The following is a 57,671-nucleotide window of genomic DNA, read 5'->3' as shown; positions in this document are numbered from 1 at the left end:
TAGCAGAGTGACTTCCAACGTGCTCCCACAGCTTTACAGCCCAGCCAAGCGGCAAGGATTCAGAGAGCATTACCATCCTTTCCGCCGGCATATGAGTCTGCCCGCCCAGAAAGCATCCGCTCCACCATAAACGGTCAAGTTCCGGACACAGCGATAGGCACAGCTTCCAGCGGCCTCCTGCTTTTACTGTATAGACACCGACCCTCATGATAACGGCCCCTCTTCCCTCTGAAATATAACAACACAAAAAAACACACTCCCCCATTGCCGGAGAGTGTGCTTCACCCGTTGCTTGCGTATTCCGTTAATATTCGTCTCGCGTTGATTGTGATCCCCCGCTTCCCTGTATCCGCAAATCGATAACAGTCTGCTGCTGAGGTTCGGGACTATCCTGAAAACGATACAGCTGCAGCAGCGGCATGAATTCAATGACAGAGCCGCTCTGGGCTAGTCTGACAGCTACAGCCACAGTGCCGTCCTGGGATTCATCATCCATCAGAGTCACCTTATACGTTCTGCCGGCCCAGAAAGCCTGCCAGGCAAACATCCGGACATAACCCTCAATTACCGCCTCATGATTACGGGTAATGAGAATATAGTGAAGCCGCCTGCTGAACCGTCCGGCAGGCCGTGTACGCTCCCGGCGGTGCAGAATGTGAACGAGCGCTGCTGCCGATGCATACACAGCCGCAATCCATATTAACTGGGCTACCATGGAGATGCACCTCCTCTTATACCGACACTATATGCCGGCGCTGCGAGGTCGGTGAATGCCCAAGGCCCTGCGGCCTGGAAAGCCCATTTATATTGCCGATATCTGATAACAGGTTAGGGTCAGACAGCCTATGTGCGGGTAAATATATAAATCAGCGTTTTGCAAAATTCGAATATAACTGTACTGAAACAATACGCTGGCAGGACGGGTCAGGTATGCCTGCCGTTATGTAATGTTGTTCCGGATCATTTGGATTCTCCAAAACGCTCAGTTAACGTTATCCCGTTATAGGGTGACCCAGCCGTATTTAATCGAGTTGATTACAGCCTGTGTACGGTCATCAACTTCCATTTTCTGCAGAATACTGCTGACATGGTTCTTGACGGTCTTTTCACTGATGAAAAGATATTCCCCGATGTTTTTGTTGCTTTTGCCCTCTGCCATCAGCCGCAGCACCTCTGCCTCACGGCGGGTCAACGGGTTATTATCGCCTGCAACGAACTTCACACCGGCTTCCTTAACCGGAGTTTCGGCCATTGCGCCGGTCTCATTCAAGTAAGTCATACGGCGCAGCTGGTTAATTAGCTTGCCGGTAACCTTCGGGTGAATGAAGGCATGCCCTTCACAGACCGAACGGATTGCATTAATCAGCGACTCTGCCTCCATATCCTTCAGCAGATAACCGTTAGCACCCTTGCGCAGCGTTTCAAATACATAGCTCTCATCATCATGTATGGACAGAATAATGACCTTAACATCCGGGAACATCTCCCGTACCTTTTGTGTAGCTTCAACACCATTCTCAATAGGCATATTGATATCCATCAGAACAATATCCGGCTTGTTAACATTACAGAATTCAAGCACCTGGATACCGTCTCCGCATTCACCGATGACCTCTATGTCATCCTCCATATTTAAAATCCGTTTAAGTCCTTCGCGAAACAACTGATGATCATCGGCCAAAAGAACTTTTATCGGCAATTTACCTGAGCTTTGGTTCTCCATCACATTACTCCTTCCCCTTCTCCACATTCGTCGGAATGTGAATTACGATTGATGTTCCCTGATTCTCTGCTGACTCTATTTCCATTCTGCCTTCAAGCAATTCAACACGCTCCCGCATACCGACAAGCCCAAAGCTTTCCCGGCTGCCCTGCTCGCTTACCTTCTTTACATTGAAGCCCAGGCCGTTATCCTTCACAACAATTTTGATCAGCTGCGCCTGATAAGTAATTTCCACCAGAACATAGCTGGGATAAGCGTGCTTGGCGGCATTGGTCAACCCTTCCTGCACAAGACGGTACACGGCTGCTTCCATGGCGGAAGAAAGCCGGTGCTCCTTGCCTCTTGTTTCAAAGGTGGTACGGATCTTGGTCTTCTCTTCAAAGTCGTGGACATACTTGCGAAGTGTCGGAATCAGTCCAAGATCATCCAGCGCCATCGGCCGCAGATTAAAAATAACCTTGCGCATCTCTTCCAGACTGTAACGGACCTGTCCCTTTAAGTCTATTACTTCGTCCTGTACCAGCCCGAATTCCTGCTTTACCAGCATTCTTTCTACAATTTCCGTCCTTAGCACCAGATTTGCAAGCATCTGAGCAGGACCGTCATGAATTTCCCGGGCAATTCTTTTGCGTTCCTCTTCCTGGGCCAAAATAATCTTTAATCCGATCAGCTGCCTGTTCTTTGCTGTCTCGACAATCCGTGACACTTGTCCCATTTCTCCGGCCAGATAATCAATAACAACACTCATTTGTGAACCGATTGATTCCGCACGCTCGACTGAATTCTCAACACTGCGGACCCGCAGCTGCAGTTCATCCCGCCTGCTGCGCAGATAAATTTCCCGCTCCCTTGTCATCATAAGCTCAAGCTGCAGCTCGGTAGCCTTCTCATAAGCAATCCGGATATCCTTCTCCGAATAGCGGACGAAATCACGGCTGACCTCGGTCAGCCGGATTCGTGAGCGGTGGTATTGAAGCTCCAGCTTATCAACCTTTTGCAGTGTTTCATCCGTTTCTTCCATAACCCTCTGCAGTTCTTTGGTGAGTGCAACAAGCTCGTCCCGGGCAACATGCATGATTTCAAATATTTGATACTTGCTGCTCTCCATCACGTCGATGGTATTCCTAATGACGCGATCTATCGCATCGGCCTGAAATTCCACGGATGCTTGCCCCATTTCTATCGAATCGTATTAAAGGCTTTCCTTTATACTAACATATCACGATTCGATGGTTACGGTCTTCGTTATCTGTTCCCATTTTACGGTCAGTCCAAGCTGCTCCGATACGAGTCGAAGCGGTACTAAAGTCCTGCCGTCTAGGATCAAAGGAGCTACTTCTGCACTCTGGCGCTTCCCGTTCAGTACATATTCCTTTTTACCTACAGTCAGATCGAGTGCCTTTGAGCCCCGCAATACCATGATTTTTTTGGTGCTCTGATCCCAGGCTGCACTTCCGCCAAAGACATCCACTACATATTTAATCGGCACATAGGTGGTACCATCCTTCACGATCGGAGCAACATCGATTGCTTTTTTGGTCCCGTTAACCGTCAGGGATTTTGAACCGATGACCATTGAGGCAGCTGCCTTCGGAAGTCCGGCTTCACTGGACAGCGATGGCATGACAAAGGAAATATTATCAAAGCCTACGGTACCTGTCTTGGCCCGCTCGTCTTGGCCTTCCTCCACATTGACTACATACACCCTTTTTAGAGACGCAGGGAATTTAATGCCTGAGCCGCTAAGATCAATGTTCAGGCTCTTCCAGCCGTTCCAGTCGATCACCTTAGCCAGATCAATGTATGCTGTTGTCCCTGCATTGTCCACAACCTCAGCCCTCAGCCAGTTAAGGCTCATATCCCCCATAACATCAAGCGACATGGAGGTCGCCGCTGCCGGAATGTTTTTTCCGGCGGTTCCGTTGAACTGGGCGTAGGCGTACATTTTCCCGCTGCCGGCAGTCATGTCATAGCTGAGTGACAGCACCTTGGAGCCTGTACGTTCCGCAGAACCGGCTGCAACCGCCGCACTTCCTTTAACACCCGCTGCATTCGTCGTGAAGGCAATCGGATAGCTCACATTCTCAAAATCCTCCCAGGCTGTAGCAGCTGCCGTGGACAAAACGACTGCTGTGCTGAAGCCGTCATACCGGGCGATTGCATAGCCTGTCGTAACACCTGCATTGACCGAATTAACGGTAAGCTTTCCGTCCTGTACACTGCCGTTAAAGCCGACAAACTCCCATTTCAGCGCCGAAGCCGGTACAGTCAGGGTTGCCCCGCTTTTAGAGACTGCTGTTACTGGAACCGATACCGTAGCGCCTGCTGTCAGAGGAGCTGTTGCAGTACTGGCAGACAGACTCGCGAGGTCGTCGCCCCCCAGGACCGTTATCTTGGTCGAGGCACTGGCCGTGCCGCTTGTGGCGGTCAATGTTGCTGTTCCTGGCTTGACTGCAGTGGCTGTACCTGCACTAACTGCCACGCTGCCGTTGCTCGAGGTCCAGGCCGGGTTAGCCGAGGCCACGTCTATCGGATTATAATAGGTATCATAGCCTTTGAGGGTATAGTTAGCCTTCTGTCCGATCAGGATCACCGGGCTGCCGCTGATCTTGATTCCCTTTACCTCGCCCTGCGGGGCTGACGTATACACCCCGAGACCATTGACAATACTGCGCTGTTCTGTGCCGTACTCTGTGTTAAAGGTCAGCTTCGTCGAGGTTTCGGCCAGCGGGCGGTCTACCATGGTTGTGGAGCCCCCTCCGTCCAGATTAAGCCCTTTCCAGACGCCGATGCCCGTCATAAAGGATTGAAGCTCGGTCAGTGACATGCCTGCACTGTTCGCGTTGTCCTCAACTGCAATCATGTAGACATAACGGCCGTCCTGCGAATACCCTACTGCTGTACGGGCCCGGTACCCGCCGATACTGGAAGTTGAACGCGAGAAGGTTGCTGCCTTGCCGCCATTGACCAGAATGGTATGTCCGCCAATCATCATCTGCAGACTGGCAGGATCAACGGATTGCTGTGTCGTCTTGGATTTTAGGGAGTATACGCTGCTTAGCTTTTGGCCTACGGCGAGATGGGCTTTGACGAACTGTGCCGCCAAACCGTGTGTCCGCAAAATATAAGCACCCTCCGGTACAGCCATCGGAAGAGCTGCATCCAGTGAGATCTGTGTAATAGTATCATTCTGCACCAATACCTCGGTAGGCGTTGTAGAGCTGTTCTTAGGCCGGTCCAGTGCGGTCCATGCATCTGTATAAATGTAGGCAGCGTTGGCATGACTGTAGGTGGAGCTGCCGCCCTCAGGGCTGTAAGCCCCTTTATTGATGCCGGAGATCGGGAATTGGGCACCGTCTTCCGCCGTAACTAAGCCTTCAAATGTGTATTCATCAATGACAGGCTTACGGTCCTTAGTCACTGCAAAAGCATACATACCCTCCAGCTGCGATGGCGTAGATACCACTACCCCGCCCGAAACCTGACCGCCAATCGGAGCACCCTCGCCGCCGGTATTGAAGTAATCTCCGTTGATAGCCGCTACTGCTCCGGTCTCCGCAGCCATACCACCGGTGCTCTGCCGGGTAGTCAGATTGCCGCCCTTACCAGTCATTACATCGATAGAAACGTAGGGATTATTCAAATCTACACGGATGACATCTGCCAGTCCGGTGGCACTTTTGCCTGAGCGCAGCGCGGTAAATTTATATTTCATCATCATAGCCCCGGAGGTGATTACTTCCTCACTCAGCTTAGTAAGGCTAAAAGAACTGGCTGCTGCTTTAGCAACAGGCACGTTTCCTGTTCCCCATACCTGCAGTCCCTCACTTCCGATTACCGGCATAATCCAGAGCACACCGGCTAATGATGCGGCAACCCAGCGTCTGGTCTGCAGCATACCCGGCTTTTTGTCACTCTTCCCCATGAAATCTTTACTCATTTCAGCATAACTCTCCCATCTCTTTTTTTATAATTGCACTGTCATATATTCATTTGTTATGAAATCAAAAAAAAAGACTCTGTTTCCCCTTTACTATTAAATAGACTGAAATTATTACGAAAAGTTGCGAATATTGCTAGATTCCTCCCTTTCTGTAACTGGTTAAATAACTTCTATAATCACAAAAAAGCCCCGCATTTCGCGGGGCTTTCATTTTTAAAACCAAATCATTTTAAAGGTATCCTGCCATATTCAGCATACGCTGCAGCATAACGGCAGCTTGAGCCCGGGTGGCATTACCCTGCGGCTGGAATTCCGTTGTGGTCATACCCAGAATAATCCCCTCCTGCACCGCTTTGGCAACAAACTCGGCGGCAGCATTCTGGATCTTATTCCGGTCCTTAAATGTACTTAGAGCGTTAGCAGCGGTTCCTCTAAGGGTAATCGGATTCTTTGTATACTCCATTGCACGGATAATCATAATCGCCAGCTGTTCACGGGTAATATTATCATTAGGCCGGAATGTACCGTCTGTATTCCCGGTAATGATACCTGCCTTGGCTGCAGCACCGATGTAATCCCCGGTCTGAGTGGAAGCCTGCACATCTCTGAAACGCTGCGCTGTTTCCCGGTCACCCAGCAGTCCAAGACCTCTGCTAAGCATAACTGCGAACTCAGCCCGTGTAATTTTTTGCTCCGGCTTAAAGGCAGTGCCGTAGCTGCTGTCGATAATATTTTTGGCAGTAAGCAGAGCTACAGTCGTGTTCGCCCAATGCCTGCTCATGTCAGTAAAGCTTCGGGTGGACAGGAATGTACCGACAACATGATTACCTTTTGTGCTTGCCCGGATAATGGTATAGCTTCCGGCTGAACTGATCTTTGTCGGCAGATAGGCAGCATCGTAATAGACAAGATCCAGTCTGGCTGCCGAGGCCTGATCACTGTTTAACGTTGCCGTTGTCCGTACAGAATACTCACCCGGGGCACTAATTACGGTACCGCTTGAGTAATTTCCGCTTACTACTGCACTCATTCGTATATCCATCAGGCTTGTTACCGTCTGAAGCCCCTGCGTTTTAAGCTTCTGCTCAAAGGGTGTATACGTGCCTGAAGGAACCTTTTCCAGACGGATGACAAGTGAGATTGTGCTGCTGTCTGCAATCAGGCTTGCAGCAAGACTGTTCATATTCACATCATCCAACGCCAGGCTGTAGAGGTTATCCCCGTAGCGGATGCCAAACGCCGATTTGCTGTTGCGGTTAACAGCATCCAGGAGCGGCTTCAGCGGAACGGAGACATATGCGGCCTGCTCTGTCGCAGGCACCTCGAACACGAGGGACGGCGTGCCCAGCTTCTGTAAATATTCATAGCTTGCAGTCAGGCGGTCAGCAGTGAGCATATACCGTTTGGCAGGCTGGTTATAAATGGAGCGGTCATCTGATGCAGTTGCAGAATCCGTTTTGAGCAACGGGTACTCCTTGCCGAATTCACCGGCAGCGAGAATGCCCAGATAGGACGGCCGGCTTGCTGTTGACACAGCCGTTGTTCCCGTTAAGTTCTGGACAGCAAGAGCTGTAAAGGAAGCCAGTGCATTTCCGCTAAGATCAAGTATGCTGCCTGCTCCTGTCATATAGGATAAATCAACGGTTTGACCTGACTTGACAACGGTGGACAAAACCAGCCTGAGCGTTGATCCTGATATGTTGAAGGTTTGCACGCCCACATTGCTCCCGTCCACCCGGACTGCGAATTGGCCCGTATACAATGTTGAGCTGGCTTGCATGCTTTTACTGAATGTGACCGTCAGTTCATCTCCTGTAACGATTGCGGAGCTGATATTCGGTACTGTTGTTGAAGTACTGCTCCCGGAGACAGAAACCGGCTGGAGGTTGATATGAGCCGCCCTGTTCCCGTTCAGGTCTGTAATGCCTGCGGTTCCAGGCACATAAGAGACAGTAGTATAGCTGTTTGCAGATAGTGCATTCTCTACAGTAAGCGTTACTTGAGTTCCGCTGACCGATACATTAGTTACGTAGTTCGGCGTACTGCCTACCAGTACCGAATACTGGCTGACCATCGGCAGATTGCCGGAAGAGAGTCCCTCGTTATAATTAAGAATAATTTGTTTACCTGATCCCGATGCACTCTGGTAGACAGGCGCTGTAGTATCGCTGGTATTACGGATATAAAAATCACTAAAATTGGCTATATTCTGGCCATATGAATCCTGGAGCGGATAAGAGCCGGCAATATAGGTCACACGGACACTCTGCCCGCTGGATGCTACATTGTTTAAGCCCAGGGTAACAGAAGCTCCGCTGGAGCTAATGGAGTTAACGCCCAGTGAGACACCGTCTGCATATACATAGAACTGGCTGTATCCAGCAGCAACAGCTGCCCTCAAGGAATCGTTAAAGTTCAATATAACCGTTTTTCCGGATAGCATTCCATCCTTTGGTACCGGCAGTACAGACTGGACGGTATTCGTTACCTGCCTTGATGAAAACGTACTTGCTATGTTACCGCTTAAATCCTGAATGTTTCTTAACCCCGAGCTGTATGAGATTTTTATAATCTGTCCGACTGCTACCCCAGTACTGAGCGTAACATAGACACTGTCTCCCTGAATGTAGGCACTATCGATGTTACGTTTTTCATCATTGACCGTAACCGAGAAGCTGCTCAGCATCAAAGCTACTCCAGAATTGAGCGCTTCATCATATTTCAGACGGATAGTACGGTTATTTTCAAGCACTGCGGAAGAGAGCAGCGGAGCTGTTTTATCCAGAGCAACTGTTTTGAAACTCCAGGCATTGCGGCCGTTAATCCCCTCAAATGGATTGTTATTGAAGTCCGCAAATGCTCCTTTGGCGATATCAATGTAATACGTTGTATCGTTATCCAGTGCAGCAGAAGGAACAATAGTGAATTCTTTAAAATCCGTACTTCCGGTCACTGTAACTGCAAGCTTGGTTCCGTTGCTTTTATAGAGGGCTACCCCGCTTGCTGATTCTAAAGTAGTCGGCTGAGTGAAAATAATTTTGAATGGCTGAGTGATTCCTACAACCTCGCTGCGGTCAGGAGGGCTAAGTGAGGCAACATCATAGCCGGTCAGCGTAGTTGTAGTGAAGGTCCATGAATAAGGTCCGGAAGCGGGAAATACGTTGCCGTCCTGATCATAAAAGGCGCCCTTCGGAATAGTAACAGTATACTGGGTATTGTTTAGTAGCGGACTCGCGGCTGAAGCTGCAGCCACAGTAATAAACCGGGTTCCCCCGCCCGTAACAGCCCCTGAATTCACATTAAAATATCTGGCATCCGCCGTATTACCCGGAGATACCGTAATAACACCTGTGGCAGGCATCATAGGCTGGTCAAATGTGAGCTGGATGCCTGCCGTTACCGAAACCGCACCTGCCCCGTTTGCCGGAGATACCGTTATCCCCGGTACAGCTGCTCCTTTTACTGAAAAGCTCCAGACATTCCCCGTAGAGATTCCGGCAAAGGATTTATTATCATCATCTTTGAGTGCATACGGATCAATCAGCACATAGTAGCTGCTGCCGGCTGTGAGCCTGTTTGATAAGGTCAGCGTTACTGTTGTAGTCGATGTAGAAGCATCATTCAGCAAATAGGCATACGGTTCGCCGTCCCTCAGTTTAAACTCCTGCACCACAGAATTATCCGCTGAAGCCATCAGCCTGATTGACCCGCCACCTTTTTGCAGCTTCTTGTTCAGCTTTATGCTCAGCTGCGAAAGACTGCTATCAACCCGTGAGTAGTTGGCTGGAGCATAATCGGTTGCGGTAATCGATGTATTAATGGAAGGCGCAGTAGTGAATGTTGACATGGCCGCTTGTGATTCCAGCCCCAGGCTATCCTTGAACATTCCTTTGGGCACATTCACGGTATATGTCTTGTTGAATTCAAGATCCTTGCCCAATTTGACCTGATACTCCATTGAACTGCTGATTAACCCTGCACTCCCCACAGGAATGGTAACATACGGCTCACTCGTACCTTGAGCTGTAACCGTAATATTACCGCTTTGCGGACTTACCAGCCTGTCAAAGCTTAGCTTGATGCTAGAGCTGACATTTACATTTACTTCTCCCTGAGCCGGGGAAATTCCGACGTTAAATTCATTCGCGGCATATGCCGTCTGGCTGCCAATTCCGATGGACGGGTATCCGGTTCCAAGCAGCAGGCTGCCAGTCAGAATGAGTGCCGTCCAGATTGAAATTTTTCTTTTCATGCGGTAAAAAACTCCTCTCAAGCCATACTTTCTCGTCTGCATACATATCCTTATATTTCGGCTTATCCGCTTCCAAAGTTTAGAAGAGCCGCTTTATTCCGTGTTCCGGATATTCACTTTATTTCAAAACAACGCAAAAAAGCCCCCAGACGGTTAGCCTTCTACGAATAGAGGCATTGTTTGAGGGCTTGTCTGCTTTGTCTAAAAAAGTCTAAATTCCGGCCTCTGCTCTGAGCATATCAGCCTTATCTACACGTTCCCAAGGAAGATCTACATCTGTACGTCCGAAATGTCCGTAAGCTGCAGTCTGTCTATAAATCGGCTTGCGCAGATCCAGCATGGAAATAATGCCGGCAGGACGAAGATCGAAGTTTCTGCTGATCAGCTCAGCAAGCTTTTCTTCACTGATTTTACCTGTTCCGTATGTATCCACATTAATCGAGACAGGATTTGCTACGCCAATTGCATACGCTAATTGAATTTCACATTTGTCGGCCAGTCCGGCAGCCACCAGGTTCTTGGCTACGTAGCGGGCAGCATAAGCAGCTGAACGGTCTACCTTAGTTGGATCTTTACCTGAGAATGCGCCTCCGCCATGACGGGCATAGCCGCCATATGTATCAACAATAATCTTGCGTCCGGTTAAGCCGGCATCCCCTTGAGGCCCGCCGATAACAAACCGTCCTGTCGGATTAATAAAGTACTTCGTATTCTCATCAAGCAGCTCAGCAGGAACAACCGGAAGAATAACATGCTCTTTAATATCTGCCTGAATCTGCTCAAGTGTAATTTCCTCAGCGTGCTGAGTCGATACTACGATAGCATCAACACGGACTGGCTTTCCATCCTGATACTCAATCGTAACCTGAGTTTTGCCGTCCGGACGCAAATAGTCCAAAGTGCCGTCTTTACGGACTTCTGATAAGCGGCGGGCAATCCGGTGAGACAAAGCGATCGGCAGCGGCATCAGCTCAGGAGTCTCATTAGTTGCAAAGCCGAACATTAATCCCTGATCACCGGCGCCGATATTAGCAGTCTCTTCAGCAACCTGCGCAGGATCACGGTTCTCAAGTGCGGCATTAACACCCTGTGCGATATCCGCAGACTGCTCATTAAGCGAGCTCAGAACAGCACAGGTATTATAGTCGAAGCCAAATTTAGCACGTGTATAACCGATTTCTTTGATAGTATTGCGGACAATAGATGGAATATCAACATATTCCGATTTTGTGCTGATCTCACCAATGACAAGCACAAGACCGGTTGCCACAGCTACTTCACAGGCTACACGGGCATTGGGATCATTGGCCAGGAAAGCATCCAAAACCGCGTCAGAGATCTGATCACAGATTTTATCCGGATGTCCTTCCGTTACGGACTCAGAAGTAAACAAATGGCGTCCTTTAATAGACATGCACATCAACCTCCCATATGATTAGAGTCTGACACTGTATAAGGGGGCTCCTCAGTAAATAACAGGTCAAATCAATATAAAATTACATAAATAATAGCTGCCGATTCAAAAAATGAACCTTTTCCGAATGGAAAAGGTTTAGAGCTTTCCTCAAAAGCCATATTATCTTATTTGCCGGATGGTGTCAATTAAAGGCAAGAACCGCTGTAACAAGCAGAAACGGTTGCGCCCTGCCGCATAAAATGAAACCAAACTTCTTATCTTTTTAGAAAAGAGACTGCTCAGCCTGCTTTACAAGCCTCTTTGTAATTTCTCCGCCTACAGATCCATTATCTCTGGAGGTTAGATGACCCAGATACGGGGTCCGTCCAACTCCCCCCGAACCTCCGAGCGAACCCAGCTCAGAAGCAAATTCAGTATCTGCCCCGCCCCCGTATGAAGCTCCATACAGCCCGAATTCTGCTGCAATTTCATATTGCATTTGTTTCAGCATTGCCCGGCTTTCAGGTACAACTGTGCGGTTAGTACGTGCCATGATACAGCACCTCCTGATTTGTTTTAAGATTACAGGAAGTATTGTGCGCCCGTATCATAGCTTTAAGTCTGATCAATGATTGTCAGGTGTGGGAAAGAGTTCTTGGAGGTATGAAATCGATCATACCGGGAATCCTTATTATTATTAGGCAGAATTTAAATTTGTTATTTCAGGGTATATGCTCCGCGTACCATTACAACCAGCCCCAGGGTTTGGCCCTCTTGAACAGTGATGCCTCGTCCGTCACGGGGGAAGGATAATAAATGATTGGAAGGTGCAGCTGTTCCATTAAGAAGATCAGCACCTGCCGTAAGATCTGCAACACCGTTGCTGTCCTGCGAGTAGATAACAGCTTTACCTGCACGTACAATAAATTCAGCTCCAGCCCCGGCGATTAAAGTCTGGCCTGGTTTGACATCAACGATCTCTACAGCCTCTCCGCTCTGAACAGGTGCCGTTGTCGCTACCGGTGCAGACGTAGCTGCAGGTGTTGCAGTTGCAGCTGGTGCTTGAGTCGCTGCTGTGCCTCCGCCTTGCAGAGCCTTTTGGATCTGTTGGTCGACATAGCTTTTCGTAACGACCGGATCATCCGCAGTGCCCGGCTGTGACCCTACGCTAGCGCCGTCAGCAGTAACATTCAGTAAAGAACCGGCCCATAAGCTGGCAGCCAATACGCCTGTTGCCACACTAATTTTCCATACTGTTTTCATTAGGCGTCCTCCTTTTGTATATAAAAAAAGAATAGCCTCCGAAGAGGCTATTCTGTGCTTCGTTGGAGAAGCGAATTACTTAGCTACAGTTACAGTAACGCTGTTGTCGATAACATTGGAAGATCCGTCAGTGATACCGGATGCGTCAGCGATCTTAACAGTGATGTTACCAACATAAGCTGCGCTCAGATCTACAGCGCCAGCGCTAGCAGATGTATAAGCAAGGATTTCTCCAGCTTGAACGCCTGATTGACCGTTAGTTTCGAAGTACAGTACATCAGCACCGTTGTAAGTGCCTTTCAGTGCGGAGATGCTCAGGAAGTATCTGCTTCCGGAACCGGAAGTTACAGTTACAGCGCCCTTAGCTTCAACACCGTTGATTGTTACTACGAAGTTACTGCCAACTGGAGTGCTAACGTTCTCGGAGAAGTTAACAATCAGTCTCTTCGAATCGTCAACAGATACAGTAGCGGATGCCAGCTTAGGAGCAACGCCATCTACCAGTGCAACACCTTGAGTGAGCTTAGGTGTGATAGTGTTACCTACGGAATCCTGAATACCAGTGATCAGGAAGTCATAACCCTTGGAATCAGTAATTCCGCTTGTTGGAATGTAAACCTTAACTACCAGGTTTGCACTTGCAGTGCCGCTGTAGTTAGTAGTTACATAAGAACCAGCTGGAAGAGCTTTTGCATCCAGAGTGTAATTGTTGATGTTAGTAACAGTGCTAAGGTTCAAACCGTTAGCATCCTGAATTGTGTAAGTGATGATTTGGTCGTTAGGGTTTGTTGCTTCAGCAGCACCGCGTGTTGGGTTGCTCACGAATACCGGTTGGCTGGAATCTGTAGTAGTTGTAGCAGTGATAGCTACAGCGTGTACAGAAGTAGCATTACCGTTCTTCTGTGCAGAAAGGTCTTTAACCAGTCCGGATGGCAGACGCAGTGTGTAGTTACCTGTAGCAAAACCAGTAACGTTAGTGAATGTTACAGCACCGTCGCTGTTTTTGTAAGTAGCCGAAGATACAGTTACTGGAGTGGATACGCCAGTTGCATCGTTGATCAGGGTGAAGCCAGTTCCTGTAACATCAACTTTTTCGGAGAACTTAACAACCAGACCAGTGGATCCATAAGTTACACTTGCTACAGTTGGAGCAATAGTGTCCTTAGTGAAAGTAACAGCTTGAGTTGAAGTTGCTGTTGTAACGTTACCCAGAAGGTCTCTGATACCAGCAGCTACTGTAACAGATCCGTTGAATACGCCGTTAGTCCATACTGGAGTAGCAACTGTAGTCAAAGTAAATGTTTTGTTGTCGCTTCCGGCAGTAGGAAGCAGCGCGCCTTGGCTAACACCACTAGCGTTCAACAGAGTGAATACACCGTGCAGGGAGTTGATATCAACAGCTTTGCTGAATACAACACTGATTGTGTTTTCACCTGTAACTGCGAAGCTGGAAATTGTAGGAAGTTCTACATCAGCTGCAACTGTTACTGTTGTTGCAGTTGGGTTAGGCGTGATGTAGTTACCAGCGAAGTCTCTAACGTTCAGGAAAGATACGTTATAAGTTTTGCCAGTAACCAGAGTTGTAGAAGTAGTCAGGATTACTTCACTCAGGGAAGAACCGGTAGTTGCAGGAGCAGCTACGCCGTCAACATAAGCGATAGTACCAGCTTGAACTGGCTCGCTGAACTTAACAACAACTTTGTTAGTAGTTGCTTTAGCTGTAGAAGTTACAGAAGTAATTGTAGGTGCAACAACATCAGCTACAGTGATCAGCTGGGTGTAAGGAGTCAATTCAGCACCAGCGTCAGTCTTAACGGCCTTAGTTACAGTAACTGTATACTGGCCTTTGAAGAATTCGCTGCCTGCTGGAGTCAATGTCAACTCAGTTTTGTCAGAAGACAATACTGCGTTTGCGCCGTTGATGCTAACTGGCTCAGCACCAGTCAGTGTAGTAACAGCGATATTGTTATCAACCAGTGTCTTGTCGGATGCGATTACTGTATCAGCATCGATAGCACGGTTGAACTTGATAACCAGCTGTTTAGCGTTAGGTGTAGTAACGGATACAACCTTAGGAGCTGCCAGAGTTACCTTAGCAGTGTAGTTGTGACCATTGTTAGCGAAGTTGATTGTAGTTTCAACACCTTCAACCAGAGCAGTAGTCAGCGTTACAGTTGTAGTTGTTTTGTCAGAGAAAGTAACGAATACGCTAGTTGGGCTCAGCGCTTCAGCGGATACTACAGTTGCAACTGCAGTCAGGTTGTCAACTGCATAAGCTGCTTCTACTACCAAAGAGCGGGTAGCGTTAGCTTTGAAGCTAGTGCCTTGTGCAACCAGACCAGCGTTGATAACTGCTTGAGCATAGCCCTTAGCCCATGCGGATGCGGAGTTATCAGTTGTAGCTGGAGTTTCCAGTTTCAGAGCGCGGAACAATACAGCCGCTACTTCTTCTACTGTTACTTTACCGTTGTAATCGAAGATACCTTTAACAGTATCTTTACCTTGCATCAGGTTAGCTGCAGTAACAGCTTCGATGTAAGGAACTGCCCAGTTAGTAGCTGTGTAACCTTTGTCGTTGTAAGACAGTTTACCAGTTACTTCAGTCAGGCCGAACAGCTTAGTAACGATCTTAGCGAACTCAGCGCGAGTAAGATCTTTTTCAAGATGAGCTTGACCGTCTGGGTAGCCGTTCAGGATACCTTTAGCAGCCAAAGCGTCGAATTTAGCTTGTGGAGTTGTTGCAGTTTCACCAAATGCTACAGAGGCAAACATCGAGAATGCCATTGCTGTAGATAATGCTACGGATAAAATTTTCTTCATAACCTTTTTTTCTCCTCCTTGGACATTCATGAACTGAGATTTTTCTTTAGTTGGGTAGCTCATGTCACTCATTAGCCGATGCACCCCCTTTCCCGAGTTGAGCATATTAAGTATAAATAATGTCTGTGACGGGTATCACAGAAACTTGTAACCAGTTTTAAGGCAGACTAATACTAGATTCCTAATTCTACCTAAGTATTATACAATGTGCCTCTAGTCACGTAAAGCTAATTTTTCCATCTGGCACTGCCTGAACCTTTCAGCTCTTTACCGCAAATGCCCGGTGTAAGTGACTCTACATCTTAAACGCAGAAGTTTTCGAAAAGTTGCGCTTCGTTCAAAAGTTTTTTGAAAAATTTATTGCTTAGCTCCCGGAACCAATAAAAGATACATTTGTATCTTCTACTAACTATTGTTAATCATGGGCGGCTACGGGAATTAGTATAGCATAGAGGCTTTCGCAGCGTCATTAAGCAATATTTGTTAAGTAAATAAACATATTTCTCCTTTTTCAAACCAGTCTTACGGCCGCTGTGCCCAATAAAAAATGCTCGAAATGGAGAAGGTGCGTTAAAGCTAAACCAGATACATAAAGGTTGCCTAAATGGATAACAAAAAAAGCGCCGTTTCCGGCGCTTTCCTTCTATAAACATATCCTCTAACGGATTTTCATGGATAACTGGATCAATTCCTGACGTTTCTCAGGGCTGGAATTAACATTCTCATACATCGCATCGATCGCCGCACGGTTTTCGCGGTAGCTCTTTTCATGCTTAATCGTTGTATGGGACCATTCAATCAAAGCATTCTCCGCAATGACAAGTTCATTGTAAGCATCATGGAATCCGGTTGCCTGCACAAGCTCTTCCATTACTTCCTGTGTAATTTCCTGCAGTGCGCGCTTAGCGGCAATTTCCTTTTCCAAAACTTTTGCTCTATTCTCAAACAAGTTCTTTGCTTTCGTGTAATCCAGCTGCGCTTTTGATAAAATCGGTTTCATCGATGGCTTTCACCTTTCAGAAAAAAATTATTTTCTAAGTTATTGTAACGTAAAACAGTGCAGATTACAAAGTTAATGTCGGTTATATGTAATTTCCTTCAAATAAACATCCGCATATTCATAATCTAAAGTATATCCTTATCTGCACAAATTAACTCCTTATATTATGCAGAGAATTAAGAATTTCATGAATAAAAGAAGCCGGGCTGCGAACGGTTGTCGCAGCACGGCGGTTCAAACCCTGTATTAGTTGAACGTTTTAGGGAAAATGCTGGTGCTCTTCTGAAGAAGAGCTACGGCAATCTTACCGGCTTCCGCTCTGGTCAGCTTACCTTTAGGATTGAAATTGTATACCGGCTTGGACTGGCCCGTAACAGTAACTGCACTGCCTTCCATGATCTTCGCCTTGGATACTGCTTCAATAGCCGGGCGTGAGTAGTAATCCATACTGCCTGAATCCACAAAGGATTTATTTAGAGTGGCTACCAGCTTGGCATCATTCGCTGACATTTTCAGCTTAAGTGCCCGGGCAATCATAACAGCGGCCTGCTCTCTGGTCAGAGCCTGGTCCGGACCAAAGAATCCGTCGCTCAGTCCTGTGACAATCCCCGCTCTCGCAGCTGTCTCAATACTCTTGAAGTTCCAGGTCGTCGATACAGCCTCCGGCACGATATCGAAGAAGGTCTGCTTGTTCGTATCAAAATCCAGCGGAATATTAAGGCCGGTTACCAGCAGGGTTGCAAATTCTCCGCGGGTAGTTGTATCGTCGGCGCCGAATGCGTCAGAACGCAGGTTAGTCATAATTCCTTTGGAATACAGGCCGTTCAGGATATTACGCGCCCACGGATGGTTTGTTATATCAGTAAACCCGCGGCGCAGCTTCATAACCGTATAATAGCCGAATTCATCGAAAGGAACCGTGACGGTATGATTCTTGGTGTCCACTTCACCGCCGATGTTCTCCCACTTTCCTGAATCCGTATAACGGAATACAGTAACGGTCGAACCAACCTCATCCACCACGTTAGGACTGAAGCTGAGCTTCAATTCACCGCGCTGGGACGGAACGATTTTGCGTGTCTGGCTGATCTGGGTGAAATTACCCTCGATAGAGTATGGAGCAACTCCGTTTGTTGCAGGCACATAACTGCTGCTTCCCTTGGTGCCAACCTCTCCAAGACCGCCGCTCAGCCAGTAAATATCCGAGACTCTGGAGAAGTTACTGTTCGTCGCCGAAGAGGTGAACCGGAGCACCAGCTCCTGCAGAATAACGAGCTGCTTCTGGACTCCTACAAATCTTTCGTCGAACGGGCTGACGTTAATGATGTTGCCATAATCGTTTTTACGTTCTACAACCCCGTCAGTAGGGTCCGCAATTCCGAACAGCAGCTTGGTATCAGGATAATACTTCGCCGCACCGGTACTGGTATACCCCTTCATCAGTGTTCCTTTAGGGAAATTCAGCTCAAGCTGTTTATTAAACACGCTGTATTTGGTCGCGACCTTCTCGGCCATGTACTCCGTATCAATCTGAACTGCACTGGCGTAATATACGGTGACCGTATCGTTAAGGGTCGAATCCTCACGTACAATCTGAATTTTGATTGAGGTAGCTTTATCCGGCTTCAGTCCGACAAAATCGTAGGTGAAGCGGTTCGCCAGGTCCGAACGCGGTACAGCCTCATACTTGTCGATCATAACCTTAGTTGCGCCTTCAGCTTCAATATCAAAACGCACAAAGTTCTTGTTCACTACAATCTGGTCACCCACTGTGGCTACAGGGGCCAAAATGCGGTAAGGCAATACTTCACGTACAACCTCAATTCTCTGTGTTGTTCTGGCTCCGGTCTTATTGATCAGCTCCAGCGTGTAGACATGACTGCCGGGTGCATCAAATTTCAGATCGCGGATACGCAGCAGGAAATCTTTAGTGGTACCAACATAATCATAAATCAGTGAACCATAGGTGCCTGGTGAAGTATAGTTGTCTACGTTATTTTCTTTGAGCATATCGGTTATACCAACAGAGCTGAAGACCAGGTCAGAGCCCATATAAAGATTAAGAATCGTCGCTCCGCCGCCTTGCAGCACCAGATCATAGTTATCTCTGGTCGTTACATATTTGCCGTCAGTATAAGTGATCTCCGCCGGCAGGGTCAGAATGGCATTGCGTTTGGCATCATTAGAACGTGAATCCGTCTCAAAGACCGGACGGTTTGTGGTCAGTACCGGATGGAACTGCGACAGATTCGATACATTGGTATCAATGATGTAGATACGCAGCTCTTTGGTGATGACACGCTGGTTACCCGAAGAATCCATGGAAATCCCGGTGAACAGCAGAGTGTTTTCACCATATACCAGCGGTCCTGCCTGATCAATTTTTAGAGTGACTTTGAATTTCGGGGCAGTCATGCTGACATCAAACTGCTTGGGACCAGTTGTATCATACGAAGCACTGTCTTTCCCGTTGATCTGGAATTGGGCATTCGAGATATTTTCGAAGCCAATGTATTCGCCTTCTACCGTAATGCTTGTGGTCGTGTTGGAGTTATATTCGATAGTCTGACCATCCTGCAGGTTACTGACATAGATATAGTTCTTGGATACATATGAAATATCTACATTATAGACTGAATTAGAGCTGCCGTATTTAAACTGCACCTTCTGCTGCCCATTAGAGAAGCCTGTGACTCTATAAACCTGCTCAGTACCGTCACTGGCAAGTCCTGTTGCATTAACTTTTGTAAGAACCAGCCCCTTAGTGCTCAAAGGCAGATACATCCCCGCCAAATCGCCCCTTGGAATTACATTGGTCTTAAGCATAATGTAGAAATTATCTTTTTCCATCTGCTGTCCGTTCAGCGGAAGCTTGGACACATTTGCAATGCTTTTTCCCGTATCATAATCAGGAAGATAGTAGATGTTATTAATTACTGTTTCACCAGGAACATAATAATAAGACTTTACAAGTGAAGCAGTAAAATTGCCGAACCTCACTGTAAGTGTAAAATCATTGCTTCCCGTAGCAATCGGAACATCCTCAGAGGTTGAGAATTTCACCAGCTTATATGCCGGTGTAATACCGTCTGGACCAGGGATCGTCATTTCCTGAGTGGTCGTTATTGTTCTGATCTTAACCTCACTCGTTGTACCGGCATTGATAACAAACTCCCCTGTACCTGTAGCTCCGCCGAAAGAGGCAGCATTGTAAGGAAGCAAAATTTCCCCGGACAGGCCGGCGGTAAATTTTTGTTCCACTGATAGTGTTGGTGTATTATCAATCAGCGAATACGGGCTATTGGCATGCATCAGATTTAATGAAGCATAAGGTTGGTCCGTATCAAAGAAGTAGACATTACGGTCTATCGTTATTTTATCAGAGGCATTCTGCACAATAATCTGAAGCGAGCTCAATCCAGGCTTCAATGTTAAGGCCGGTGTGAAAAAGGTGCCATCCTCCAGCAATGAGGTCTGAAGGGCTGTACCGCCGTTAAGCGACACTGTAACTTTAGTAGCATTGGCTACTTTTCCCTGCAGTGTAATGGAGGATACCGGCACGACTACCTGTGTACCTTCATTTAAGTTAAGCGCAGCCGGTCCGCCCAATACTTGAAGAGAAGTAATATAGGGCACTCTGTCATACAGGACGTAGAAGGACTCTGAACGGGTCAAATTCCCCTGCAGACCTGAAAACGTAATTTTGTTAAAGCCGGAGTAAAGCGTCACTCCGCTGGTTACGAAACGGTTGCCGGGGCTGTTAGTGTCCGTTGTTACAGTCCCTGTTGTCACCCGGGTGGAATCTGTTACCCATTTACCTGTGCTGTCCTGAGACAGCTGCTCCACAACAACCTTCATTGTGGTGGATGTTACCTGTGAGTAAACACCGGTTATATTAAGCGTCTGATTACTCGTCAAAAAAACTCTATCACGGGTGATAGCATTAGCTGCGGTTCCAAGGGCATTCGGATCCAGCACTACAGTGGAACGCAATGTCTGATCATCCGGAGTAAAATAAGTTGTGACTGCATCGGCCGCGGCCGCCTGAGGCATATATTTGCCTGGGAACATAGAAACGATCAGAGCCGCAAGCAGCACCCAGACAAATGGTCTCTTAAAGCGTTGCATGTGTGTATCTCTCCTTTAAGTTAAAGTTCTCTTCGTGACCTTCACTTTTTTTTATATCGGTCACTTCCGGCTATCTTGTTAGGGAGAAAAGCAAAAACTCATCCTTAAAAAGGATGAGTTTTGTTAATTTAACATTATAAACCTGTATTATTGCGAAATTCTAAGATTTCGAGCTGCGCTGAGGCGCAAGTTTAAGACGCATTCTCAAGAATAAGTCGATAAGCGGACGTTTGGTTTTGCTGATGACTCCTGTAATTTCTGCGCCGATCTGTAAGAAGAACAGCATGACGCATATGACTACAAAAGTAACCCAGTTCGCTTCATACAGCGATGCAGAGGTCTGAATGACAGCCAGTACACCAAAGAAAGCGGCGATGCCGTAAATGATCAGCACCGTCTGACGGTGGCTGAACCCAAGCTCGCGAAGGCAGTGGTGCAGATGCCCCTTGTCAGGTGCAAAAATCGGCTTCTTCTGCAGCTTGCGGCGTACGATTGCAAAGAATGTATCGGATAAGGGAACTCCGATAATCAGAAGCGGTGTGATAAAGGATACGACAGCGATCTGCTTGAATCCGAGCAGTGCCAGCAATGCCAGACAGAACCCGAGAAATAGAGATCCGGTATCCCCCATAAAAATTTTGGCGGGATGAAAGTTAAAGAACAAAAATCCCAAGATACTGCCAAGCAGCAACAGGCACAGGAGCGCAACCATTGTATTGCCCATCAGAAAGGCCATAACAGCGATCGTTGCAATTGCTATACCCGACACACCGGCAGCGAGCCCATCCAGGCCGTCGATCAGGTTAACCGCATTGGTGACGCCGACAATCCAAAAAATCGTCAACGGTACGGCAATCCAGCTCTCCAGTGAAGAATACGTATTATTAAATGGAATATTTACGAAATCAACAGTAATGCCAAAACCGAAAACGACGATGCATGCTGCAGCAATCTGGCCCAGCAGCTTCACTTTGGCAGAAAGCTCGAACCGGTCATCAAGACCGCCGATCAGAACAATCAGTCCGCCGCCGCACAGCAGCGCTTTGATAAAATGCGTCTCCCGTGAAGTGAAATCGTACGGAATAATCGGCAACACGGCAAGCAGGCCTAACACAAACGCCAGGAAGATACCTAATCCGCCGAGGCGGGGCATAATTCTTGTATGCACTTTACGGGCATTGGGCACATCCGTGGCACCGATCTTAATAGCGAATTTCTTCACTAGCGGTGTCAAGAGAAGCGCAAGTCCCATGCACACAATAAATCCGGCGATGTATACAATTAACATTTGAAAAGTCGACCCCCATTTCTCTACCGCATTGAATTATACGCTGAAAGAAAAGCAAATTCCAATTCCGTTTTTGGGCTGTTGTTCGGATATTCCCGGTATATTTGCTCATTTTTCTAGGCTTTTGTCACTTTATCTTTCTCACGCAGCACTTTTACTGCAAATTTCGGCAGCGCAAGCATTCTTTTATAACGTGTAGGCTCTTTTAAAAGACGGTATAACCATTCTGCCCGCAGTTTCTGGAATGCAATCGGCGCCCTTTTGCTTTTGCCGGAGATTACATCAAAGCTGCCGCCCACTCCCATCATCACAGGAATATTAAGCCTGGTTTTGTATTTGGCGATCCATGGCTCCTGGCTGTCTGCACCTCTGGCAACAAACAGCAGGTCCGGCCGGGTCTTCACAATATCGGCGACAACAGCCTCATCCGACTCCGGCCCGAAGAACCCGTCGCGGCAGCCGGCAATAACGATATGCGGATATTGAGATTGTAACCTGGAGACAGTCTCCCGAATCACCTCAGGCGTCGAACCCAGCAGGTAAACCCTCCAGCCATAGCTTTCGCCTTGACGCAGCAATTCATGTAAGAGATCGAATCCCGCTACACGTTCAGCCACTGGCTCCTTGCAATAATCTGCGGCCCACACAACACCTGTCCCGTCTGGAACAACCAGCTCAGCTGATTTCATAATTTCCATATAAGAGGGGTTCTCCAGTGCAGCCATAACCATAATGGGATTGGCAGTAATAACCTGATGCGGCTCCCGGTTACGTACTGCATCGGTCAGGTAGCTGACCGTAGCCTGCATATCAACCTTAGAGACGCGTATGCCAAAAATCGGAACAGTAGGTAAAATACTATCTGCTTTCACTTTTAATCATCCTTTACGGCATAAATAGTCTACAATCCGGCGGGCCGGCGCCTCGGCTTCATCGACCAAGGCGGCAATAAGCGGTTCCCTCTCCTGCTTCCAGGCTTCCCCTTGCTCAAGCAGCAGCAGCAGCTCTGCAGCAACTTTTCCGCTATCCAGCGCAGCCGTTGATCCAACCGGCTTACAGTGTATCCGCTCCAGGAAATGATCAATCTTAGGGTCATAAGAGACTCCCATTAGCGGGACGCGTCTGCCTGTGGCGTAGATCAGGCTGTGAAGCCGCATGCCGATCAGGGCATCACACGCCGCAACCTCACGCAGCATGTGCTGCGGATGGAGCGCGTCCTCACATAGGCTTACGCTCCCACCCAGTGCAGCTACTTCCTTCTCCAGCTTCTGCATCATATAGCGTGAAGCCTCATTATCCAAGGGATGATGAAACGGCAGAAAGCTCAAATGGAGCGGTGTCTTGGAGCAAGCCTTCAGCAGACCTTCTGCGATGGCATTCAGCTCCTGCCGCGATTCTTCCCAGAAACGGACCGATATGCCGACGGTTTTTAGAGAAGGGGCTGCTTCTTCAGCCGGACCTCCTGCGGCGCCCTCTTGCCCGCCTCCATCCGGAAGCTCCAGGCCCATTACAGGATCGGGAACGATATGCACGTTTTCGCCCAGCCCCATGCTTTGGAGCAGCTGGCGTGACTGGGCATCGCGCACGGATACATAGGCACATTTGCGGAATACCGATTTTATCAGCGGGTGGAACAGCTTCCGGTTAACCGGGCCGATACCCTGGGCATAAATAAAAGTCGGCTTCCCCATCCATTGGGCCAGCTTTATAATCCCCAGGTAGTAAGGGATCGTCTTTGAACTCGTCACATCCTGCAGCAGGCTTCCGCCTCCGCTGATCAGACCGGAACTCTCCGAAATGGCCTGCCGGACTTCTCCAAGTCTCATCCGGTGGACTGCCTTGACCCCGTAGGCGGCAGTTGTCCATTCCGGATCCATTGATAATACAACAGGCTCAACGGTTATGCCGGCAGCTTGAGACTGCCGGTGCAATGCATTCAGAATGGACTGCAAAACAGCCTCATCTCCGCTATTGCTGAAGCCGTAATATCCGGAAATTACAATTTTTTGAGCAGTGGTGACCATCGTTTCCAACACCCTTCCGCAATCTGCCAGACTCCTACGGCAACCAGGCCGATAATAAGCCCAAGACCCAGACCGAGAATTCCGCGGATTAATGAAATCAGCACCGGAGAATGGATATGGGCAAAGGTATCCACCATCGACAGCTGGCCGATAACCGCGATAATCATGATAAAGGCGGCATTGCGGTATTTGTAGGCCATAAATGCGCCCAAAATGAACAGCGGATGGGCAAGCAGGAATTCCTTGTTACGCGGCCGGACACCAACTGTATTCTCCAGGAAGGTCCGGAAGGTCATTTCAATTGAGCTGACACTGCCGCTGTTGCCGGTGCGGCTTAAATAATACATACCCAATACACCCAAAACTCCAGCCGCAACCACCATAGCTAATGTAATTGGGGTACGAAGCAGCTTACCGGTCTTATTAAAGGCAAACTCTCCGCGGTATAAAAGCACATAAAGCGCAGTCAGCCCTATCGGAGCCAGGTGCAGCAGGCTGACACCGCGGAACTGGTCAAGAACGAGACTGTAGGTAATATTATTGAGCAATGCAATAACAAACGGTACGGCACTAAGCGAGATAAGCGCCGTCTTAATATAGAGCACCAGACTATGCGCCAGCCGGCGTCCCGGGCTCATAACGGCATAAGTCAGTTTGTTGCTCTGCAGCGGCGGGCCCTGTTCGTTAATCTTGCGGACTGCCAGCACCATGCCAACTGTCGGTGCACTGATGGCAACAGCAAGCGCCAGCGCCTGTTCAAACAGCTCCGGCTTCAGCAGCATCAGGCCCGCGCTTCCGATCAGCCCGATAACCCAGGCTGCCAGAGTAAGCCAAGGAACAAAGTAAGACACCAGCAAAGCTACCATGGATACTGCGCCGATAACGGCCCCGAGCTTAAAGTAACGCTGGAAGGAAGAATCCACTACCTTAAATGCTTCAGCCTGTCCCAATGTAAAACCGTTATCTTCAATTTTCTTAACCGCCCCGTCCGGACCGCTAAGGCTCGTTACCAGATTGTCCAGCGTATCGGTAATCTGTGCTTTAGTAGTGTCCCTTGAAGGAATGGTATTAAGATACAGCATCCGGATGTTCCGGTCTTTTGTCGCCAGCGCGAACCGGTCTGAGATAACCGCCGGCGAAAGTCCTGAGTCGCCTTCACTCAGCGAATATAGGCGCGCAACGTTGTAATCAAGCAGGTAAGCCAGCTTACTGAAGCCCTTTTGCTGGGCTTTAATATTCTCAATAGCAGCAATACCCATCCCGCGTTCCTTGAGAAGCTCGGCAAAAGCGGTCAGGCTGCCTGTATCGGCATCATCCGAGAAGCCTTTAACGGACTCCCCTTCAAAGAGGATACGCTTTACGCCAAGCTCCTGGTAACGGTCCAGCAGGCCCGTAACGGCTTCCTGGTTGTACACGAGAGAGTCCAGCAGACGGGGCACAATGCTGAAGCCCTTCTCATGCAGCAGCTCCAGATTGAACGGGTCCGGCTGAAGCGGCTTAAGAGTTGCATTTTCCAGCGGAGTCTTAATAATCAGGCCCTGCTGCCCGCGGAAGCTCCAGCTTTCAGTGGCGATATCCAGGGCGTTAAATGCCTCCTGAATCAGCGGCGCGAGCACCGAACTATTCTCCGCGCTCGTAAAGAGGACGTATGTATAGTTCTCATTCTCAGGAATCACTGTATCTGTAAGATTGGCAATATCCGTTGCCCCCCAGATCATCAGGCGGCGGGCTTTGCGGTAGTCCTCGAGATTGCTCTCGTAGATAGCCATGCTCTGAACACCGGCTTCCTTCAGCCGGTCAAGCTGCTCGGAAATATAATCCTTAGGATTAACTCGGTAGCTGGCCACCTCAACGAGATCACGGTAATCAAATACAAACTCAACAGTCTTGGATGACGTCTCAGTCTGCAGACGGTCATAGACAACCGGGAGAGCGGACAGTACACCCACCACCACGAGTATCCATAACCATTTGCGCGAAGCTATATTCCAATGTTGCCATTTCTGCTGCACCAAAAGTACCTCCTCTTTCACTTCAAAGCCTTCATACCGCAAAATTGCTTTAACTCAAGCAGAAACGGATGGCTGTCCCGTCAGGAGCAGTATCCGTTTCTGTGAGAAAGCTTGATATCAGGCAAACATAGTATTACCCGTCGACACGGGCCATAACCTGCTCTGTAAGCGCGGCTACCTTGTCTTTCGCATTCTGCAGCGATTCTCCGCGAACCGCAAAGTATACTTTAATCTTCGGTTCTGTACCGGAAGGACGCAGGCAGAACCAGGAACCGTCGGACAGAAGATACTTCAGCACGTTCTCCTTCGGCAGTCCGCTGAGTCCAAGTGAATAATCGAGTACTTCAGTAACTGCTGCACCGGCAATTTCCTGCGGCGGGTTATTACGCCAGTCACTCATGATTCCCTGGATCTGCGCTACACCGTCCTTACCCTTAAGCGTGCGTGATTCCAGGCTCTCCAGGAAGTAGCCGAACTGCTCATACAGCTCCTGAAGCACATCATACAGCGTCTTGCCCTGGGCCTTGTAATACGCGCCTGCTTCGGCAATCAGCATGGAGGCGAGCACGGCGTCTTTATCGCGGGCATAGTTGCCTGCGAGATATCCGTAGCTTTCCTCGTACCCGAACAGGTAGGTATACTCACCGGACTGCTCGAACTGGGTCATTTTTTCACCGATATATTTAAATCCGGTCAGTGTATTGAACACAGTAGCACCATAATGCGAGGCCACAGCTGCTCCCATCTCACTGGTAACAATCGTTTTGACAACTGCGCCGTTGCTTGGCAGCTTGCCCTGCTCCTGCAGGCGGCTCAGGTAGTAATGAATCATCAGTGCACCTGACTGGTTGCCGGACAGGACAACGAATTTGCCTTCATTATCACGGACAACGGCTCCCATACGGTCTGCATCCGGGTCAGTACCGATCAGCAGGTCGGCACCCAGCTCCTCACCCAGTTTAATCGCCAGCGTGAACGCTTCGCGTTCTTCGGGATTCGGGGATTTTACGGTAGAGAACTCGGAATCAGGCTGCTCCTGCTCCGGTACCACATGTACTTCAGTGAAGCCGATCTTGTTCAAGACACTGCGGACCGGCAGATTGCCTGTCCCGTGCAGCGGAGTATAGACAATCCGGAAGTCCTTACCGATCGCAGATGTAATCTCCTCACGGGCAACGCTGACAGCTGCCACTGTATCTGTAAAGGCCTCATCCTCTTGCTCTCCCAGCCAGCGCAGCAAGCCCTGGCTCTCGGCTTCTTCACGGGAAAGACGTTTGACACCATTGAAGGAATCAACCTCCAATATGTAAGAAATCACCTTCTCCGCCTCATCCGGTACAAGCTGTCCGCCTTCGGCATTGTATACCTTGTAGCCATTATACTCGGGAGGGTTATGGCTTGCCGTAATGACTACGCCTCCTGAAGCCTTCAAATGGCGTACGCTGAAGCTCAGCTGCGGCGTAGAGCGCAGGGAAGAGAATAGATGTGCTTCGATTCCGTTGCCGGCCAGAACAAGCGCCGCTTCCAGCGTGAATTCCGGGGAAAACCGGCGTGAATCATGGGCAATTACAACCGAAGGCCTGCCCTCACCCTTATGCTGCTCAAGAATATAGTTAGCGAAGCCCTGGGTGGCTCTGCCCACAGTGTAACGGTTCATCCGGTTGCTGCCGGCGCCGATTACTCCGCGCAGACCGCCTGTACCGAATTCCAGATCTCTGTAAAAGCGTTCCTCCAGCTCCTGCGGATCATCTGCCAGAAGATTCAGCTCTTGCTTGGTGTTCTCATCAACAGAAGGGTCCTGCAGCCAGCGGCGGAGTGTTTCTGCGGCTTTCGGGCTTAATTGAGTCATAATGAATCTCTCCTTCTCCATCTTTAATTTAGGGTAGTATAACTGGTACTAGCTGAGTGCAAACATGATCTCGCCGGAAGCCACAACCTTACCGTCTACCTTAGCGGTAGCCTGGCCTTTTCCGATGCTTCCTTTGAGTCTGGTGATTTCTACCTCAAGGGTGAGCGTATCGCCCGGCACAACCTGACCGCGGAAACGGAAGCCGTCCAGCCCTGCCAGAAAACCGATTTTTCCCCGGTTTGCTTCAACCCCGAGAATGGCTACAGCACCAACCTGGGCCAATGCCTCAGTGATCAGTACACCCGGCATAACCGGAAATCCGGGAAAGTGTCCCGCAAAAAACGGCTCATTCACGGTTACATTCTTGATGCCTACAGCCCGTTTGCCCATTTCGATTTCGATAATTTTGTCCACCAGCAGAAATGGGGGCCGGTGGGGGATTATTTCCTGGATTTCATTGATATTCAGCATTTAGGCAATACTCCTTTCGGATTAAACCGCATTGTCCGGCAATCTTCTCAGCAGGCCGCAGCTTTATTCTTTGCTGAAGCCTGCATAAAGTTGGACTGCTCCGGTAAAAACTATAATTATCCTTCACCACCTGCAGCAGTGGAGGTTAAGATAAGGGGCTTTCTCCGCCGCACGCGGCAGCACGGCGGAGAGGGCCCTTTTTGCACCTGTCCGGAAGCCTTTGTCCGGGACCTTTGATAAAGTTCAGCCTAGCCTTCGTAACGAGGTTCCGTTTGTCCGGCAATCCCCACTCATTATACATTTTCCAGTATAAAAAAGAAAACTCCCCTGTACAACAAGGGAGTTCCAAAAAACACTTATATTAAGGTGCAAAGACGAGGTCATAGACATGCTTCCATGTACTCCACTGGAGCACATCGCTGAATTCCCTTTTGCCGATAACGACATATCCTGCAACTAATCCGCCGGCGAGCGCCGCAATCAGCAGGAGAGGAATCAGAAACCACTGGGTTAACGTCCATTTGGATATCCCCCTCCGTTTGACCGGCTCCTGCTTCTGCTTCTGCTTGTCCTCTTCCGGCTTTGGCTTGTTCTGAGCACTCATTCCTTCACCTACCCGCGCATATTATTGGCCAGCCCAAGCATCTGGTCACTGGAGGAAAGCGCACGGGCAGCCAGCTGGTATGTGCGCTGAAGCTGCATAAGCTCCGTCATTTCCTTGCTTAAATCCACATTGGACTGCTCCAGATATCCGGAACGCACGCCAAAGGCCGTCTCTTCTCCAGCCTCACGCTGAACAAAAGCCTGCTCTTCCGTCACGCCCTCAGGCAGCACATAAAAGTTGCCGTCTACAGCCTGTAAAGCCGTCTTGCTTAGCGGCTCCACAATCATAATGGTGCCCGCAAGCTGTACGGGTTCATTCTCGCCGGTTTTGGTTAGCACCCGGCCTTTCTCATCAATCGCCGCACTGACGTTTGCCGGCACCCTGAGCGGATTACCTTCCGTGTTCAGTACAGGATTGTCCGTATTATCAACCAGTATCATCTGCTGTGCATCAGCCGGATCAGGCGTGAAATGGAAGTCCCCCTGGCGTGTATAGGCAGTACTGCCGTTGACCTGTACTCCGAACAACCCGTTGCCCTGAATTGCCAGGTCTGTCGGGTTCCCGGTTTCCTGCAGCGGTCCCTCTTCCCAGTTGCTGGTTACCGAAGCTACACGGACCCCGAACCCCATGTTGAAGCCGAGCGGCATACTGCGGCCGGGCTGGTCATAATCCTTGGACTGCTGCTGGACACGGGTCAGCACATCCTCAAAGGACCCTTCCTTGCTCTTGTAGCCGTTTGTATTCATGTTCGCAATATTATCAGCAATGATATCCAGACGCTGCTGCAGACTAGACATGGAGACGGCAGCACCGATCGTCGAATTGTTCAAAGGTTATTCCCTCCTTAATAGCTTGTATGCCTTATTCCGGCTTAAACCCGGCCTATTTCGTTGACCGCCTTCTGCAGGCTGCTGTCATAAAATTGGATAACCTTCTGATTGGCCTCATAAGCCCGGTAAGCGGCATTCATATCTACTGTCACCTGGGTAGCATCCACATTAGAGCCTTCAATGTAGCCCTGACGCAGCTGCAGATTGTCGCCCGCATCCGCATAGCGGATCTCCGCTGCATTGGCATCATCTGCGTGAAACACACCGTTACCGTCACGGATGAGCTCCTGCGGTCTGGAAACAATGCTGATGCCCAGCTTCGTTCCGGAAGGGAGTCCTGTAGCCGGGTCCAGCAGGTTGCCCAGCCCGTCCACTGCAAGATTATCTGTCGGTTCTTCCAGCACAAGCGGGTTGCCTGCAGCATCAAGCACTCTGAATCCTCCGGAGCTAAGCACTTCGCCTGTTGCATTTACAGTAAAGCTTCCGTTTCTTGTATATAAATTGTTACCTTCATTATCCTGCACAGTAAAAAAAGCCTGCGGCTGGTAAGTAACCTCGCCGTTTTCATTTACATATTTGCCCGAACCGTCAAACAGGATATTCTCCCCGGTTACCGGATCTCCAACCTGCAGATCACCTGACAGCGCAAAATCAAAGGTTTTGCCGCTTTCAATCAGATCACCCTGCAAATATTGGGAAACAGCCTGTTCAGCAAAAACCCCCGTATTGAGGCGGCCGACCTGCTTCGTTGTATCGCCGCTCATTGCCGAAATCATTACGTCGGGAAAGGACCGGGTCACAGTGTTGACCTGCTTGTACCCCGTAGTATTTAAGTTGGCAATGTTCTGCGTCGCCGTATCATGTCTGCGCTGCTGCGTAACCATGCCGGCAGCGGCCGTATATAATCCTCTAATCATGAGGGCAATTCCCCTTCCTGAATCTGCTGTTATCCCTTATATCGGCATGCTAGAATTTTTTCTTAACGGCTTTGTCCAAATTATCCAGCAGGATTCCGGTTCCCTTAACCACACAGTGCATCGGGTCCTCGGCTACCCACACCGGAACATGCAGCTCTTCGGAGAGCAGCTCGTCCAGCCCGTTAAGGAGTGCACCGCCGCCGGTGAGAACAACGCCACGGTCAATTACATCTGCCGAGAGCTCCGGCGGTGTACGCTCCAGTACAGACTTGGCCGCCGCCACAATCATTGAAACCGGGTCCCACAGCGCTTCCTTTACCTCCCCGGACGAAATGGTTAACGTCTGGGGCAGTCCGCTGACCATATCCCGGCCTCTGATGTCCATCTCGGCTTTCATGCCGCCCGGACGGACCGAACCGATAGTAACCTTAATATCCTCAGCAGTACGCTCACCTATGAGAAGCTTGTACTTCTGTTTGATATATTTTAAAATGGCCTCGTCGAACTTGTCTCCGGCAACTTTAATAGAGGAGGCGGTAACGATGTCGTTCATAGACAGGACTGCTACATCCGTCGTTCCGCCGCCAATGTCGACGACCATATTTCCGCTTGGCTGATAAATATCCATGCCCGCCCCGATCGCTGCGGCTTTGGGCTCTTCCTCCAGATATACATCCTTTGCTCCGCTCCGCTCGGCAGCTTCCCGGATTGACTTCTGTTCAACTGAGGTAATATTAGTGGGGGCACAGATCAATATGCGGGGCTTGGAGTACCAGGTACGCCCGCCCACACGGTCGATGAAATATTTCAGCATCATTTCCGTAATGGCAAAATCGGCAATGACACCGTCTCTGAGCGGACGGATTGTTGTAATATTGCCGGGAGTGCGGCCAACCATCCGGCGTGCCTGCTCGCCTACCGCAAGGACCCGTTTCGTATCACTTTCAAGTGTGACCACGGAGGGTTCATCCAGAACGACTCCCCTCCCTTTTACATGAATGAGCACATTGGCAGTGCCGAGATCGATTCCGATATCCTTGCTAAGCATAATGAAAGAGCCCCCAAAGTGTTATTTTAAATGAGTGTACCAAATTTAAAAATACCATACTTTAGGGGAAGTATACAATGCGGTAAAGCTGAATTATTGCTTAAAACCCTGAAAAGTTTATGGCTTTGAGGCTACGGCAACCTCACGTTTTTTGCCCGTCGTTTTTTTGTACTTGATCTTGGTGGCTTCTCCCCCCCGCAGATGCCGGATCGACTTATGATATTCGAGAATGTGCTTTACCTGATCCGCTAAATCCGGATTGATTTCCGGCAAGCGTTCGGTTAAATCCTTATGCACCGTGCTCTTTGAAACGCCAAATTCCTTGGCTATAGTCCGGACTGTATGCCTAGTTTCCACGATGCAGCGTCCGATTTTGATCGTCCGTTCCTTGATGTAATCGTGCACGCTCCCGCCTCCCAACTGTGGATAGTTTGGTACATTATATGAGGGGCGGGCCTATATATTCGCGCTTTCAGGGCGTGACAAGCCTGTGAGTGCCCATTTTATTTCCGGGACAGGCAGATTGGCTCCAAATTTGTTAAAATAGGACTAAAGTTGCGCTTGTGAAAATAAGCATTAAAAGTTAGAGCCCAGTAAACCTTAGGGGAAATAAATATTTTTCCGTAAAAAGAAGCAGGGAGCGCATGCCCCCTGCTTCTTTTTATATCTTTTAACGCTGGGCCAGCAGATCGGAAGGATTTACAACCTTGCCATCCTCATACACTTCAAAGTGTACATGATTGCCGAGATCCTTCTCAATTTCACTGCGTCCCGCTGTTGCCAGCGTATCGCCCTGCTTCACTTCATCGCCCTGCTTTACTTTGACCTCGCCAAGGCTCTGGTAGACGGTCTTCAGATTGCCCGGATGGGTAATCTCGACCACTTTGCCGAATACGGCAACCTCTTCGACCCGGGTCACTTCACCGCTGAGTGCAGCCTTGACGTCAAAGGTCTGATTGTCCTCACGGGCAATATCAATACCGATATTCGGCACAAAGGTATCATTGTACTGCACCATGGCGGCCACATGATTCTCTTCGGTACCATTCTCATCATAGAACGGTTTAACAACCTGTACTTCGCTTGGACTGGCTACCGGCCAGGCCAGGCTTTCTGCCGATGCGACAACCTCGAGCGCTTCCGGATCAGCCGGGGTGCCGGTTTCATTGCCGGAACCGCTGACATTCTGGGAAACTACAGCGGCGGTGTCAGGATTCAGCGGCTTCTGGCCGGCATCCTGATAGAACCACACCAAGGTTAGGATAAGAGCCGCTGCCGCCGTGTAGACTGCCGGGAATACCCAGCGTCTGGATAAAACTCTGTTCCATGAAGAAGGCTTAGCGCCTGAATCTCCCTGCTTGTTTTTGAGAGATTCATCATGGGTTTGCTTGTTTTTGTCTTGTTCATTCATAGTTTATCACCTCAGTAACCAGTGTTACCGGGCGGTTCGCTTTTATACGTATCTTTCAAGTTATTTTTTCAGAAGAGTTGAGACTTTGGTGAACTGGACTCCGCTGTAGTAGTGTTTGAGAATCCCGGTGGCGGTACCGCCTTCCTTCGCCATCCCGTTTGCCCCCCACTGGCTCATGCCCACCCCGTGTCCGTTGCCGTAGGTCGTAATCAGCACTTCATCCCCCTGCCGCTTCCAGGTGAACTGGCTGGAGCGAAGCCCCAGCTTCTCGCGCACCTCCCGGCCGGTGAAAACCGTACCGCCGATCGAGATTTCCTTGACCCGGTGGCCGTCTGTCAGTGACAGCACTACCGCCGGCAGGGCTGCGGAAGTCGAAGATACAGGCGTCGCTTTGCCGGAAGCAGCAGGCAAAGCTGCGGAAGCGTGCAGCGCTGTGTTGTCCAGCCCCAGCCTGCTGAGCAGATCCGGGATGCTGAAGCTGACCGTAACTGCGAGATTGGGCGTAATCTCAAGCTCCCAGGGGCTTGCGACGCTGCGCAGATAAGGAACGGCTACACTCCAGTAATCCTCCGAGTTTTCGGTATAGCCTCCGCTGGAGGCGAAGAAGGACGCCGTAATCGGCTGTCCCTTATAGGTCATGATCACTCCGCGCGTCTCAAGGACCGCGCGGCGCAGCTTGGCCAGCTCGGTGCTCCTGCCGCCGAGCGCCCAGTCCCGTTCCAGCACCGCCTGCGAGACGTAAGCCTGATGGGTTACCGTATCGCTGACATCGGCCTCAGGAACGGGCACCCCGCTGTGGTCGCCGGCCAGCAGACGGCGGACGATAAAGGTCCGGGCGGCCACGGCCTGCGCTTTGAGCGCTTCGAGCTCAAAGTCCGCCGGCATCTCGGCCGCCAGCACGCCGCTGACGTAGTCCTCCAGCGGCAGGGTCTCTATTTGTCCGCTCTGCGACAAATAGACGGTCACTTCCGGCTGCGGGGCCTCCGCAGCAGCCGCTGCCGGCGACGCCGGCGAGGCCGGCGAGGCCGTGGCCTGCGGCACGGCCTCCGGGGCTGGCTCATGTCCCCCGCGCAGCGGGACAAGAGCCAGCGGCAGCAGCAGCCCCGCGAGCAGCGGGGCTGCCAGCCAGGCGGCGGGGGCGAGCCGCCTGATCCGGGGAGCGCGCGGCTGCGCAGCGCGGCGGAACTTCATTCTGCGTTTCAGGTAGCGGAACTCTCTCATCTCTTCTATGGCTCCTTCCGTAGGCACTGGTGATTCTTATAGATATGAATCTCCGGATGCTGCTAGAACGCTAGAGCTGATAATTCTGAGAGTAAGAGAATCCAAAATACCCCGTATGGCGGTTTTTTGAAATGGAGGCTGAATCAGGTACCCAAGCAGGGACACCTTAAATCCTATAAGAAAAAGAAGACTGCCCGCACAAAGCCGAGCAGTCTTCTGTGATAAATGAACAATAATTAGACCCAGGTCGGCTGTACCTGGAAACGCGGCTTCAGCTCTTCACTTTTCGAAGCTTCCGGCTTTACCGTTTCTTCCTTCGCAGCCGGAGCAGCAGATTCCTGCATGGAGATCCGCCAGATGTCCGCACCGAGTCCTGACAGCTTCTCAGCCAGATTCACATAACCCCGGTCAATGTGATGGGTTCCGCTGACTTCTGTTGTGCCTTCGGCAACAAGACCCGCCAAAATGAGCGCAGCCCCTGCGCGCAGGTCCGTCGCACATACCTTGGCGCCCACAAGCTGGGCATTGCCGGTTACGATGGCTGAGCGGCCTTCAATCTTAATCTCGGCGTTCATGTTGTGGAATTCGTCCACGTGCATGAACCGGTTCTCAAACACCGTCTCGGTAACGACAGAAGTACCCTCCGAGCGGAGCAGCAGCGCCATCATCTGGGACTGCATATCAGTAGGGAAGCCCGGATACGGCAGTGTCTTCAGGTCAACAGCCTTCAGCGGCTTGTCGCTGATCACGCGGATGCCGTTCTCGTCAGGAAGAATGGTCACACCCATTTCCTCCATCTTAGCAATGACAGGACCAAGGTGATCGGCAATTGCGCCCTCAACATAGACATCGCCGCCGGTAATTGCCGCAGCCGCCATATAGGTGCCTGCTTCAATCCGGTCAGGAATGACATGGTGTCTTACGCCATGCAGGCGCTCAACGCCTTCAATACGGATAACGCCGGTTCCTGCGCCGCGGACAATACCGCCCATGCCGTTCAGATAATTAGCCAGATCAACAATCTCCGGCTCCTTCGCCGCATTCTCAATTACAGTAATACCTTCCGCAAGTGCTGCAGCCATCATTATATTTTCAGTTGCGCCTACGCTGGCCACATCCAGATAGACCTTGGCTCCGCGCAGACGGCCGTTTGATTTGGCTTCAATGTAGCCCTGACCCAGGCTGATTTCTGCTCCCAGAGCTTCGAAGCCTTTGAGATGCTGGTCTATCGGTCTTGTTCCAATCGCGCAGCCGCCGGGCAGTGAAATCCGGGTATGACCCATACGGGACAGCAGCGGGCCCATGACTAAGAAAGATGCACGCATTTTGCGCACCCATTCATAAGGCGCTTCGCAGGAAGCTATGCTTCTTGCATCGACCTCGATGATATCGTTCTGGTATGTAACACCCGCACCCAGAGATTCCAGCACTTTACTGATTGTCATTACATCGTCAAGCGGAGGAGCGTCGACAATAACGCTGACTCCTTCTTCTGCCAATAGAGAGGCGGCTATGATCGGTAGTACGGAATTTTTTGCGCCGCTAACTTTCACGCTCCCGGTCAATCTGTTGCCACCGCGGACGATAAATTTGCTCATTTCGGTTTCCCTCCGCGTCCATTATTTCTGAAATTAATTTTGAAGGTAAGATGCATCTGTTAAAATATCGGATATTCCGTCATTGCGCCCGATGTGCGGGCACGTTCCTTAAACATCAGTGTTGACATAATAAAACCTTATTATTCGACACCTTTTTTACCGCTTGGGTCTATGACAGATATAACCAAACCTCCTGTCATTAAAACATGTTGCGGATCTGCCCGCTCCAGCCCAGATAATCCAGCAGAAAGCCGGCCACGAAGTGACCAAGGACGATTGCCAGCAGCAAATGCAGCAGTCTGCCCTGCGGGCTCTTGGGATATCTTATGACCAAATCGAGCTTAAGGTTCTGAAGTGCCCACCAAGATAAGACTACACAGAGTAAAGAAACGATCATGGATACCAGACCGCTGGTACCGACCGCACTGGACAAATCTTCAACCAACAATTGTTCCATTGAAACCCTCCGTGTAAGTTACTTGGAAATCGACTCTTATATCATACTTGCGCAGGTCAAAAGAATCCAGTACTTTTACAAAGTTTTAAACATTACATGCCCAGATAGCCTGGATTGTTACGAGAATTTCATAATCAGCAGTAATTCTCAATAAAAAAAAAGCGGACAAGCCTTGGGCTTGACCGCTGATTCACTACTGTTGTCCTTTTCCGGTAGACACTTTAATCCGCGTAACTGCGCGCTGAAGCGCCAGTTCTGCACGGCGGTGATCAATCTCATCCTGTTTACTGCGGGACTGTAGGCGGCGCTGGGCGCGTTCTTTGGACGCCTCGGCACGTTCTACATCGATGTCCTTAGGCAGCTCGGCGCTTTCTGCCAGCACGGTCACTTTGTCTTTGTGCACTTCCACAAATCCGCCGTGAACAGCGATAGTGGTTGTAACGCCGTCCGCTTTGACAGTGAGCGGAGCAACCTGAAGCGGTGTCACCAGCGGAATATGTCCCGGCAGAATGCCCAGCTCCCCGTTGGCTCCGCGTACCGTCAGGCTATTCACCTGCTTGGAGAAAACAAGACGCTCCGGTGTGACAATTTCAAGCAGAAAGGTATTCACTTTCATTCCTCCTAAAAGCTTAACTTCGTTAAGCTCGCATCGAAAGCATAGGCTTAAGCTTTACGAAGTAAAGCCCGCTACCCGAAGCATGCTCTTGCCAGAATTACATGGATTTAGATTTTTCAACCGCTTCTTCAATCGTACCGACAAAGAGGAATGCTGCTTCCGGAAGATCATCATGCTTACCGTCCAGAATTTCTTTGAAGCTGCGTACAGTTTCCTTGATCGGCACGTATTTGCCCTTGAAGCCGGTGAATTGCTCAGCTACGTGGAAAGGCTGGGACAGGAAGCGTTCAACTTTACGGGCACGGGCCACGATAACCTTGTCTTCCTCGCTCAGCTCATCCATACCGAGAATTGCAATGATATCCTGAAGCTCGGTATAGCGCTGCAGCAGCTGCTTAACGCCCTGTGCCACGTTGTAGTGCTCTTCGCCGACAATTTCCGGAGCAAGGATACGCGAGCTGGATGCCAGCGGATCTACCGCAGGGAAAATCCCCTTCTCGGAGATTTTACGCTCAAGGTTAGTTGTTGCATCCAAATGGGCAAACGCAGTAGCCGGAGCCGGGTCAGTATAGTCATCCGCCGGTACATAGATCGCCTGGATCGAAGTAACGGAACCCTTCTTGGTAGAAGTGATACGCTCCTGCAATTGGCCCATTTCTGTAGCCAGTGTAGGCTGGTAACCTACCGCGGAAGGCATACGGCCGAGCAGGGCGGATACTTCGGAACCCGCCTGGGTAAAGCGGAATATGTTATCGATAAAGAGCAGCGTATCGCGGCCTTCCACATCGCGGAAGTATTCCGCCATAGTCAGCCCGGTCAGAGCTACACGAAGACGTGCGCCCGGCGGCTCATTCATTTGTCCGAAGACCATCGCCGTTTTCTTGATAACGCCGGAGTCCGTCATTTCATGATACAGGTCATTACCTTCACGGGTACGTTCACCAACACCCGCGAATACGGAGATACCGCCGTGCTCCTGCGCGATGTTGTTAATCAGTTCCTGGATCGTTACGGTTTTACCAACGCCGGCACCGCCGAACAGTCCGATCTTACCGCCTTTGGCGTAAGGGGCCAGCAGGTCGATAACCTTGATGCCTGTTTCCAGAATTTCTGCCTGGGTTGACAATTCATCAAACGTCGGAGCCAGACGGTGAATCGGATTGCGCTCTGCAACCACATCAGCACCGTTATCAATAGGATTACCCAGTACGTTAAATACGCGGCCAAGCGTGGCTGCGCCGACAGGTACGGAAATCGGTCCGCCGAGGTCAGTAACCTCAAGGCCGCGTACTAATCCGTCTGTGGATGACATAGCAATACAACGTACGAGATTGTCACCCAGGTGATTGGATACCTCTAGGGTCAAATCAATGCTGCGGCCGTTTGCCAAGCTGGTTTCAATCCTGATAGCGTTGAAAATCTCGGGCAGCTGGCCGCGTTCAAATTCAATATCGACAACCGGACCCATAATGCTTACAACGCGTCCTTTGTTCATCTTATTATTTCCCTCCTCGAAAGCTGTTGCATTGAGAAGAAACGGACTGCCTTCACCTGCGGCTTAGGCCCCCGTTTCCTGATCTTTAAGACTGCGCGTTCGCTCCGGCTACAATCTCGGTAATTTCCTGGGTAATTGCTGCCTGACGGGCACGGTTATACGTAAGCCTGAGTTCACCGATCATCTTCGACGCATTCTTCGTCGCACTGCCCATGGCTGTCATTTTCGCACCCAGCTCACTGGCCTTACCATCCAGAACTGCACTGTAGATCAGTGTTTCTGCATATTTCGGAAGCAATACTTCGAGCACGCCTTCCGGTGAAGGCTCATATTCGTAGTTTGCACTTGGTCCCTGATGTTCCGCGCCGCCCACAGTATCCATAGGAAGCAGACGGTCAATCGTCGGCACCTGGCTGATTGCATTGACGAACTGGTTATAGCAAATGTACAGCTCGTCGTAGACACCCGTTTCAAACTGCTTAACCGCAGAATAGGCAATCGATTTGATGTCAGAGAACTTAGGCGAATCCGACATCTCGGTTACTTCCTCCACTATCGGATATTCACGGCGGCGCAAGAAGTCACGGCCTTTACGGCCAATTACGAACAGGGCGTACTCATCCTTGGATTTATGCTTTTCTGCCAGCAGCATTGTCAGCTTACGCAGAATATTGGCATTGTACCCGCCGGCGAGACCTCTGTCGGAGGTGACAATAAGATACGCGGTCTTTTTCACAGGACGGCTCACCAGCATCGGATGCGTCACATCCTGGGTGCTGGAAGCAATACTCGATACGACCTCTTTCAGCTTCTCCGAGTAAGGACGGGCAGCCTCAGCCTTCTCCTGCGCCTTGCGCAGCTTCGATGCAGCTACCATCTCCATTGCCTTGGTGATCTGTCTGGTGTTTTGAACGCTTTTAATCTGACGTTTAATATCACGCATGCTTCTTGCCATGATTTTCACCACCTTAAAGCTTTGACGAAGTCAAAGCTATCTTCGTAAGCATTAGCTAAGCTTTGACGAAGTCAAAGCTATCTTCGTAAGCATTAGCCAAGCTCCGGCGTACACCGGAACCCGGTTCAGACTGTTATTCTATGTGTATTAACGATTAACTGGTCGCAAAGCCTCTTTTGAACTTCTCAATAGCTTCTTTAAGCGCAGCTTCGTTATCAGCAGTTAAGTCTTTGGTATCCGTGATCGATTGAACAATCCCAGCCCCATTCGATTCAACAAAAGCCAGGAATTCCTTCTCAAAGCGTCTTACGTCTTTGACCGGAATATCATCGAGATGGCCTTTTACAGCTGTATACAGGCTGACAACCTGATGTTCTACAGACAGCGGCTGGTTAACGCCCTGCTTAAGAATCTCCATCATCCGGGCACCGCGGTTCAGACGGGCCAGCGTGGATTTATCAAGATCGGAGCCGAACTGGGAGAACGCCTGAAGCTCGCGGTATTGGGCAAGATCCAGACGGAGCGAGCCGGCAACCTTCTTCATCGCTTTAATCTGTGCAGATCCGCCTACGCGAGATACCGAGATACCTACGTTAATGGCTGGACGCTGACCAGAGTTAAACAGGTCGGATTCAAGGAAGATTTGGCCGTCGGTAATCGAAATTACGTTCGTAGGAATGTAAGCCGATACGTCGGAAGCCTGTGTTTCGATGAATGGCAATGCGGTTAACGAACCGCCGCCAAGCTCATCGCTAAGCTTAGCCGCACGTTCAAGCAGACGGGAATGCAGGTAGAATACGTCACCCGGGAAGGCTTCGCGGCCCGGTGGACGGCGGAGCAGCAGGGACAATTCGCGGTAAGCCGAAGCTTGCTTCGAAAGGTCATCATAGATTACGAGAACGTGCTCGCCCTTATACATGAAATATTCGCCCATTGCACAGCCCGCATATGGAGCGATGTACAGCAGCGGAGACGGCTCGGAAGCAGATGCAGTTACAATGATTGTGTATTCCAGCGCGCCATGACGGCGGAGGGTTTCAACAACCTGTGCAACTGTAGATTGTTTCTGGCCGATGGCAACATAGATACATTTCATACCGTTGCCCTTTTGGTTAATAATTGCATCAATTGCAATCGCAGTTTTACCTGTCTGACGGTCACCGATAATAAGCTCGCGTTGTCCGCGGCCGATCGGCACCATCGCGTCGATGGCTTTAAGACCGGTCTGCATTGGTTCATGGACCGATTTACGGTCGATAACGCCCGGGGCGTTGTTTTCTACAGGACGGAACTCCGTTGTAGCAATCGGCCCCTTGCCGTCCAGCGGCTGGCCCAGTGCATTTACAACGCGGCCCAGCAGAGCTTCGCCTACAGGCACCTGCATAATCTGTCCCGTACGCTTTACTTGGTCGCCTTCACGAATCGCTGTGTACTCACCCAGAATAACAACACCGACGTTGCTTTCTTCCAGATTGAGCGCCATGCCCACTACTCCGTTGGAGAACTCCAGCAGCTCTCCTGCCATCGCGTTTTCCAGACCGTAGACACGGGCGATACCGTCGCCGACTTGAATGACGGTGCCGATCTCGGCCACTTCAATATCGGCTTTATATTGCTCAATTTGACTTTTGATCAAACTGCTGATCTCTTCAGGTCTAATGCTCAATATCCTCACCCCTATCTTCTATGCTTATCATTAAAAGATTTCTCGAGACGTTCAAGCTTGCCGGACAGGCTGCCGTCATACAGCGTATCGCCGATAACAACCTTTAGCCCGCCAAGAAGGCTTGGGTCAACGAGATTCGTAACCCGGATCTTGCGGTTTGTAAGCTCGCTGAACTCCTGCGCCACTTGATTCTGTTCTTCCTGGCTCAGCGCATATGTGGAGTACACCGTTGCATCACCGATACCCAGAGCTTCACCTTCAATTTTGATATAGGCTTCCAGCAAGTCGGCAAACATATCGGTTCTGCCCCGCTCTACCAGCAATTCAACGGTGTTGATCACCGTTTCGGAGAGCTTATCCTGAAGTGCGGTGCGCAGCACCTTCAGCTTATCGGACTGTGAAATCCGCGGCGCAAGAATGAACCGTTTGACCTCTTCATCAGAATGAAGCACCGTGACAAGTGTCTTAAGCTGCTCTTCGACTTCAAGCGTATTGCCCTTCTCCACCGCTGCACTGTACAGTGCTTTGGCGTAACGCTTGGCAACTACCGCACTGCCGCTCATGACCGGCCTCCTACCTCTTTGAGGTACTGGTTAACAAGCTGCTCCTGTTCACCGTCAGCCTTAACTTCTTTTTCAAGAAGCTTGGATGCGATGCGGACCGAAGCGGATCCGAGCTCGCTGCGCAGTGCTTCCACTGCCTTGTTCTTTTCGTTAGCAATATCACGGACAGCCTCGTCTTTCAGACGGGCAGCCTCGCCCTTAGCCTGATCGATCAGCTTATCAGCCTGGTTAAGGCTGGTAGCCTGCGATTGCTGGATAATCTGCTGAGCCTCTTCGCGCGCTTTTTGCAAAGCCTGCTTCTGCTCTTCTACATAAGCGACCGCCTGCTCCCTGGTCTTAGCTGCTTCATCCATCTGCTGCAGCACAAGCTCACGGCGTTTCTCCATGATTCCGAACAATTTGCTGAAAGCAAATTTGCTGAGCAGGAAATACAGGATTGCAAATGCGACAATTGAAAATACTATGTTGGTCCATACTATAGTCACTGTGGTCACTCCTTTCCGTTACCGCGGTGTGCGGATATATACAAAAGTAAGGCGCGGATGGCACAAGCCCTCCCCGCCAAACCGTAGGAACGGTTTATTATGAAAACATGATCAAGAATGCGATAACCGTTGCCGCCAAAGGAATAACTTCTACGATACCTACACCGATAAACATTGTAGTCTGCAGTGCGTTACGGGCTTCCGGCTGACGGGCGATGGATTCAACCGTTCTGCTGACGATCATACCGTTACCAAGACCTGCGCCGAGTGCGCCCAAACCAACCGCGATTGCTGCTGCCAAAAATTCCATTGAAAATATCCTCCTTTAATTTCGGTTCATTTTTTTGTGTTTTTAATGATATAAAAATCTCCCGCAGATGCTGCCCGGCATCAGCCGTTCAGCCCGCGTTAGTTCATTAATGCGCTTCTTCTTCGTGAATCGTCATCTGTGCGATGTATACCATCGTCAGAATCGTAAAGATAAAGGCCTGGAGCGCCCCGACGAAAATACTAAAGCCCTGCCAGACTGCCAGGAACGGTATACTCAATATTCCCAGCTTAAGAATTACAGTAATCAGAACCTCACCGGCAAAAATGTTTGCGAACAAACGAATCGCCAGCGCGACCGGCTTAGCCAGGTTCTCGATGATGTTCAGCGGCAGGAAAATCGGAAACGGCTCAATGTAGTGCTTGAAATAATGTTTGCCGTTCTGCTTAATGCCCAGATAGTTCATCAGTACGAAAACGATAATCGCAAGTCCGGCCGTAATGTTGATGTCTGCTGTCGGTGACTTATACCAGAGCAGCTCAACATGTTCACCGTGTGAGAGATTTTTGGTCGCATCAATTACGTGTCCAAAAATGGTCACCGGCTCATGGGCCTCAGTGATAAAGGAAAAAGGCAGACCCAGGAGATTGGAGACAAAGATAAACAATATCAGCGTCAATCCCAGTGATATGTAAGGCTTGCCCTTCTTCAGGTCCATTGCACTGCTGATAACCCCTTGTACGAACTCGACTACCCACTCCATAAAGTTCTGGAGTCTTGACGGATTATCGACAGACAGGTTGCGGACCGACAGCATCACCAGTACAAAAACGATAACGGAACTGATTAGCAGTGTCAGTACAGCAGATAAATCAATTGGTATGCTGCCAAGATAGATTATTGGCATTTCATGCATGGTATCATCCCCCTTTCCCTTTAATCTTACATCTTGTTCTTTACACTTAAATATATCCCTACCGGAATAGAGAGAAGCTGGGGAATAAAGATTCCAGCAATAGTAGCCTCCAGCGAGAAATGCTCAATCTTGACCGAGAACATAGTGACCAGGATGGCAAAGCTGATCCGTGTGACAAACCCCAGACTGAAAGCCTTCCCCTCATTATTCGCAACCGATTCAGCCACCCGCCGCACCTTTACGGCCAGATAACGGAAATTCACTATACCCGCAACCAAACCGAGTGTCATCCCTAGTGTGACTGCACGGGTTTCATGATGAAGAGCATATCCCATCAGCAATCCTGCCATGAGTACAAATGTGACCCTTGTTACGGCATTGATCATGGGAGTCATATTATCCATTTTGCTCCCCCAGAAATTTTTTGATTAACAGGGCGACGTTGATAATTCCCAGAGCCATACCGGAAATCGCGCCGATCGCAACCCAGAATTCGGGTCCGTCAATCATGCGTTGAAGCCACCTTGCTGCAAATATACCTATAATAATGTAAGCGGCAAGCAAAGTGCCTGCACTTGCAATTACCAGAGCGGTTTTTCCCAGTCCGGCCTCGCGCTTCGGCTCTTTCATAGGCTACAATCCCAACTAATTTTACTGAATATCCCGACTCTTTGTCAATTCACCGAAAATTGCTCAAAATCGCATGAAAACATGAAAATAATCACAGCAAAATCATTCAAAACCATACAAACCGTACAGTTTCACTGTATGCTGAATTTTCATTTTCGTATATTAGTAATTTTAGCCTTTATCCTCATTTGTGAACATTTTATGAAATTCTTCTGGACGATCGGCATTCACACCAAAATGGTGCTTAATCGCATTGACAATTCTTTCAGAAGCTTTGCCGTCTCCATACGGGTTGGCGGCCCGGCTCATCGACTGGTACAGCGTCTGATCAGTCAGCAGAGCATGTGTCCGTTGATACACCTTCTCCTCGTCCGTCCCCACTAGCTCCAACGTTCCGGCCTCGATCCCTTCCGGGCGTTCGGTCGTATCACGCAGCACAAGTACAGGAACTCCAAAGGAAGGAGCTTCCTCCTGCAGGCCGCCGGAATCGGTCAAAATAAGGTGGGTATGCGGATAAAAATTATGCAGGTCAACAACATCCAGCGGATCAATCAGCTTGATTCTCGGGTGTCCGCCCAGGATCTCATGTGCCGGCTCCTTAACTGCAGGGCTCGGATGCACAGGATAAACAATGGCCACATCTTCGAATTCATCAGCGATTCTTTTGACTGCACGGAAAATATGACGGTGCGGTTCCCCTTGGGACTCCCTGCGGTGCGCCGTCATCAGAATAAGTCTTTTTCCCTTTGCAAAATCAAGCACAGGATGCCGGTAATCCGGCTGTACGGTATATTGAAACACATCGGTTACGGTGTTGCCTGTGATATAGATACTTGACTCCTTTTTGTTCTCGTGTCTCAAATTTCCTGCTGACCAGTCTGTAGGAGCAAAATGCAAATCAGCCAAAACACCAGTCAGCTGGCGGTTCATTTCCTCCGGATAAGGAGACAGCTTGTTCCATGTCCGAAGTCCCGCCTCCACATGTCCTACCTGAATCTGCTGCAGGAACGAAGCATAGCTGGCCAGGAAGGTCGTCAGTGTATCGCCGTGCACGAGCACCAGATCAGGCTTAGCTTCGCGAAGCACCGGCTCAAGACCCTGCAGTACACGGATGGAGATTTCGTTAAGCGTCTGCCGGTCCTTCATAACGTCCAGATCATAATCAGGCACAATCTTGAATACATCCAGCACCTGATCCAAAAGCTCACGGTGCTGCGCGGTTACGCAGACCACAGAGTCAATATGCTCAGGATGTTTATTCAGTTCCAGGACAAGCGGCGCCATCTTAATGGCTTCCGGACGTACACCGAAGATCGTCATCACCTTTATCTTTTTAGCCATTTCCCCACCCCTTTCTTCTATATAGATAGCTGCATGCACAGCTATTCCTTAATACTCTGCTGCTTCTTATTTGGTTCCGTATAGACGGTCTCCCGCATCTCCGAGTCCTGGTACAATATACCCGTGATCATTCAGGTGATCATCTAGCGCCGCAACATAGATGTCTACATCAGGATGGGCAGCCTGTACAGCTGCAACACCTTCAGGAGCCGCAATCAGGTTCATCATCTTGATCTGGGTGCAGCCGCGGTTCTTAAGCGAGGTAATTGCCGCAATTGCAGACCCGCCGGTAGCCAGCATCGGATCAATCACGATCAGCTCGCGTTCCTGCACATCCGTAGGCAGCTTAATATAATATTCAACCGGCTGCAGGGTTTCCGGGTCACGGAACAGGCCAACATGCCCTACCTTTGCAGCAGGCAGCAGCTTGAGGACACCTTCAGTCATACCAAGACCGGCGCGGAGAATAGGAATCAGACCTAGCATTCTGCCCGAAATGACCTTGCTCTCTGTCTCTGCAACAGGTGTCTGTACTGTGATTGTCTCCAGCGGGATATCCCGCGTAATTTCATAGGCCATAAGCGTAGCAACTTCATCTACATGCTCTCTGAATTCTTTCGTGTTGGTCCGCACGTCGCGGATAAATGTCAGTTTGTGCTGAATCAAAGGATGATCGCAAATTACCAATTTTCCCATTTCTGTCCCTCCGGTAAATGTAAGTCTTATAGCCGCAGAAAGCGCTTTTGCCGCTCCGGTGGCTAAATCTTGTCTATTATATCATCACCGGAGGTGTATTTCACCTCCGAAGGGAAAGTAGCTGCGTAAAACTACAGTACTCCGCCCAAGCACTCCAAAGGCAGCTTTCATTGTTTCCTGCTCTTTTTTGGATATAAATCGAGCTTTAGTGTTTGCTATTTCTCATTTTTAATACCATTCACATTTTTTTCACTGTTTTTATTGAAAATTCCATGAACTTTCATGGATATTTCATGGAATTTATCGACAATTTCTGCGCTATAATTGTGAACATTATGCAACGTCCATCCCCTGATACAGAAAAAGCCTCTGCACAGACCTTCATAAAACAGTCCCTGCAGAGGCTTGGCTCCGCTCCATAATTATGAAACGGACTGAGTATTAATATTGCAGATCAGGATAGATCGGGAACTTCTCTGTAAGCTCAGCTACCTCGCGGGCCGCTTCAGTGAGTACCGCTTCGTCCTTCGGATTCTTCAGAACCTTGGCGATAATGCGGCCGATGACGGTCATCGCCTGCTCGTCCATTCCGCGGGAAGTAACCGCAGGAGTACCGATCCGGATACCGCTTGTTACAAACGGGCTGGTCGGGTCAAACGGAATGGCATTTTTATTCACGGTAATGCCGATAGAATCAAGCACCCTCTCCGCATCCTTACCGGTTATGTTCAGGTTACGGGTATCGAGCAGCATCAGGTGATTATCCGTTCCGCCGGAAACGATGTTAATACCTTCTCCGACCAGTGTTTCTGCCAGCACCTTGGCATTCTTCACCACATTTTGGGCATATGTTTTGAAGGACGGCTGCAGCGCTTCGCCGAAGGATACAGCTTTGGAAGCAATGACATGCATCAGCGGTCCGCCCTGGGAGCCCGGGAATACAGCCTTATCAATTGCAGCAGCCCAAGGCTGTCTGCACAGAATCATCCCTCCGCGCGGTCCGCGAAGTGTTTTGTGGGTTGTAGTTGTAACGAAATGGGCATGCGGTACAGGGCTCGGATGCAGTCCGGCAGCAACCAGACCGGCAATATGAGCCATATCGACCATGAACAGCGCACCGACATCATTCGCAATCGAACCAAGCGCTTCAAAATCAATCGTCCGCGGATACGCGCTTGCTCCGGCAACGATCAGCTTAGGACGGTGCTTGAATGCGGCTTTGCGCACTTCATCATAATCAATCAGGAATGTATCTTCTTGTACGCCATAGGCCACAAAATTATAGAGCAGGCCGGAGGCATTGACCGGACTTCCGTGCGTCAAATGTCCGCCGTGCGCAAGATTCATGCCCAGTACGGTATCACCGGGATTCAGAGCAGCCAGATAAACCGCCATATTCGCTTGGGCACCGGAGTGCGGCTGAACATTGGCATGCTCTGCTCCGAACAGCTGCTTGGCACGGTCACGGGCAAGGTTCTCAACGATGTCAACATCCTCACAGCCGCCATAGTAGCGCTTACCCGGATAGCCTTCAGCGTATTTGTTCGTAAGCACAGAACCCATTGCTTCCATAACAGCCTCACTAACAATATTCTCCGAAGCGATAAGCTCAATGTTGGCACGCTGACGGCTCAGCTCCAGCCCCATTGCTTCCAGTACTGCCGGGTCATTCTTGCGCAATTGTTCCATGATTTCTTACTTCCTCCCTAACGCTCATAATTTATTGTGTTCATACAAAACCTTGGCTGACTACTATACGACATTCTAATTTCCATTCCGTCAAGCTCTAATCACACTGCGGCGAACCGCTTGTCTCCGGCGTGCGGTAAACCGCACGCTCTCCGCCGATCAGCGGCGGCCTTGTGAAGGCCGCATTTACACGGGCTGAGCCGATATAGCGAAGGCTTGGCCGGAAAGGCACCGCCACCCGCCGCAAATGCATGCCGATGAGCGTCTCACCGATATCAATCCCTGCGTGGGCTTCTATCGTTTCCGCAAGCACCGGATCATTCATCAGGCTGTAGGCCGCAGCGGCCATCGAACCGCCGGCCCCCGGGACAGGCACAGCCGAAACCTCCCTGAGTCCCAGAGCTTCGAGAAGGGAACGCTCCATCACCAGCGCGCGGTTCAAATGCTCACAGCACTGATACACAGCGCTAAAGCCCCGTTCGCCGGCAATCTGGCGTATTCCCTGCAAGAGCTGCTGTGCCACTTCCAGGGCACCGCCGGTACCGATCCGTACGCCTGCAACCTCACTGGTGCTCGCTCCGACTACAAGAATTTTGCCGGGTCCAAGCCTGCCGGCTTCGGCCAACTCGCCCACTGCAGCAGCAGTTGCCGCCGCCAGGGAAAGCTCCGCACCCGCCGGAGCCTCCACCCGCCCTGATAAAGCACCTGCTGCGCGTTCTTCCGGGGAGCCCTGCTTCATGACCTCATCCATCGCTTACGCCTCCTCAAGCCTCATTCTTGCATTTTAAACAAAAAAGAGCAGTCCGCAGGTGGCTGCGGATGTGCTCTTTTGCCCAGGCGACCGGCCGTTTATTCCAGTGCTCCATCGTGGTTTCATCCACACTTGTCGCCAGTCACACCGGAACCGGGTAATATTTATTACATCTTAAAGGAAAGCGGGTGAAAAATCAACCTTCTTTACAAACGGCGTAAGGACTCCAGTTTGTCCAGCAGACTGTGGAGCGCAGTGCGGATCTCCGCAGCTGCAAGCTCATAATCCTCCCGTGATCCCCCGAACGGATCAGAGATATCAAAGCTCGGAATCCGCTGCCGGATTTCAATAATCCGCTGCAAATCCGCTGATTTCGGCTCACGGCCCAGTGCAATACTAAGCTCCGCCTCCGCATACAGGCTGTCCAGCTCACTGATATCTCCATTCACGGAGTCTTCGTTATACACATATTCCTTGAGCGTATGTGTTTTGGATACGGCTTCCGGGAAATATTGCAGCAGATGCCGTTTATGGCCGCCGGTCAGCGTAAGCACCAGATCTGCCCAATTCACCGCCTCTGCGTTAAGCTGGGTAGAGCTCATACGGTCATTAATGCCTTCCTCCTGCAGAATCGCCGCGGCGTGTCTGGACACGGAAGTGCCGGAAATGGCTGAAACGCCTGCAGACCGCACTTCCAGCTCGATGCCCCGCTCTTTCGCGAGCTTCCGCAACAGCCCTTCAGCCATAGGACTGCGGCAGGTATTGCCGGTGCAGACGAATAAAATATGCAGCATGCTTTCCACCTCCATGAAGAAATAAAATAAAATTCTGATGCCGTTATTGTATCAAAAGATGAACAGCAAGCCAAACCCCAAAAGAATGGCTCCGCCCAGTGCCTCGCCGTAATCACCAAGCCCCCGGCTGACACGTCTTCCCAGCAGCAGTCCGGCAATAGCCATGAAGCCTCCGCAGACTCCAAATGCCAATACAGTTAAGACTATGCTATTCACGAACATGCCAAGGGATACACCTACAGAGAAGGAATCAATACTCACGCTGAGCGAAATAAGCAGCATCCCCCAGAACGTGCGGTGATCCATCGGCCGGCTGATCTTCTCCTCTGTCTGAAAAGAGTTCCAGACCATGTGCCCGCCCAGTAAAACAAGCAGCCCCCCGGCAGCGTAAGTTGTTACTTGTCCCAGTAATTGGCCTACATAGTTGCCGGTGAACAAGCCCAGCAACGGCATCAACACATGAAAAAAAGCGATCAGCAAGCTGAGCTGCAGCACATGCAGCAGACGGATTCCTTTCATCCCGATCCCTACACCGAGCGAAAAGGCATCCATTCCCAGTGCAATTGCCATAATGGCAACCGTTACAATCTGGCCCCAGCCAGCATAAATCACCGCCATGCCCATACCCCCAAAATCTGAATGTCTTGTACAACAACAATATGCCGCAAGCAGGACAATCATGACTGGACAGACAGGGGATATGGCAGGCGGCCAGTCCGCCGGGGATCCTTCAACAAGAAGCCCGCACAAGTAGAAACGGCTATGCCGTCCTTCAGAGAAGGCGGTAACCGTTCCTGTGAGAAAGATAAGGATTATGGATAGCTTAAAACATATACATTCTTATATTTGCACAAAAACGGCCCCGAAAGCCGGAGCCGTATTCCTAAGAATGATTTATTTAGCGGTTCGTGCAACCGCGTTGTCAATTACATGTCCCTTATGCCCACAGCCCGCTGATCCAGTCCCATAAATTCTGCAGCATATCCCAGAGGAAGAACCGCACTTCAGGAGCTTCCCCGTCTGCACCGGCATTTGTACCTGCTGTGTCTACGGAAGCAGAGACAGTCTGAATCTTATCCGCCCCACCTGTTTGTACACTGTCCTCTGCTCCTGCCGCAGAAGCAACCCCTGTACCCTTGGCGGCAGCATCACCTGTTCCGGCATCAATGAAGCAGAGCGGCGGAAACAGCACACACCACCAGTTCTGTCCTTTACCCGCACCCAGCGTAACCCGCACCGCTTCATATTCCCCGGCCGGATATACTGTGCCCCCATACAGCTTAGTCGGAAACGGCACAACGCCAAGCTCAACCTTATATTCGTAACCGATGCCCCGCTTTTCCAGCTCCGAAGCAACCAGCTCATTTAGTTCAGGCAGATGGCTTCTGATTAACGTGCGCGCCTGTTCAAGGCTTTGCGGATCCTCAAGTCCGGATACCCACTGGTTCATCTGTTCCACAATCGCATCACGGATCTGGCGCTTGACCAGCTGATCTGCCGTTCCATCAGAGTTAGCCAGTATACGCAAACGGATCGATTGCTGCGGAATCGCAGATTCTGCTACAGCTGCATCGCTCTTCTGCCCTTCCCAAACCATCATCAGCACCATCAAAAATGAAAATAAAATAGCAGTATGCTTAAAAGTAACCCGCATGGCTTCCTGTCTCTCCGTCGTGAACCATTTCATATCCGGCAGCCCCTCTCGCTGAATCTCTTATACTCCCAGTATGTCCGGAAAGGAGAGGCGGCAAACCTATTAAACTAGTAAAAGTTTATCTCGCAGACAGACGGAGGCGACTTAGAGGCTTATTCTCAAAAATGCAGCGCAGGGACGGGCAGGTCTTCCTCCACATCCTGGCCATACAGATGCACACTCATGGCAATTCCCATACTCGCCATATTTATTAAAATGGAGGTCCCCCCGTAGCTGATGAACGGCAGGGTAATACCCGTCAGCGGCATCAGGCCGATGTAAGCGCCGATATTCTCAAGAATCTGGTACAGAAGCATCGCTACTATTCCAATAATCAGAAAAGGCCCGGCCCGGTCCTTACACTCCAGCGCAAACAGGATCATCCGGTGAATCAGGACAAAAAACAGCAGCAGCAGCACAGCAGCGCCGACAAAACCGAATTCCTCGGCAATCTGTGCAAAAATGGCATCCGAGTACAGCACCGGTATTTTATTCGACTGGACAGAATTGCCCTTCAGATAGCCCTCTCCGAGAAGACCGCCTGAGCCGATAGCGATTCTGGCATTACGCGTCTGGTAGCTGTCATCACTGCTGGCCCGCTCAGGTACCAGCCAGGGATCAAAGCGTTTAATAAAATGCTCCCGGCCGACCGTGGCACTCAAAAAATTTGTGGTCTGCTCATGATAGTTAATATAACTGTACACAAAGCCGCCCAGCAGACCGCCGGCAACCGCCAGCCCGATCAGCGCATGGGAAAGCTTAATCCGCCCAATCCATAACAGGCCGACCAGAATAACCACGAAGCTGAGGGCGTTACCCATGTCATTCTGGACAATAACAATGCAAAACGGCAGGAGCGCGACCATACTAAGCGGCACAACCTCTCGCCAGAACCGCAGCTGGCTGCGGTTCAGCCGGACCAGCAGGGCAGCAAGCGCCAGGATCAGGATCAGCTTAAACAGCTCCGCAGGCTGAAAGCTGAAGCCGCCAACCTCCAGCCAGGCTCTGGCGCCATACTTAACGGTGCCGAACAGGCTGACCATTACCAGAACCCCGATTCCTGCAATGTAGATATAGACCGCATACCGGACCAGAAGCCTGTAATCGAATAAGGACAATCCAAAAAACACGATAAAGCCCGCTGCGTAATATTGGATCATCTGAATATGCATTCCCTGCTCCGCACGGCCGTGTGTGACACTGTATATCGCCAGAATGCTGACCGCCATCAGCATAAGCAGTACGATTACTATAACCCCGTCTATTTTTTTGATTCTCTGCAGCATCAGGCAAGCTCCTATCTGACACGAAATGAGCATCTTCCATATATTCCACAAAAGAATATCTAAAGGAAGAAACTTCTAGTCTCCATATTAGATCATGCTGCAGTATAAATTCAAATGTCCAAGGATATACAGCAAAAATGAATGCACGCCTATTCATAAAAAAACTGCCGGAAGCCCCATCACATGAGGCCCGGCAGTCTGCTCGCCAGAATCAGTCTTTAGTTACCCCTGCTTCGCTGCAGCGGGATAGGCTGCAGGAGCCGGCAGGTCTTCTTCCACTTCCTGTCCATGCAGGCGGACGCTCATCGCAAGGCCGATGCTTGCCATGTTAATCATAAGCGAGGTGCCCCCGAAGCTGATGAACGGCAGGGTGATCCCGGTGAGCGGCATAAGCCCGATGAAGGCCCCGATATTCTCAAAGACCTGGTACAGAATCATCGCCACAATCCCGACAATCAGGAACGGACCGCCGCGGTCCTTAGACTCCAGCGCTATCAGAATCATCCGGTGGATCAGGATGAAATACAGCAGCAGCAGCAGCGCAGAGCCGATAAATCCAAACTCTTCGGCAATCTGCACAAAAATGGAGTCAGAATACGTATACGGCACACGGTCGGTCTGCACCGAGCTGCCGTTCATATAGCCCTCCCCGCTCATACCGCCCGAGGCAATCGCGAGCTTGGCATTTTTGGTGTGGTAGCTGGCTTTGGCGGTCGCTTTTTCAGGGACCAGCCAAGGGTCAAACCGCTCTACCCAGTGCGAACGGCCGATATCCGTCATAAACGTCTTCAGCTGATCATGATAGTGGATATAGCTCATAATTCCGGCGACAGCTGCGCCTATAACAATTAGTACTGCTATCAGGGCATGTGAAAATTTGATGTTACCGATCCACAGCAGTCCTGCCAGAATCACAATATAGGACAAGGCATTCCCGAGATCGTTCTGGCTGATGACAATGATGAACGGAAGCAGGGTGAGCAGCGTCAGCGGCACAATATCCTTCCAGAACATCAGCTTGTTCTTATTCTTGCGGACCAGCACTGCCGCCAGAAACAGAATCAGAATCAGCTTAAAGAGCTCCGCCGGCTGCAGGCTCAGCCCGCCGACATTCAGCCAGCCCTGCGCACCGTTCTGCGTTTTGCCGACAAAGCTGACCAGCACCAGAATGCCGACCCCTGTTATATAAATATACAGCGCATATTTGATAATCAGCCGGTAGTCGAGAAAGGTCAGCCCTAAAAAGGCTATAAGGCCCAGCACATAAAACCGGATCATCTTCATATGCATCCCGTCCAGGCCGTCTCTTCCATGGGTCACACTATATATGGAGAAAATACTGATAACCATCAGCATTAATAGAACAACTACGATAACGCCGTCAATCTTCTTGATCTTCTGAAGCATATCCTGTCTCCTTACTCGTCACTTAAGCTTCCGGTTCCTGCTTACACGGCAGTCCGCTGATTATATTGTAAAGGAAGGAGCAGCAAAAATACAATTTCACCGCCGGCTGTTCCTCTAACAGCGCGGCGGTGAAATACATAGGCAGATGAGGGTGAGGCTTGTACGCGGCGGGATGAAGCTTAATGCGCGGTGCCGGGCTCACGTATGTTGACTGCACTAACGCGCGATGCCCAGCTCACGGCGGAATGACATTCAGCTCTCACAGTGAGCGGATCACACACGGGGATGGCGCTAGCGCGCGATGCCCAGCACGTGGCGGGGGATACCGGCGAGATCGTCAATAGTGACGATCTCGTTCCAGTGGCCCGCCGCGCGCAGCAGCGCGGCCACTTCGCCGGCCTGTCCCTGGCCGAGCTCAAAGCCGACCAGGCGCGGGGCTGCCGGCAGCAGCGGCAGCAGCTCCATCATGCGGCGGTACGGGTCGAGCCCGTCGCCGCCGCCGTCCAGAGCCGTGCGCGGCTCATGGTCGCGCACCTCGCGCTGCAGCCCGGCGATATCACCGCCGGGGATGTACGGCGGGTTGGAGACGAGGATATCCGTCTCCATCCCCGCAAACGGCTCGAGCAGATCGCCGAGCCGCAGGTCCACAGCCGCGCCATGCCGCAGGGCATTGCGCGCGGCCACGGCCAGTGCGCCGGGCGAGATATCGCCGGCTGAGACCCGCCACGCCGGCGCTTCGGCCGCCAGCGTGACGGAGATGGCCCCGCTGCCGGCGCCGATGTCGACGGCGGCCAGCGGCCGCGGCTGGTACGCGCCAGCCGCTTCAGCCGCCGCAGGTCCGCCCGCAGCATGCGTACCGGTCCGCACCCCGCCGTCCGGCGCATGCACGAGCCCGTCCGGCCACAGCTCCGCGCCGTACTTCAGAATAGCCTCGACGAGCAGCTCCGTCTCCGGCCGCGGGATCAGCACGTCCGGTGTCACCTCGAACGCCCGGCCGTAAAATTCCTGCTCGCCGGTAATATACTGCACCGGCTCACCGGTAGCCCGGCGGCTGACCACCGCTTCCCAGGCGTCCTTAAGCGCCGCCGGAAAAGGGTCCGACAGCGCCATATAATAGGCGGCTCCGCTTACGCCCAGCACATGCTCCAGCAGCAGCTGGCTGCTGCGCTGCGGCTCGTTGCACCCGCTTTTGTCCAAAAAAGAAGAAGCCTCCGCAAAGGCTTCCCGGATGCTTTGCACATGAGGCATGACATATAAGCCGTGTTTCAAAGCATTATTCTCCTTTTTCCATCAATTCTGCCTGCTCGGCAATCGACAGCGCCGAAATGATGTCTGTAATCTCCCCGTTCATGACCTGCTCCAGACGGTGCAGAGTCAGGCCGATCCGGTGATCCGTTACCCGGCTCTGCGGGAAATTGTACGTACGGATCCGCTCACTGCGGTCACCGGTACCCACCTTGCTTTTACGTTCCCCGGCATACTTTGCTTCCTCTTCCTGACGCTTCACATCGGAGATCCGGGCACGCAGTACCTGCAATGCCTTCTCTTTGTTGGAGTTCTGTGACTTTCCGTCCTGACAGGTAGCTACGATACCGGTAGGAATATGGGTTACGCGCACAGCAGATTTAGTCGTATTAACGGACTGTCCGCCCGCTCCGCTGGAGCAGAACGTATCCACGCGAATGTCTTTATCATGAATCTCAATTTCAAAATCTTCCGCTTCCGGCATCACCGCTACCGTTGAAGTGGAGGTATGAATCCGTCCGCCGGATTCGGTGGCCGGAATACGCTGTACACGGTGTGCGCCGCTTTCGTACTTCATCTTGCTATACGCACCGCGGCCGTTAATCAGGAAAATAACTTCCTTGAAGCCGCCAAGGTCATTCGAGTTCACATCCATCAGCTCAACGCGCCAGCCCTGGGTATCGGCATAACGGGTGTACATCCGGTACAGGTCAGAGGCGAACAGCGCCGCTTCATCCCCGCCGGCTGCGCCGCGGATTTCGACGATTACGTTCTTGTCGTCATTCGGATCCTTAGGCAGCAGCAGGATACGGATCTTCTCCTCCAGCTCAACCTGGCGCGAGGAAAGGTCATCAATCTCCATCTTGACCATTTCCTTCATTTCATCATCAAGCTTCTCGGCCTGCATCATCTTGGCTGCCTCGAGCTCTTCCATTACATTTTTATATTCAGCATAGGCCTCAAAGGCCGGCTGCAGATCAGATTGTTCTTTGGAATAGTCCCTCAGTTTCTTACTGTCGTTTGCAACATCCGGGTCACAAAGCAGTTCACTGAGTTTCTCATAGCGGTCCGCCAATGATTGCAATCGGTCCAACAACAAGGGAATTCACCTCTCCTGGTTCAATATATTTCGCTTAAATACTTAAAATTACAGGTTACAGCAACAATAGATATACGACTTTATATTATAGCACCGTTCTTGTCAGTTGGCTACAGTACAGCCTGCTGAATACGTATATCTTTGCAAAAAAAGTTCCCGGCCGCCCTATAGTATGCAGAGCCCTTTGTAATTTATTCCGCCCGCCCTACAAAAAGAAGCCATTTCAGCAGCGGATACCCGCCGCAAAAATGGCCTCTCTAACTTTAAGCGCTAGCTGCTGTGCAATTTACACATTGAAACGGAAATGCATAACATCGCCGTCCTGAACCAGATATTCCTTGCCTTCGAGGCGCAGCTGTCCGCGTTCCTTGGCACCGTTCATAGAACCTGCAGCGAGAAGGTCGCTGTATGCCACAACCTCGGCACGGATAAAGCCGCGTTCGAAGTCGGTATGGATAACACCGGCAGCGCCAGGCGCCTTGGTTCCTTTGCGGATCGTCCAGGCCCGGACTTCCTGCACGCCTGCTGTGAAGTAAGTATACAGTCCAAGCAGCTTATAAGCCGCTTTGATTAGACGGTTCAGACCGGATTCCTGCAGGCCCAGCTCTTCGAGGAACATTTCTTTGTCTTCGCCTTCCAGCTCGGCAATTTCAGCCTCAACCTTGGCACTGATCGGCACGACTTCAGCATTCTCAGCGGCTGCAAATTCACGGACCTGCTTAACGTACGGATTCTCCTCAGCCGTTGCCACTTCATCTTCGCCCACGTTAGCAGCGTACAGCACCGGCTTCAGGGTCAGCAGGTGCAGATCGCGCACGATCAGCCGCTCGTCATCCGACAGCTCCAGGCTGCGCGCAGGCTTATCTTCATACAGAGCTTCCTTGACGCGCTCCAGTACTTCAACCTCCTGGGCGTATTTCTTGTCGCCGCCCTTGATATTTTTGCGGGAACGCTCAATGCGCTTCTCCACGCTCTCAAGGTCAGCCAGAATCAGCTCCAGATTAATCGTCTGGATGTCGCTGATCGGATTAACTTTGCCGTCTACGTGGGTTACATTCTCATCCACAAAGCAGCGTACCACATGCACAATCGCATCCACCTCACGGATGTGGGCGAGGAACTTGTTGCCCAGGCCTTCGCCCTTGCTCGCTCCGCGTACCAATCCGGCAATATCAACAAATTCAAAGGCAGTCGGAACCGTCTTGTTCGGCTGCACCAGCTCAGTCAGCTTATCAAGGCGCTCATCAGGTACTTCCACCACACCGACATTCGGGTCAATGGTGCAAAACGGATAGTTGGCGGATTCCGCACCCGCTTGTGTAATTGCATTAAACAATGTGGATTTACCAACGTTTGGCAGTCCAACGATACCAGCTTTCAAAGCCATTTATATGACAACTCCTATTTTCGGTTGTATTGATCCATCGCATCATTACCGACCTGTGATCTAAACCATTATATATTAGAACAAAACTGCCAGCAACAGCGGATGTCCCGGCGGTGTGTCAGAACAAAGGCAAGCTGTGCCCGGGACATGCCCGTTTGATTACGCCTGCCCGAACGCTAACAGACTCAGAAGGTCTTATTCCGCCAGAATCCCCTTTGCCGCAGGCTAGCGGACTCCGGCGCTCTTAACTACTGAAATCTCCCCCGGCTGCAGCTATTGAAGAGTATATAAGAGCGATGTCGTCCGTGAGCGCTGCCGGATCTTTGCTTCAGCCCCTATGCAGGAACAGATCCACCCGAAGGGTGGATCTATATAGAGTATTGAAATAGCGAATATAGGCACATACCCTGGCCTAATGTATGCGAAAAAACGAA

The 57,671-nt window shown here is 50.5% G+C and carries 49 protein-coding genes and 1 riboswitch (1 of these 50 running past the window's edge); all 49 genes read right to left on the bottom strand.

Features of this window, described 5'->3' with window-relative positions; genetic code table 11:
• Positions 1-208 carry the 5' end (the start) of a helicase-related protein gene (locus BN3772_RS00510; protein WP_042195518.1) on the bottom strand. 1,787 nt of this gene lie to the left of the window's left edge, so the window shows 208 of its 1,995 coding nt (coding positions 1-208); it begins with the start codon at positions 206-208; its stop codon lies off the left edge, out of view.
• 96 nt (positions 209-304) lie between these two features.
• Positions 305-715 carry a hypothetical protein gene (locus BN3772_RS00505; protein ID WP_052380313.1) on the bottom strand — a complete coding sequence of 137 codons (411 nt, stop codon included), beginning with the start codon at positions 713-715 and terminating at the stop codon, positions 305-307.
• Positions 716-1,000: 285 nt separating this feature from the next.
• Positions 1,001-1,723, bottom strand: coding sequence for a response regulator transcription factor (locus BN3772_RS00500; protein ID WP_042181281.1), 723 nt, complete (start codon positions 1,721-1,723; stop codon positions 1,001-1,003).
• A gap of 4 nt (positions 1,724-1,727) precedes the next feature.
• Positions 1,728-2,885, bottom strand: a complete 1,158-nt coding sequence (locus BN3772_RS00495; protein ID WP_042195516.1) for a sensor histidine kinase — start codon at positions 2,883-2,885, stop codon at positions 1,728-1,730.
• A gap of 57 nt (positions 2,886-2,942) precedes the next feature.
• On the bottom strand, positions 2,943-5,663 hold the full coding sequence (locus BN3772_RS00490) for a stalk domain-containing protein (protein ID WP_209443600.1): 2,721 nt from the start codon (positions 5,661-5,663) through the stop codon (positions 2,943-2,945).
• 232 nt (positions 5,664-5,895) lie between these two features.
• On the bottom strand, positions 5,896-9,918 hold the full coding sequence (locus tag BN3772_RS00485) for an Ig-like domain-containing protein (protein WP_052380312.1): 4,023 nt from the start codon (positions 9,916-9,918) through the stop codon (positions 5,896-5,898).
• 211 nt (positions 9,919-10,129) lie between these two features.
• Positions 10,130-11,332, bottom strand: coding sequence for a methionine adenosyltransferase (gene metK, locus BN3772_RS00480; RefSeq protein ID WP_042195513.1), 1,203 nt, complete (start codon positions 11,330-11,332; stop codon positions 10,130-10,132).
• A gap of 265 nt (positions 11,333-11,597) precedes the next feature.
• Positions 11,598-11,867, bottom strand: coding sequence for an alpha/beta-type small acid-soluble spore protein (locus BN3772_RS00475; RefSeq protein WP_042181287.1), 270 nt, complete (start codon positions 11,865-11,867; stop codon positions 11,598-11,600).
• A gap of 164 nt (positions 11,868-12,031) precedes the next feature.
• Positions 12,032-12,577 (bottom strand): hypothetical protein, encoded by a 546-nt coding sequence (locus tag BN3772_RS00470; protein WP_042195511.1) that lies wholly within the window; start codon positions 12,575-12,577, stop codon positions 12,032-12,034.
• 75 nt (positions 12,578-12,652) lie between these two features.
• The gene (locus tag BN3772_RS00465; RefSeq protein ID WP_157643515.1) at positions 12,653-15,469 is read right to left on the bottom strand and encodes a beta strand repeat-containing protein; all 2,817 of its coding nucleotides are present in this window, start codon (positions 15,467-15,469) and stop codon (positions 12,653-12,655) included.
• A 586-nt stretch (positions 15,470-16,055) separates the two neighbouring features.
• The gene (locus BN3772_RS00460) at positions 16,056-16,397 is read right to left on the bottom strand and encodes a hypothetical protein (RefSeq protein WP_042181291.1); all 342 of its coding nucleotides are present in this window, start codon (positions 16,395-16,397) and stop codon (positions 16,056-16,058) included.
• Between the two features lie 246 nt (positions 16,398-16,643).
• Positions 16,644-20,525 carry an S-layer homology domain-containing protein gene (locus BN3772_RS00455; protein WP_042195509.1) on the bottom strand — a complete coding sequence of 1,294 codons (3,882 nt, stop codon included), beginning with the start codon at positions 20,523-20,525 and terminating at the stop codon, positions 16,644-16,646.
• Between the two features lie 160 nt (positions 20,526-20,685).
• The gene (locus BN3772_RS00450; RefSeq protein ID WP_042195507.1) at positions 20,686-21,813 is read right to left on the bottom strand and encodes a glycosyltransferase family 4 protein; all 1,128 of its coding nucleotides are present in this window, start codon (positions 21,811-21,813) and stop codon (positions 20,686-20,688) included.
• A 116-nt stretch (positions 21,814-21,929) separates the two neighbouring features.
• On the bottom strand, positions 21,930-22,685 hold the full coding sequence (locus tag BN3772_RS00445) for a WecB/TagA/CpsF family glycosyltransferase (RefSeq protein WP_042195505.1): 756 nt from the start codon (positions 22,683-22,685) through the stop codon (positions 21,930-21,932).
• A 6-nt stretch (positions 22,686-22,691) separates the two neighbouring features.
• Positions 22,692-23,837, bottom strand: coding sequence for a polysaccharide pyruvyl transferase CsaB (gene csaB, locus BN3772_RS00440; protein ID WP_042195503.1), 1,146 nt, complete (start codon positions 23,835-23,837; stop codon positions 22,692-22,694).
• Entirely contained in the window at positions 23,810-25,849 is a 2,040-nt protein-coding gene (locus BN3772_RS00435) for a DUF5693 family protein (protein WP_042195501.1), read from the bottom strand. The genes csaB and BN3772_RS00435 overlap by 28 nt, the downstream gene beginning before the upstream one ends.
• Positions 25,850-25,982: 133 nt before the next feature.
• Positions 25,983-27,698: a phospho-sugar mutase gene (locus BN3772_RS00430; protein WP_042195499.1), complete on the bottom strand. Its 1,716-nt coding sequence runs from the start codon at positions 27,696-27,698 to the stop codon at positions 25,983-25,985.
• 48 nt (positions 27,699-27,746) lie between these two features.
• Entirely contained in the window at positions 27,747-28,169 is a 423-nt protein-coding gene (fabZ, locus tag BN3772_RS00425) for a 3-hydroxyacyl-ACP dehydratase FabZ (RefSeq protein ID WP_042181304.1), read from the bottom strand.
• A 361-nt stretch (positions 28,170-28,530) separates the two neighbouring features.
• The gene (locus tag BN3772_RS00420) at positions 28,531-28,773 is read right to left on the bottom strand and encodes a DNA-directed RNA polymerase subunit beta (protein ID WP_042195496.1); all 243 of its coding nucleotides are present in this window, start codon (positions 28,771-28,773) and stop codon (positions 28,531-28,533) included.
• Between the two features lie 8 nt (positions 28,774-28,781).
• A complete protein-coding gene (locus BN3772_RS00415) occupies positions 28,782-29,603 on the bottom strand; it encodes a flagellar hook-basal body protein (RefSeq protein WP_042195493.1) in 822 nt (273 codons plus the stop codon).
• 41 nt (positions 29,604-29,644) lie between these two features.
• Positions 29,645-30,520, bottom strand: coding sequence for a flagellar hook-basal body protein (locus BN3772_RS00410; protein ID WP_042195491.1), 876 nt, complete (start codon positions 30,518-30,520; stop codon positions 29,645-29,647).
• A 49-nt stretch (positions 30,521-30,569) separates the two neighbouring features.
• On the bottom strand, positions 30,570-31,568 hold the full coding sequence (gene mreB / locus BN3772_RS00405; RefSeq protein ID WP_042181312.1) for a rod shape-determining protein: 999 nt from the start codon (positions 31,566-31,568) through the stop codon (positions 30,570-30,572).
• Between the two features lie 117 nt (positions 31,569-31,685).
• Positions 31,686-31,973: a sporulation transcriptional regulator SpoIIID gene (gene spoIIID, locus BN3772_RS00400; protein ID WP_019915029.1), complete on the bottom strand. Its 288-nt coding sequence runs from the start codon at positions 31,971-31,973 to the stop codon at positions 31,686-31,688.
• Positions 31,974-32,238: 265 nt separating this feature from the next.
• On the bottom strand, positions 32,239-32,979 hold the full coding sequence (gene spoIIQ / locus BN3772_RS00395) for a stage II sporulation protein SpoIIQ (RefSeq protein ID WP_042181314.1): 741 nt from the start codon (positions 32,977-32,979) through the stop codon (positions 32,239-32,241).
• Positions 32,980-33,039: 60 nt separating this feature from the next.
• Positions 33,040-34,200 carry a stage II sporulation protein D gene (gene spoIID, locus BN3772_RS00390; protein WP_042195489.1) on the bottom strand — a complete coding sequence of 387 codons (1,161 nt, stop codon included), beginning with the start codon at positions 34,198-34,200 and terminating at the stop codon, positions 33,040-33,042.
• Between the two features lie 236 nt (positions 34,201-34,436).
• Positions 34,437-35,798, bottom strand: a complete 1,362-nt coding sequence (gene murA, locus BN3772_RS00385; protein ID WP_042195487.1) for a UDP-N-acetylglucosamine 1-carboxyvinyltransferase — start codon at positions 35,796-35,798, stop codon at positions 34,437-34,439.
• A gap of 199 nt (positions 35,799-35,997) precedes the next feature.
• A complete protein-coding gene (locus tag BN3772_RS00380; RefSeq protein ID WP_197071377.1) occupies positions 35,998-36,255 on the bottom strand; it encodes a DUF1146 family protein in 258 nt (85 codons plus the stop codon).
• A gap of 193 nt (positions 36,256-36,448) precedes the next feature.
• A complete protein-coding gene (locus BN3772_RS00375) occupies positions 36,449-36,865 on the bottom strand; it encodes a F0F1 ATP synthase subunit epsilon (protein ID WP_042181318.1) in 417 nt (138 codons plus the stop codon).
• Positions 36,866-36,968: 103 nt separating this feature from the next.
• Positions 36,969-38,366, bottom strand: a complete 1,398-nt coding sequence (gene atpD, locus BN3772_RS00370) for a F0F1 ATP synthase subunit beta (RefSeq protein WP_042181320.1) — start codon at positions 38,364-38,366, stop codon at positions 36,969-36,971.
• An 85-nt stretch (positions 38,367-38,451) separates the two neighbouring features.
• Complete coding sequence (atpG, locus tag BN3772_RS00365) at positions 38,452-39,321, bottom strand: ATP synthase F1 subunit gamma (RefSeq protein WP_042195484.1); 870 nt, start codon at positions 39,319-39,321, stop codon at positions 38,452-38,454.
• Positions 39,322-39,475: 154 nt separating this feature from the next.
• Complete coding sequence (gene atpA / locus BN3772_RS00360) at positions 39,476-40,987, bottom strand: F0F1 ATP synthase subunit alpha (protein WP_042195481.1); 1,512 nt, start codon at positions 40,985-40,987, stop codon at positions 39,476-39,478.
• 11 nt (positions 40,988-40,998) lie between these two features.
• Positions 40,999-41,550, bottom strand: coding sequence for a F0F1 ATP synthase subunit delta (locus tag BN3772_RS00355; protein ID WP_042195479.1), 552 nt, complete (start codon positions 41,548-41,550; stop codon positions 40,999-41,001).
• Entirely contained in the window at positions 41,547-42,035 is a 489-nt protein-coding gene (atpF, locus tag BN3772_RS00350; RefSeq protein ID WP_042181328.1) for a F0F1 ATP synthase subunit B, read from the bottom strand. Before atpF ends, BN3772_RS00355 begins: the two co-directional genes overlap by 4 nt.
• A 97-nt stretch (positions 42,036-42,132) precedes the next feature.
• Positions 42,133-42,345 carry a F0F1 ATP synthase subunit C gene (gene atpE / locus BN3772_RS00345; RefSeq protein WP_039877624.1) on the bottom strand — a complete coding sequence of 71 codons (213 nt, stop codon included), beginning with the start codon at positions 42,343-42,345 and terminating at the stop codon, positions 42,133-42,135.
• A 106-nt stretch (positions 42,346-42,451) separates the two neighbouring features.
• Complete coding sequence (gene atpB, locus BN3772_RS00340) at positions 42,452-43,219, bottom strand: F0F1 ATP synthase subunit A (RefSeq protein WP_042181329.1); 768 nt, start codon at positions 43,217-43,219, stop codon at positions 42,452-42,454.
• Between the two features lie 26 nt (positions 43,220-43,245).
• Entirely contained in the window at positions 43,246-43,623 is a 378-nt protein-coding gene (locus BN3772_RS00335) for an ATP synthase subunit I (protein ID WP_042195476.1), read from the bottom strand.
• Positions 43,616-43,849 carry an ATPase F0F1 gene (locus BN3772_RS00330; RefSeq protein ID WP_042181333.1) on the bottom strand — a complete coding sequence of 78 codons (234 nt, stop codon included), beginning with the start codon at positions 43,847-43,849 and terminating at the stop codon, positions 43,616-43,618. The genes BN3772_RS00335 and BN3772_RS00330 overlap by 8 nt, the downstream gene beginning before the upstream one ends.
• 171 nt (positions 43,850-44,020) lie before the next feature.
• On the bottom strand, positions 44,021-45,190 hold the full coding sequence (gene wecB, locus BN3772_RS00325; RefSeq protein WP_042195474.1) for a non-hydrolyzing UDP-N-acetylglucosamine 2-epimerase: 1,170 nt from the start codon (positions 45,188-45,190) through the stop codon (positions 44,021-44,023).
• A 66-nt stretch (positions 45,191-45,256) separates the two neighbouring features.
• Positions 45,257-45,886 carry a uracil phosphoribosyltransferase gene (gene upp / locus BN3772_RS00320; RefSeq protein ID WP_039877631.1) on the bottom strand — a complete coding sequence of 210 codons (630 nt, stop codon included), beginning with the start codon at positions 45,884-45,886 and terminating at the stop codon, positions 45,257-45,259.
• Between the two features lie 441 nt (positions 45,887-46,327).
• Positions 46,328-47,578: a serine hydroxymethyltransferase gene (locus BN3772_RS00315; RefSeq protein WP_042195472.1), complete on the bottom strand. Its 1,251-nt coding sequence runs from the start codon at positions 47,576-47,578 to the stop codon at positions 46,328-46,330.
• 94 nt (positions 47,579-47,672) lie between these two features.
• Positions 47,673-48,326 carry a TIGR01440 family protein gene (locus BN3772_RS00310; protein WP_086074320.1) on the bottom strand — a complete coding sequence of 218 codons (654 nt, stop codon included), beginning with the start codon at positions 48,324-48,326 and terminating at the stop codon, positions 47,673-47,675.
• Positions 48,327-48,399: 73 nt separating this feature from the next.
• Positions 48,400-48,482: riboswitch (ZMP/ZTP riboswitch) on the bottom strand.
• A gap of 50 nt (positions 48,483-48,532) precedes the next feature.
• A complete protein-coding gene (locus BN3772_RS00305) occupies positions 48,533-49,120 on the bottom strand; it encodes a low molecular weight protein arginine phosphatase (protein ID WP_042195469.1) in 588 nt (195 codons plus the stop codon).
• A 51-nt stretch (positions 49,121-49,171) separates the two neighbouring features.
• Positions 49,172-49,738 carry a manganese efflux pump MntP gene (locus tag BN3772_RS00300; RefSeq protein WP_042195467.1) on the bottom strand — a complete coding sequence of 189 codons (567 nt, stop codon included), beginning with the start codon at positions 49,736-49,738 and terminating at the stop codon, positions 49,172-49,174.
• 319 nt (positions 49,739-50,057) lie between these two features.
• Positions 50,058-50,774, bottom strand: coding sequence for a stage II sporulation protein R (spoIIR, locus tag BN3772_RS00295; protein WP_042195646.1), 717 nt, complete (start codon positions 50,772-50,774; stop codon positions 50,058-50,060).
• Between the two features lie 158 nt (positions 50,775-50,932).
• Positions 50,933-52,099, bottom strand: coding sequence for an FtsW/RodA/SpoVE family cell cycle protein (locus BN3772_RS00290; RefSeq protein ID WP_042195466.1), 1,167 nt, complete (start codon positions 52,097-52,099; stop codon positions 50,933-50,935).
• 222 nt (positions 52,100-52,321) lie between these two features.
• The gene (locus BN3772_RS00285) at positions 52,322-53,506 is read right to left on the bottom strand and encodes an FtsW/RodA/SpoVE family cell cycle protein (RefSeq protein WP_042195463.1); all 1,185 of its coding nucleotides are present in this window, start codon (positions 53,504-53,506) and stop codon (positions 52,322-52,324) included.
• A 291-nt stretch (positions 53,507-53,797) separates the two neighbouring features.
• Entirely contained in the window at positions 53,798-54,775 is a 978-nt protein-coding gene (gene prmC, locus BN3772_RS00280; protein ID WP_042195459.1) for a peptide chain release factor N(5)-glutamine methyltransferase, read from the bottom strand.
• A 4-nt stretch (positions 54,776-54,779) separates the two neighbouring features.
• Positions 54,780-55,847 (bottom strand): peptide chain release factor 1, encoded by a 1,068-nt coding sequence (gene prfA / locus BN3772_RS00275; RefSeq protein WP_042195643.1) that lies wholly within the window; start codon positions 55,845-55,847, stop codon positions 54,780-54,782.
• A 289-nt stretch (positions 55,848-56,136) separates the two neighbouring features.
• Entirely contained in the window at positions 56,137-57,237 is a 1,101-nt protein-coding gene (gene ychF / locus BN3772_RS00270) for a redox-regulated ATPase YchF (RefSeq protein WP_039877652.1), read from the bottom strand.
• Positions 57,238-57,671 lie beyond the last annotated feature (434 nt).

Origin of the sequence: Paenibacillus camerounensis, from assembly GCF_000723885.1 — a bacterium.
Classification (GTDB): Bacteria; Bacillota; Bacilli; order Paenibacillales; family Paenibacillaceae; genus Paenibacillus_AQ; species Paenibacillus_AQ camerounensis.
Note: the sequence above shows the minus strand (reverse complement) of the source record. Positions and strands in the feature narration are given on the sequence as shown.

What these genes read in the sequence shown, in the direction of transcription:
- ychF (WP_039877652.1), bottom strand. Translation starts at nt 57,237, where the DNA reads ATGGCTTTGAAAGCTGGTATCGTTGGACTGCCAAACGTTGGTAAATCC.
- BN3772_RS00465 (WP_157643515.1), bottom strand. Translation starts at nt 15,469, where the DNA reads ATGAGTGACATGAGCTACCCAACTAAAGAAAAATCTCAGTTCATGAAT.
- BN3772_RS00490 (WP_209443600.1), bottom strand. Translation starts at nt 5,663, where the DNA reads ATGAGTAAAGATTTCATGGGGAAGAGTGACAAAAAGCCGGGTATGCTG.
- BN3772_RS00310 (WP_086074320.1), bottom strand. Translation starts at nt 48,326, where the DNA reads ATGGATGAGGTCATGAAGCAGGGCTCCCCGGAAGAACGCGCAGCAGGT.
- BN3772_RS00455 (WP_042195509.1), bottom strand. Translation starts at nt 20,525, where the DNA reads ATGCAACGCTTTAAGAGACCATTTGTCTGGGTGCTGCTTGCGGCTCTG.
- BN3772_RS00460 (WP_042181291.1), bottom strand. Translation starts at nt 16,397, where the DNA reads ATGAAACCGATTTTATCAAAAGCGCAGCTGGATTACACGAAAGCAAAG.
- spoIIQ (WP_042181314.1), bottom strand. Translation starts at nt 32,979, where the DNA reads ATGAATGAACAAGACAAAAACAAGCAAACCCATGATGAATCTCTCAAA.
- BN3772_RS00485 (WP_052380312.1), bottom strand. Translation starts at nt 9,918, where the DNA reads ATGAAAAGAAAAATTTCAATCTGGACGGCACTCATTCTGACTGGCAGC.
- murA (WP_042195487.1), bottom strand. Translation starts at nt 35,798, where the DNA reads ATGAGCAAATTTATCGTCCGCGGTGGCAACAGATTGACCGGGAGCGTG.
- atpB (WP_042181329.1), bottom strand. Translation starts at nt 43,219, where the DNA reads ATGCATGAAATGCCAATAATCTATCTTGGCAGCATACCAATTGATTTA.
- BN3772_RS00305 (WP_042195469.1), bottom strand. Translation starts at nt 49,120, where the DNA reads ATGCTGCATATTTTATTCGTCTGCACCGGCAATACCTGCCGCAGTCCT.
- mreB (WP_042181312.1), bottom strand. Translation starts at nt 31,568, where the DNA reads ATGCTTAGCAAGGATATCGGAATCGATCTCGGCACTGCCAATGTGCTC.
- BN3772_RS00470 (WP_042195511.1), bottom strand. Translation starts at nt 12,577, where the DNA reads ATGAAAACAGTATGGAAAATTAGTGTGGCAACAGGCGTATTGGCTGCC.
- BN3772_RS00430 (WP_042195499.1), bottom strand. Translation starts at nt 27,698, where the DNA reads ATGACTCAATTAAGCCCGAAAGCCGCAGAAACACTCCGCCGCTGGCTG.
- BN3772_RS00300 (WP_042195467.1), bottom strand. Translation starts at nt 49,738, where the DNA reads ATGGCGGTGATTTATGCTGGCTGGGGCCAGATTGTAACGGTTGCCATT.
- csaB (WP_042195503.1), bottom strand. Translation starts at nt 23,837, where the DNA reads ATGGTCACCACTGCTCAAAAAATTGTAATTTCCGGATATTACGGCTTC.
- BN3772_RS00335 (WP_042195476.1), bottom strand. Translation starts at nt 43,623, where the DNA reads ATGGATAATATGACTCCCATGATCAATGCCGTAACAAGGGTCACATTT.
- BN3772_RS00290 (WP_042195466.1), bottom strand. Translation starts at nt 52,099, where the DNA reads ATGCTGCAGAGAATCAAAAAAATAGACGGGGTTATAGTAATCGTACTG.
- BN3772_RS00380 (WP_197071377.1), bottom strand. Translation starts at nt 36,255, where the DNA reads ATGGAACAATTGTTGGTTGAAGATTTGTCCAGTGCGGTCGGTACCAGC.
- BN3772_RS00355 (WP_042195479.1), bottom strand. Translation starts at nt 41,550, where the DNA reads ATGAGCGGCAGTGCGGTAGTTGCCAAGCGTTACGCCAAAGCACTGTAC.
- atpE (WP_039877624.1), bottom strand. Translation starts at nt 42,345, where the DNA reads ATGGAATTTTTGGCAGCAGCAATCGCGGTTGGTTTGGGCGCACTCGGC.
- BN3772_RS00410 (WP_042195491.1), bottom strand. Translation starts at nt 30,520, where the DNA reads ATGATTAGAGGATTATATACGGCCGCTGCCGGCATGGTTACGCAGCAG.
- spoIID (WP_042195489.1), bottom strand. Translation starts at nt 34,200, where the DNA reads ATGAGAGAGTTCCGCTACCTGAAACGCAGAATGAAGTTCCGCCGCGCT.
- atpG (WP_042195484.1), bottom strand. Translation starts at nt 39,321, where the DNA reads ATGGCAAGAAGCATGCGTGATATTAAACGTCAGATTAAAAGCGTTCAA.
- BN3772_RS00420 (WP_042195496.1), bottom strand. Translation starts at nt 28,773, where the DNA reads ATGAGTGCTCAGAACAAGCCAAAGCCGGAAGAGGACAAGCAGAAGCAG.
- BN3772_RS00285 (WP_042195463.1), bottom strand. Translation starts at nt 53,506, where the DNA reads ATGCTTCAGAAGATCAAGAAGATTGACGGCGTTATCGTAGTTGTTCTA.
- wecB (WP_042195474.1), bottom strand. Translation starts at nt 45,190, where the DNA reads ATGGCTAAAAAGATAAAGGTGATGACGATCTTCGGTGTACGTCCGGAA.
- fabZ (WP_042181304.1), bottom strand. Translation starts at nt 28,169, where the DNA reads ATGCTGAATATCAATGAAATCCAGGAAATAATCCCCCACCGGCCCCCA.
- BN3772_RS00330 (WP_042181333.1), bottom strand. Translation starts at nt 43,849, where the DNA reads ATGAAAGAGCCGAAGCGCGAGGCCGGACTGGGAAAAACCGCTCTGGTA.
- BN3772_RS00505 (WP_052380313.1), bottom strand. Translation starts at nt 715, where the DNA reads ATGGTAGCCCAGTTAATATGGATTGCGGCTGTGTATGCATCGGCAGCA.
- upp (WP_039877631.1), bottom strand. Translation starts at nt 45,886, where the DNA reads ATGGGAAAATTGGTAATTTGCGATCATCCTTTGATTCAGCACAAACTG.
- metK (WP_042195513.1), bottom strand. Translation starts at nt 11,332, where the DNA reads ATGTCTATTAAAGGACGCCATTTGTTTACTTCTGAGTCCGTAACGGAA.
- atpD (WP_042181320.1), bottom strand. Translation starts at nt 38,366, where the DNA reads ATGAACAAAGGACGCGTTGTAAGCATTATGGGTCCGGTTGTCGATATT.
- BN3772_RS00500 (WP_042181281.1), bottom strand. Translation starts at nt 1,723, where the DNA reads ATGGAGAACCAAAGCTCAGGTAAATTGCCGATAAAAGTTCTTTTGGCC.
- BN3772_RS00450 (WP_042195507.1), bottom strand. Translation starts at nt 21,813, where the DNA reads ATGTTAATTGTATACATCGCCGGATTTATTGTGTGCATGGGACTTGCG.
- BN3772_RS00475 (WP_042181287.1), bottom strand. Translation starts at nt 11,867, where the DNA reads ATGGCACGTACTAACCGCACAGTTGTACCTGAAAGCCGGGCAATGCTG.
- spoIIR (WP_042195646.1), bottom strand. Translation starts at nt 50,774, where the DNA reads ATGCGGGTTACTTTTAAGCATACTGCTATTTTATTTTCATTTTTGATG.